Here is a 57671-nt window from a genome sequence, read left to right as displayed (position 1 = left end):
ACAACAATTAAAATGGGTAAAACATTAGGTATTAAGTGATATATAATTTTCCGGTAATCTTTTATTCCTAACACATCCGCAGCTTGCATAAATGCTTGCTCCCTAAGTGATAAAATTTGCCCTCTTACAAGGCGTGCAAGCCCTGGCCAACCTACTAGACTTAAAATAATCATAATGACATACAAACGATAATCAGACGGTACTTTCCACTCTGATAAAATCGCACCCATTATAATAAGTAACGGTAATCCTGGCATTGACATTAAAATATCTGCAAGCCGCATAATAATATTGTCCACAATCCCACGATAAAAACCTGCAATCGCTCCTAATAAAGCTCCAAGTATAACCGATAAAACCATTGAAGCTAAACCAATGGTTAATGAAATACGTCCCGCTTGCATAAGCCTTGTTAAAATATCTCTTCCTAATTGATCTGTACCAAGCCAATGAGAAACACTAGGTGGTTTGTTAATGAGCGCAACTTGTATTTTCCCTGATGCATATGGAGAAAAGAACGGACCGATAAAACAAAATAAAAACATAAAAATTAATGCATAAAACCCTACAAGTGCCATCTTATTTTTCTTTATCTTTTTAAAAGCTTGTCGCCATGGTGATGATTCGCTTCTGCTCTTTTTTTCTTTTTTTTCTGTAATTACTGTAACAGTCTCCATTTCTTCCTCCCCCTTACTTCAACCGAATTCTTGGATCAACAACTGCATATACGATATCTGCTAAAAAGTTTGAAACGATTGTTAAACAAGAAAGAAACATCGTAAATGCCATCAATACTGTATAGTCACGGAAATTTAATGCTTCTAATTGAATATTACCAATCCCTGGCCAGTTAAAAATTTGTTCAATAATAATTGCCCCAGAAAACAATCCCGGTAATTCAAATGCTAATAACGTAATTGCTGGTAATATTGCATTTTTTAATGCATGCTTATAAATAACCGTCTTCTCCTTCAAACCTTTCGCTCTTGCTGTTCGTATGTAATCTTGTCTTACAACCTCTAACATACTTGTTCTAAAATACCGAGTTAGCGAGCCGACCCCAAGAAGTGTCAAAATAAATACTGGTAAAATCATATGTTTTGCAACTTCTATCACGTAAGCAAATCCTGTTGAATTACTGCCAACATCAATCATTCCACCTATCGGTAATAACTTAAAGTCAACCGCAAACACCTTAATTAAAAACAAGCCGATAAAGAATGAAGGGAATGACATTGCTGCAAAAACACCGATTGTTACAAGTTTATCGAATAAAGAATGTTGTTTCGTCGCCGAGAATACACCGATAATAAGTGCAATTAGCCAAATAAAAAACAATGCAATAATTGCTACACTAAAAGAATTCCAAATAAATTTATTTAATAATGACGTTACAGGCTCTTGATATTGAAGCGAGAAGCCAAAGTCCCCTTGCAATGCATTACCTAACCAATGAAAATAACGCTCAACAATCGGTTTGTTCAACCCATATAATTCCCTCAGTTCAGCTGCTCTTTCCGGTGTAATTTTCGGGTTTGAATCAATATAATCCCCAGGAAGAAGTGCGAACAGGACGAAGATAATAATTGATGTACCAAGCAGTGTAGGAATCATTTGTAACAACCTACGAACAATATATGTTTTCACCCTTTTTCTCTCCAATCTTATGCTTAAAATAGAAGAACATTTTTTCAAAGCGGCACATTACTAACCGAATGAAAAAATGTCTTCTACTTATACATTCTTATCGTTATTTTTCAAATGATAATACCGGTAAGTTTGCACTAATACTGTTGTACTTTTCAGGATCAATTCCTTTTATATTCCCGTTATAACCAGTAATTGTTCTACGGTAGTTTAATAGAATTACTGGTGGATCATCACTTAATTCTTTATACAATTCTTTATAAATAGGTTTACGCTTTTCGATATCTACAGTTTCAATACCTTTTTGAATTAGCTCATCTACTTTTGCATTCTTATAACCAAGACTAGTTTCATTTGCAGTAGACAAATATTCACCAGCTGTTTCACTCGGGTCACTTGTAATCGGTGTCGAAACAGAAGCTAAATCATAATCTCCTTTGTTTACCTTAGAAAGCATCGTATTAAAGTCCATAAATTCAGGATTAAACTCTACACCTATTTCTTTATAATTCTCTTTCGCAATCGGAATTAATAAATCACTATCTTTAGCCGAACTTGGACCGAAATAAGAAAGTTTTAATTTTTGACCATCTTTTTCACGAATTCCATCCGAACCAACTTTCCACCCTGCTTCATCTAATAATTTTTTCGCTTTTTCTTTATCGTATTCGTATTTATTAACTCCTTCTTCCGTATAAGCCCAAGAAGTTGGATGAATTGGTACATTGGCTACTGTACCGTATCCTTTTAACGCTGTATCAACATATTTTTTGCGGTCTAATCCGTAAATAAGTGCTTGGCGAACCTTTTTATCCTTTAAGTAAGGCTTATTATTATTCATATAAATATAACTAAATGACGGCGCTGTTTCGATTTGGATATTTGCGAATTCTAAAGCCTTAGCCTGTTCAAGAACCTCATCACCGGTACCTAAGCCAGTATGGTCAACTTCTCCTGTTTGGAATAACTGAAGCTTCGTATCACCAGAAGTAATTTTATAAATAAAGTTTTGAATTTTTGGTTTACCCGCATAATAATTTTCGTTTGCTACAAAACGAACTTCTTGACCTGGAATATACTTTTCAAATTTATATGGACCCGCAGCTAATGGCTTTCCATATAAATCTTTTAAGTAATCTAAGCTTGTATTTTGCTTATAATCTTTTCCATAATAAGCTTTTGATAGTACTGTACCTCCTAAAACAAATATAGCTTGTGAATTCACTTTTTCAGTTGTAATTTTAATTGTTTGTTGATCAACAACTTGAATACCTTCAATTGAAGTTGCTTTTCCTTCTTTATATTCTTTACCACCTTTAACGGCATATTGAGAGATATCTACTTCACCTTCATATGCCTTATCATGTAAAAGCGTCAATGTGAAAGCTACATCATCCGCCGTTAATGGCGATCCATCACTAAATTTCAAATCTTTACGTAAATGGAATGTATATGTTAACTGATCAGAAGAAACGTCCCACTTCTCAGCTAATTCTGGAATTGGTTTCCCTTGTTTATCGGTTGATACGAGAGATGCAAAAATAACTGAAGTTACGTTTCCATCCCAACCATTTTGTTGAAAGTATGGTAAAAATACGCCGCCTGGCTTACTAATACCAACTACTAACGTATCTTTTCTATTCTTCGCTTTGTCTGGCACTTTCGTTTTATCTGTCGCAGCAATCTTTTCAATTTTCACACTTTTTAAATCCTGCTGTTTAACCGGCTCTGTAGAAGCCGCATCCTCCTGTCCCCCACAAGCAGATAACACAAGCGAACTACTCAGTAATACCGAAAATACACCAGCCCATTTTTTTGTCTTTTTCTTCATTGTCCCCACCCTAACTTTTCTTTTTTTAATAATTAAACCTTATGAACTGCTTGCCTTATGTATGCCTCCCACAGCAACATTTTATAGCCAATCGGAAAAGTCGGTTTTAATCGTAAAAGAATAGATGTTTTTGAGGGGTAACAATCTTATTCCGACTTTTCCGGTAGACTTTATGGTTATTAGCTTATATCTTCAGTTATATTTTGTCAATTCTTTCTAAATAAATATTTCAAGAATTTTTTTAAAATTATTATTCTATCTTTAATTTAGGTAAACTTAATAAAACTCCGTTATAGTCACTTCTTATAATCCTTGAATTCGTGCATGATGTGTAGACACCATTTTGCTATTATTCAAGAAGATTACAGGCGGGGCTTCGCTTAACTCTTGATATAATTTTTTATAAATTTCCTTTCGCTTTTCAATATCCAACGTTTCTAATGCTTGCTTAGCTAATTCATCTACTTTCTGATTATAATATCCATCATAATTTCGTTTACTTGTTGAAATAAACTCTTCAATCGCTCTCTTTTATTTCTTATAAAAAAATTAAAAATTCACTTCTATTCGTTCAGCATGAAACATAGAATACTAATAACCAATTACCAAAAAGGGGGCGAAAATATGGACAACCTATTCCAATACGTCCTGCACTACGTATTATTAACAATTATGATAGTCGGAGCGCTATTACTATTCCCGTTCTTCCCAAAGTTCGTCCTCTTTTTAGCTTTTTTTATCATGCTCGGGATCGCTATTATAATTTCAACGAGAGAAGATGCCACGCAAAAAGAGAGCAGAGTTCAGCGCGTAAAGCTGTAACTTTGCTCTCTTTTTGTTTTCATTCACTAGTCTCTGTTACACATATTTATCCCGCTATTTGCCGTGCAGTAAGACCCCCACCTCAAAATTCAGCGAAAGCAAAAGAAGTTAGGTCAGGGTCGGGGTGCCCGTAAAAGCCCTCACTTTATCTCTCGGGAAATAATTAGCCTTTGTTTTTGTAATTACTCCTATCGAAAAACCACTAATGACATTTATTTTTCACCTTATCATTTTCATATGTTTCACAAACTATGCAAATTGAGGAAAATGGATTTATCTAAGTTACTGTTTCACGTGAAACACATCGCTTCATTTAACCTTTAAAGCAAAATATCATTATGAAGAAAGCCACTTCCTCCAGCAAAACTGAAAGGAAGTGGCTTTCTACTCATTACTCCACAATATTCTCTAATTCATTATATAAATCTGCTCGTAACAACTCTTTCTTCGTTTTTTCCTCATATAATTTTTCAAGTTTTTCAACATCAGCTACATGTTCCATTCCACATTCTATTGCATATATATCTTCTTCTACATGCATTAACTCATTTTCAATCTCTTCAAGATTCCTAGCTTCTTTCTCTTTTACAGGAACCGTTTCAACACTTTTTCTCCCTTGGCGTTTCTGCTTTATTACTTGCTTCTCAAGCTTTTCCTCCCACTTTTGACGAGCCCATGCATAATTTCCTGCAAACTCAAATAATTTGCATCTATCAATCCAGTACGTCTTTTCAAATAACTTATTTAAAAAATATCGATCGTGTGAAACAGCTAAAATCGTCCCGTTATATTGCTCAAGGGCTTCCTCTAAAACTTCCCTTGATTCAATATCAAGATGGTTTGTCGGCTCATCTAAAATTAGAAAATTGATGTCTTGATACATAAGTTGCGCAAGTCTTAATCTCATTTTTTCTCCACCGCTCAGTTGTGTTACTTTCTTAAACACCGCTGGACCATAAAATAAAAACTTAGCTAATATATGTCTTGCTTCTCCTTCTGTTACAGCCACATACTCTCTAAACGCTTCCAATACATTACTCTTCACATTTCCATACGTATGCTGTGATAAATAACCAATTTTGACACTACTACCAATGCGAATTTCACCAACGTCTGGATTTATTTCTTCTAATAGTAGTTTTAATAATGTAGTCTTTCCTGTACCATTACGACCAACGATAGCAGCACGCTCTTGAAAACGAACATGTAAATTCGCTTGTTCAAATAAAGGTCGGCCAGCAAAACCTTTACTCACTTCTTTCATTACAACAACATCTTTTCCGCTTCTCTCTTGCCCTTCAAACTGAAGACCCATCTGTTTTCTTTCTAAAATCGGCCTCTTTAATTTCTCTATACGCTCTAACGCACGTTCCATATTCCTCGCTCTTTTATGCAATCCTTCATTCGGAGGATTCGCTTGATTTGCCCATTCACGTAGGCGCTTAATTGCTTCTTTCATTTTCTTTATTTTCTTTTGCTGCTCTTGATAAGCTTGAAACTCTTGAAGTAACCTTTCTTCCTTCTCCTCAACGAACTGAGAATAATTCGTATGGTACACGTGAATCTCTCCATCTTCCAAATCCAAAATTTTCGTTACAACTTCATCAAGGAAATAGCGATCGTGTGAAATAACCATAACTGTTCCAGTATATTCTTTTAAAAACTTCTCTAACCATTCAACTGCAAACAAATCTAAATGATTTGTTGGTTCATCTAATAGAAGTAAATCTGGTTTCTGCAATAGCATATATGCAAGGCTTATTTTCGTCTGTTCTCCTCCACTTAATTCCGTAAATACTCTTGGAAATAAGTTTGTGACTTGTAAGCCATTTGCTACCTTCATTATATTTGCCTCTATTTCATAACCACCGAGAAATGCAAATTTTTCTTGAATTACTCCGTACCTCTCCATTAGCTTTTGCAAAGCAGATTGTTCCTGCTCCTCCGCCATATTTTTTTCTAGAGCATGCATTTCTTTTTCTAATTCCTTTTCTACTTTAAAAGCGGAACTCAATACATCATATACAGTCATGGCCTCATCAAATTTCGGAATTTGCGCCACATGACCAATACGTGTACCTTTCTTCATATGAATGGCTCCTGCATCCAAACTCTCCATTCCAGTTAGAAGCCCAAAGATTGTAGTCTTCCCACTACCGTTTCGACCAACTAATCCAACACGTTCACCGTTCTTTATTTCAAGCGATATATTTTCAAATATGATGTTTCCACCAAAAGATTTCGTTACATTATTTACACTACAAATAGTCATTTTCCGTACTCCTTTCAATATAAAAAACCATGAGAAAGAAACATTCCCCATGGTTTTCGGCATAGAAAAAGGAAGCCAAATAGCTCCCTTTTCACACGTTTATTAAAAATGGGTGAAGAGATTTCTATCGTTCAATAGTCACTATGCAATTGTTAAAAAAGGGCATACGTATCCCGTTAACAACTACATCATGAAAAATCGCACGACAAAAATAGATAAAATCTAAAAATTTGGCACGCGCAGCTAAAGAACGTTTCATCTCATTCACCCCTTTCGTACGGAATTTAATACTTACTTCTTTATTATACTTTCCAATTTCATGTTTGAATAGTCATTTTTCTGAAAATAATGAAGATAGACTAAACATTTCAATAAGTGACATCAAATCTTACAAAACTGTTATGTTCACGTAATGGAAAGCGATAGTACGAAAAGATGCCTCCCTATACAATAAAGATGTAAAACAAGAGAGACAAACACAAGGAGGAAACAAACATGATGAAAGAAATCGTAAAAGCAATCTTTGAGGTATTAGTGAACGGACAAGCAGTTGTAAAAGAATTAAATGAACTATAAAAAGGAGTGAAGAAATATGATGAACATGGTGAAAATGATTTTACACGCTTTAGTCGATGCAAAAGCAGTTAGCCAAGAATTAAACCAACAATAAAAAGGGGTATATGAATATGAAGAAAGCCATTATTATAATTGCAAGCACAGCAATTACTTTATACACAATAAAAAATAGAAAAAAGAAAAATAATGAAAATGTTCTATATTATCCATACACACTATTAGAGAAAAAATAAAAGACAAGGTACCCTATCGTAATGAGGATATCTTGTCTTTTATTTTTTCCATATTGTCTTTAGAGGATTTCCTTCTCCTTTTCCCGAATGTATTAAGCGGGATTTTTACACATATTTTAAAGGGGCATATATACAAATGGATACACAACAACTATATTTTTTAAACGATATCGGTAAACAAAAACCAGAAAGTATTCGGAATAGAAGCGCTGCATGTCCATTTTGCGATAAAGAACATTTAACGGATATTTTAGCAACTGATGGTTCTATTATTTGGTTAAAAAATAAATTTCCTACACTACAAGATACATTTCAAACGGTGCTGATTGAAACGGATAATTGCGAAGATCATATCGCAACATATACAGAAGAACATATGCGAAAATTAATGCAATTTTCTATTCAACATTGGTTACACTTACAGAAGAACGAAGAATTTGCATCTGTAATTTTATACAAAAATCACGGTCCATTTTCAGGTGGAAGTTTGCATCATGCACACATGCAAATTATCGGAATGAAATATGTAAATTATCTTAAAAATATTGAAGAAGAAAATTTCCAAGGGGTAATTGTTCAAAAAAATGAACGCATTGAGCTTAATATTTCAGAGCATCCCATTATTGGCTTCACTGAATTCAATATAATCATTGATAATATTTCATATATAGATGAAATGGCAAATTACATTCAGCAAACTGTACGTTACATACTGATAGATTTCCATAAAGGATGCAGTAGTTATAACTTATTCTTCTATTACTTAAATGGAAAAATCATTTGTAAAGTTGTACCTAGATTTGTCGTTTCACCATTGTATGTAGGATATAAAATACCGCAAGTTTCTACAAAACTAGAAGAGGTGAAAATACAACTCACGCAGTATTTCACGAAAGAAAAGGATGAAATTATTCATAAAAAAACAGAGTAGGTATAGAAAACCTACTCTTTAATTACACCTTTATTTCGATAGTACACATCTTCTAATCCGATGTTATACTTCATGTTATTATCCGTCCACTCTGGCCCTAAATTCCCTGGCCATCCAGATGTATTCGCTATATATTTCAGTAATGCAAAATCAGTCAAACCTTTTTGCACCCCACGCTTATATCCTTTCATTAAATGCGGCATTGCAATTTGCGCATTTGTACGTGGATCTTTCAGCTCATCATCAGTTAAATGTTCTGGTGCAAGCCCGCCGCCGCGGTGTAGTTGAAACAATCCAAATGAAGTTCCATTATCTCCAACACTTCTTGGATTTAATCGACTTTCATGCTCGGCAATTGCAAGAGGTATCCATTCCGGAAGATTTACTTTCTTCGCTTCCTCTATAATGATTTGTTTCATCTGTTTTGCTTCTTCTGAATCAACATAGCTTGTTCCATTCACTAGCTTATCCATTCCTTCAGACTTTCCTTGGAAATATAAATATACTCCAAGAACAACTAAAAATCCTACAAAGAATTTCTTCACTACCTCTACCTCTTTCTCCGCTGAAATTTGTCCCCTTTCAGCCTTCTTCCCTTTACAATTACCTACATTTCATCATTCTCTTACTCTTTTATCATAGCAAATAACTATACATATTATCATCATGCTTTAGACCGATTTTGTGAAAAAACAGCTGGTAAATACGTGCAAAAATGTAACTTTCATAGACTATAACGCATTTTTTGCATATAATTGTAAACTGAATTCTAAATATAAACTAGGAGAATAATAATATGAAAAAATGGTTGCTACTCTTATTTAGTTTACTACTATTAATTCCTGTCCCTATTTCCGCACAAAAAAACGCAAATCCAAAAGCCCTTATTTTATACAGTTCGAACGATGATCAAATTACAAGTGATACCCAAATACTTAATACACAAGTAGGGCATTTTACTAATAATATAACAATTAAAAACATAAAACAGTTAGCTAAAATAACTGATACATCTTCATATACACATGTTATTTACATAGGTGAAAAACAAGAAGAACTTTCTACTGAAGCAAAGGAATTTCTAGAAGGCTTCCCAGGACCATTATTAGTTTTAGGTCAAAATATAGAACAGTTATCCAATCGTTTTTCGTTTATCACACTTAAAAATGAAGATATAAACTCTGATACAATTGAATATCCAACACGTAAAATAAAGAATACATTAGAGGAAGAACGATCAATTAAACATCTTGATACAACTGGAACAATTCTTGCCCATGCTTTAAAAGGGAAGAATCCTTATCCATTAATTGTGCAACAAAATAATTCTTATTACGTTGCAACGCCAAATCTCTTTGACTGGATGTCTCATTACATCGGTGAAGTGTTATTTTCTTACTTCGGACAAAAGCCAACGAACAATAAGGTAGAAGCTTATTTACGTCTTGAGGACGTCCATCCAGCCGCAGATATAAATCAATTAAAAGAAATTGCTACATTACTAAAAGAGAAAAAGATTCCTTACATGATCACTGTCATTCCTGTATATGCAGATCCAGAGACAGGAAAAACACTACATTTAAAAGATAAACCCGAACTAGTCGATCTTTTACGCTCTATGCAAGATGATGGTGCAGCAATTATTATGCACGGTTATACGCACCAATTTTATGATAGTGAAACTGGGGAAGGTTTTGAATTTTGGGACGTAAAGACAGATCAACCAATTCGCCAACCGAAACATGAAAAACCAAAAACAAAAGATGCCTTCCCTAATATAGAAGCATATAATGCATACGTAAAAAAAGGGGAAGAATTTGAAGAAAAATATACAACTGAGCATATTGAAAAAGGCATTCAAGAACTTGTAGATGCTAAACTATATCCCGTCGCATTTGAAGCACCCCATTACACGATGTCTCAAAAGGGGTATGAAATATTATCAAGATACTTTTCAACTTATGTAGGACAACTACAGTTAAGTGATATAACTTGGAAATCCATGCACTCTCCGGCATATAGAAGTACACCATCATTTCTACATGGAATGAAATTAATGCCTGAAACAGTCGGTTTTATTGAAGAAGACAAGCCACAAGCTATTGCTAAAATGAAAGCAAATGCTTTATCTGTTGCTAAATTATCCGATGGGATTATTGGGGCATTTTATCATCCTTACTTAGGTGTGAAACCATTACAAGAAGTGTTAAAAGATCTAGAAAGTATTCCAAATATAGAATGGATTGATTTACAAAAGGAAAAGAATGAAGTAAAAATGAAAGATATTCATATTACGACGAATAAAGACGGCATTCACGTTGAAAAACCAATCAGTGCGAATGACATAATTGATTATATAAAGCAATATGGCTTCTTCCTTATACTGGGGTTCGTTATCATTGTCTTTCTTTTATTATTAAAACGTGCGAAGAAATTAGAATCCTAATACAAAACCACCGAGCGGAACGCTTGGTGGTTTTTTTCATATATCAAACCGTGGCATTTTATTAAATAAATTCAACTTTTACTTTTTCCGTTACATTATGAAAATTATAATTCTCCTATCCTTTCAAATAAAATCGAATGGTATTTTCATATATTGTTTCTGCAACCTGATCAACAGATATGTTTTTTATAACACTAATTTCCTTTAATACATCTCGAATCATTCTCGGGTGCGTCATAACATCGTCTTGAAATTCCCACGGTCCATCTGTTTCTACCATCATATATTCAAGCGGATAATACGAAACAATTTTTCTAATCTTCTCCTTATGTAAAACATCCGGTGTAATCGAAATATAATAACCATTCTTCATCATCCGTTTCATTGTTTCATCACTTCCTTTAAACCAATGGAAATGTGCACGTGAAACTTTATATTTCTCTAGCAAATCACATACAGTGTCAGCATCTTCATAAACTGCGTGTAATATAATCGGCAAATTATACTTACTAGCTAGTTCTATAAATTTTTTCAATACAGCTATGTATGGATCTACAGCAATGCTTTCATCTTCTTTCCTCAAATAATAGGGCAAACCTACTTCACCAATCGCAACAATTTCCTCTGCGTTCTGTTCAATAAGTTTATAAATCTGTTCACACTCTTCTTTATGAATCTGTTGCTCTGGATGAAACCCTATCGCTGGATATATAAAGGAATACTTCTTCGCTAAAGATAACGTTTCCTTACAAGATTGATAATTCATAGATACAGCAATAAGCCCCTTTATTTCATTACTATTTTCCACCTCTTTCAGTAATCTGTTCTTCTCTTCATCCTTATATTGATCAACATGTATATGACTATCAATCCATTTCATCTTTATGCCCCCATAAAAAAAACAAGAAAGGACTTCCTTTCTTGTTTTATCATCTATATTATTTAACAATTAAGTTTGTTATGATATCAAATAATCCAATACACACTACGGCAACAGTAAAGTAGCTACAGAAATCTTTAATTGGTAACTTCACTACTTCTTCTTTACGCATCCCATTTTTCTCCCTTCTTACTAGATCCCTAATTATTTTTCTATCTGTATCTATTATGCAAAAAATATGACAAATTTACTATCGAATTAACTTACGTAAACCTTACAATGTTGTAAGGTTTAAAAAAGGATCCTCATCTTTATTCAGATGAGGATTATTAAAAATTAGTTGGTTTTTCATTCTTCATTACAAACAGAAAGTAATACATTAAGACTTTCTAGTTACACTATATGAAAATTACTATCTTTTAACTATCGAATTACATTACAGAAGGCTTACATGTTTGTAAGTTATGTGTAATGTAATTCGATAGTTCCCCTTACTTATATTTCGTACAATAAAGTTAGAAAGTAAGCCAAATAAGAAGAACACTCACATAACCAAATTGCATTGCTAGTAGCTACTCTTCTTATACCTTTCACCCATGCTACTACAATGTACCCCCTTCCCCTTTATATAATAAAAAAGCCTTAGTCTATATGGACTAAGGCTTTTTTGCTAACCCCTAAAATACCCTTACCCAGTATTTTTATTTTCGACAAAAAATAGCTGGGGGTATATTTTACTATCTCATCGTTAAAAGTTTACTCTTCGCATTTATAGGAATATTTGCAACCTCAATCTCTTCAATCGATTCACCGTAACGTCCTTTTGCATACACCTTTAATGCTTCATCTCTCTTTAACATATGCTTAACCGTTTTCTTTATTTTCTGCTCTCTACCACGTTCATCGAATGCAATAAATTCATATTCATACCACTCATCACCAATATGCTGACCAATTGTATTCACAACCGTATAGTATTCTTTCGTCTTATAAAATGGATTATATTTATCGATAACCGGTCCAAGTTTCGTAGGCAGTAACATTACTACTATCACTATCATCGCTATTATAGTAGTGATCATTTTTTTCTTCATAATAAACATTCCTCCTCTGCAGGATATATATACATCCATTTTAAAAAGGGGGAATAAAATCTACTATTGAATCTCATTACATTACACTTACATTTTTGTAATAATTAAAAAAGGTGAACGAATTTACTCGTTCACCTTTTAGCTTGCTTTAAAGCCACCGCCAAGTACATCACGTACATCATGTATAACAACGAAAGCATCTTCATCTACCCGGCTAATAACTTGTTTTAACTTAACAAGCTCTTGTTTATTAATAACAACATATAAAACTTCTTTATTTTTACCAGTATATCCGCCGCGCCCTTCTAATACAGTAACACCGCGTGTCATATTTTTCGTAATAGCTTCACGAATTAAATCTGGTTGATTCGAAATAATCGTAACAGCCGTTTTTGTATCCATTCCTTCTACAATGAAATCAATCACCTTCGCTCCGATGAACACAGCTACAAGTGTATACATTGCCTTTTCTTGCCCTATTATAAATACAGAACCAGCAATTACAACAATATCAATAATTAGTACGCCTTTACCTACGCTCCAACCTAAATATTGATTTGCTAACCGAGCTAAGATTGCTGACCCTCCCGATGTACCTCCGGCTTTGAACATACAGCCTAATCCAATACCCACAAATAAACCAGCAAATAAAGCTGCTAATAATGTATCACTATTTACATGATACTCAATATGTTCTGTAACGTATAAAAACAAAGATGTTTCTACAATCCCTAAAATTGTATAAATCATTGTTTTCTTATCAAAAAATTTATAACCAATAGCTAGTAAAATTGCATTTATAGCAAAATTCACAATCCCTGGTGACCAATCAAATAAGTAGTACGTAACAACCGTTAAACCAATAATTCCACCTTCCGATAAACGGTTTGGAATTGCAAAGTAATTAATACCAATTGCGAATAATAATGAACCAATTGTAATTAGTGTTATTTCCTTTATACGTTGATTAACCATAGTTCATACCCTCCCCCCATTTGACATTGTATCACTATCTCCTAGAGGTTTAGAAGTGGTTTTTATTCCGCATTTCCCCTCTTAAAAATTGAAATATTATGTTTAAACAGAGGGTTGATTAATTATTCATATTTGCTCTAACTGCACGGACAAATTGCTCCACATTCCCTTTCTGAATATACTTAGCGCGAATGGTTTCATGATTACAAGTAAACTCAAAGTACGGATGAAAATCTATGCTATCTATATGCAAATATGAGTACTCTTTAAATGTTGAAGGATAGTACGGAAATTCCCCGTAAAAAAGGAGACGTCTAGTAGTGGCAACAAAAACCCCATGTTGATACGATAATATAAAATTATCCTTCTCAAATATCCCTACCACAAAAACCAAAATCTTTTCATCATCATCTACATACTTTTTCATACTCGATAAAAGTTCATTCATGCATATTCCTCCAAATTCTATTCACTGCTTTAACACTTGAAAAGAATCCATGGATATTACAGACCGGTTTAACTCCTTTATAAAGTATGAAACGCGTTTCCTGTCAAAGATATTTCAAAAAAATAATCCGTTATGCGATTATACACATAACGGATTAAAATTAAACCGTAGAGCGTTCCACAAGTTCGTATGGAATTTCCAGCTTTTCTTGTTCAGAACTCTCGTCATTCACTTTTCTATGCAACATTTCAAAAGCAGTTTTCCCTATCTCCTTTAAATTTTGATCAATAGTTGTCAATTGTAACACTTGCGAGATAGGTTGATTATCAAAGCCAATAATCGCTAAATCCTCAGGAACTTGAATCCCTAATTTTTCAACCTCTGTCATAACCCCAATCGCAACTTCATCACCTGCTACTATTAATGCTTCAGGAAGATCCTGCATCTCTTTTAACTTATGAGCCACTTTTACACCATCTTCTAGTGTAAAACATTCTGTAAAAATCCATTCTTCATTAACCTCTTCGTCTATAGATTGCAATTGCTGTTTATAAACATCAAAACGCTTTTGACTACTCGGCCCTAATTTTCTTCCCGTACAATAACCAATTTTTTTATAACCTTTCTCAATCAAATAATCCATTCCTAATTGAAAGGCCGCTGAATGATTCGTATATACACTTGAGATGTTTGAAATATCATTGTCTTCACAAGCAATTATTGTGCCGTAAGAAGCATACGGTTCTATCGTTTCCCAATCATTTGCACGGGAACAAATAATAAGACCATCCAATTGTTTTGTTTTTAACATATGTAAACTTTTCATTTCTTCTTTTTTATTATAATTCGTTTGGCAAAGTAACACTCTGTAATTATGAGTTAACGCAATCTCCATCATTCCGCTCACCATCGCATCAAAACACGGATGATTAATATACGGTAAAATCACACCAACAATATTCGTCTTTCCTTTTGATAAATGAACAGCATTTGCGTTTTGCGAGTAATTCAATTTCTCAACTATCTCTATAACCGCTTTTCTTTTTTCTTCACTTACATATGGGTGATCATTCAACACTCTCGAAACAGTCGTAACTGAAACTCCCGCCATCTTTGCGATATCTTTAATATTAGCCATACACTCACCTCTATCTTTAAGTTAATGAATCTCATGAACATATGTCAAATCTTCTTATCATTACACCTTCATTCATTTCTCTTACAAAAGTGTAATTTTTTTGTAAGCTAATTCGATAGTGACTTTCGGCAACATTTCATACAATTAAGTCAGAAACAAGGTAACAACCATTCGAAAAGGAGCGGATTAATATGATGAACAAAATGAAAACGAACAATTTCTTACATACAATGGGCATGGTATTTTCCGCTCTTATCGACGCAAAAGCTGTTGCTTCTACATTAAACAAGTAAGGAGAATATATTATGAATAACATCACTTTTAACAAATTAGATTTTTTAGGACTAGCTAGTGGCTCGCTTCTTCTTACTGCTTTTATTTACGCCGCTACGCTTGTATAACTTTGTGTCCCCTTTCCCCTTTATTATAAATAGTAATAGAAAAGACGACCGTCTATGCCCGGTCGTCTTTTCTTATTTTTGATTTGATTGCAAAGCTTCTTTTAACTCCTCAAATTTCTCATTTAATTGATCTGTCATCATTTTCATAGCAGTTTTTCGATCTATTTGTTCTCCAGCCTCAATTTGAATCGGATCTCCAAAAATCAATTGTGCCTTTTTCCCCTTTATTAATTCTTTTACACTTGATGGACCAACATAAGCTGCCGGCACTAAAGGTACATTAGAACGCATCGCAATTGTCACAGCACCCGCTTTTAATGAAACATCTTCCGCTGATCTCGTTCCACTCGGAAAAATCCCTACTACCTTTCCTTCTTTTAATAAACGTGATGGAATTTTAAGTGTACTCGGTCCCGGATTCGCGCGATCTACAGGGAATGCATTTACATTTTTAAAGAACCAATTTTTGAATTTCCCTTCAAATAATTCTTTTTTTGCCATGTAATGAATTTGAGTTGGGTACATCCCTGTAGCTAACATTAATACATCCATAAAACTTGTATGTGTACACGCAACAACATACGGACCACCTTCTGGTAGCTTTTCTCTTCCTTGCACGTCTACTTTCCCAGCTGTTTTAAATATATATTTCAACAAAAATGTAATTGGTTTATACATTTATTTCGTTCCTTTCTAAACATCCGAAGTATAATCATATTCTTACAACAATTATAACACTAAGTTTTAGGAGTTGGTAATAAAAATGAGTATGAATTGTTACATTTTAATTCTTACAAAAGTGTAATTTTCTTGTAAGCTAATTCGATAGTTACTTCTTACTATATTTCATACAATTAAGTCAGAAACAGGGCAACAATTATTCGAAAAGGAGTCGATTAATATGATGAACAAAATGAAAACGAACAATTTCTTACATACAATGAGCATGGTATTATCGGCTCTTTTTGATGCAAAAGCTGTTGCTTCTACATTAAACAAGTAAGGAGAATGTATTATGAATAACATCACTTTTAACAAATTAGACTTTTTAGGATTAGCTAGCGGCTCTCTTCTTCTTACTGCTTTTATTTACGCTGCTACGCTTGTATAACTTTGTGTCCCCTTTCCCCTTTATATAGAAAAAGACGACCGTCTATGCCCGGTCGTCTTTTTAATTTTTTCTTTCTTTCAATTCTTTTAAAAGCTGTATCAGCTCAGCTTGTTGTTTTATCTTTTTACGACCATTTCGATTAATTGCTGCAAGCTCACAGGCAACTCCGACGGCGAAGAAAAACAATAAACTTTCTAACATGTAAAATCCTCCATTTGCCTATTAAACAGCTTGACGTAATTGTTCTTCTTGTAAAACTCTCTTATTTATATTTTCTTCTTTTCTCTGACAAACGTTATTGCGAATAAGCGCTGCAATAACAAGTACAGTCCCTATAATATCAAACATTGTGATTTGATACCCTTGCATCATCATAATAGCTAAAGTCGTAATTGGTACAAAATTAATAAATAAAATCCCATTAATGGATGATAAAATTTTCACACCATAGTTCCAAGCAAGTAGCGCTACAATACCTGGCAATGTCATCATAAATAACAAATCATATTTCACAATAGAAATCGTTCCCATACTCGGAACTGAAATATATCCAAGCGACGTAATAATTACCGTTATAATCGCTGTAACAGTCGTACCGAATACACACGTCAACGTAGAATAACGTAATGTTGACCAATCACTACAAGTTTGACCACCCATCGTATAAATAACCCAGCCTACAACACCAATAAATATAAATGCTAATGGGAACATATTATCTTTCAATGTTACAAAGAAACTCATGTCACCTTTTGTAATAACAAACACAGCTCCTACAAAAGCAATAACCATACTCGTTATCATATACTTCTTCGGTTTTATATGCTTATATCCCCATAAAATACAAATAGAAATCATCGGCATAAGTGCTTCCATAATGGAAGCTACCATTACACCCGACTTACCCATCAACATTTGCCCTAAAAATATGAGGACATTATATACTGTAAATGCCATCGTTCCAAAAAAGACGAGTAACTTTCCTCTTCCCTCTAAACGAAATGCCTGTTTTCCTTCTTTCATTAACAACAATACAATCAGCATTATCGCCACTGCTCCATAGCGAATAAACGAAAAATAAAATGGATCTATGTATTCTAGCGCATGATCAGCAACTGGAAACATCGCTCCCCATGACATACTCGCAATTAAACACGCTAAAGCCCCTATTATCATTTGACCTCTTCTCACCGCAATCCCCCGTTTCTTTCTATTTGCACAAAGAGAATTGTAAAAGAAAAAATATATCACGTAAAATGATTCAAAATGATGTTAACTATCATTTATAATGATAGTTAACATCAAGGGGGATTACAAAATGGAATTACGAGACTTACAAATCTTTAAAAGCGTTGCCGATCAGGGTAGTGTAAGTAGCGCAGCAAAGGAATTAAATTATGTACAATCAAATGTAACTGCACGTATTAAACAACTAGAAAACGAATTAAAAACCCCACTCTTTTACCGCCATAAACGAGGAATGACTTTAACAGCTGAAGGAAGAAAAATGCTCGTTTATGTTAGTAAAATTTTGCAAGATGTCGATGAACTAAAACAAGTATTTTTAGATAGCGAAACACCCTCCGGTATATTAAAAATCGGTACAGTCGAAACAGTAAGTACACTGCCTACCATTTTATCTTCTTACTATAAAAGCTATCCGAATGTCGATTTATCATTACAAGCGGGTCTAACAGAAGAATTAATTAGAGAAGTACTTGATCACCAATTAGATGGTGCCTTTATATCAGGTCCTATTAAACATCCACTAATCGAACAATACGATGTTAGTACAGAGAAATTAATGCTTATAACACAAAATAAAGCCTTTCATATAGAAGAATTTACAACAACTCCTCTACTCGTTTTTAACCAAGGATGTGGATACCGCTCCAAACTAGAACGTTGGCTTAAAGATGAAGGTTTGCTACCAAAAAGAATTATGGAATTCAATATATTAGAGACAATATTAAACAGTGTTGCACTCGGTCTCGGAATTACACTCGTACCACAGTCTGCTGTCCATCATCTTTCTAAAGCAGGTAAGGTACATTGTCATGCAATCCCTGAAAAATACGGCAGTATTTCAACGGTTTTCATACGCCGTAAAGATAGCTATATGACGAATTCAATGCGTAGTTTTTTAAAAACAATTGAAGAACATCATCATATCAATATGCTATGAAAGACATTCTTACACGAATGTCTTTTTTTCTTACAAAAGTGTAAGTCTTTCGTAAGCTAATTCGATAGTTGCAAGTAGACATATTTCCTATAATTAAGACATAAGCAGGGCAACAACAATTCGAAAAGGAGCGGATACGCATGATGAACAATATGAAATCAAATAAACTTTTAAATACAATGGGCATGGTGCTATCCGCACTTGTCGATGCAAAAGCTGTTGCAACTACATTAAACAAATAAGGAGAGATTATAATGAACAACATTACTTTCAACAAATCAGACTTTATCGGACTTGCAAGTGGAGCTACTCTTCTTACGGCTTTCATTTATACACTTGCTCAAGGTCTTGTTTAACACTTTGTTTCCCCAACCCCCTTTATATAGAAAAAGCTGCTCGTCTTATAGACAAGCAGCTTTTTAGTTTGTTTCATATACAATTTGACCTGTTTTCGTAATATCATATCCGCCAATCGCATTTAATTCATTATGAAATTCTTTCGATTGCAGAATGTCTTTCACAACTTCAATCAACTCTTCATTTTCTTTATTCTTCAAAATTACTAAATCATACTGTTCTTTCATGATTGGAATAAAGTCCACATTTACAATTTGCGAAAACTTTTCTGAACCTACTCCTACATCAGCTTTTCCATTTGCAACTTGAGTGGCAACACCAAGATGATTCGATTCTTCCCATTCATATCCACTAATATCAGCTTTATTTAATTTTTGGATTCGTAATTGTTCATCCACTAACACTCTAATACCAGAACCCTTTTCTCGATTCACAAACTTTATAGTGGACCCGGATATGTCAGCCCATGTCTTTATTTTCTTCGGATTTCCTTTTTGAACATAAAACCCTACATTTCTGGACAATAAATTAATCATAAGACATGGCTGTCCTACTAAAATACGTTTTACGTAAGGAATATTATATGTACCCGTTTCACCATCAAACAAATGCAAACTAACGATACTTCCTTCTCCTTGATACATTTTCACTAAACTCGTTAAGCTACCTTGATACGCTCTTAAAACATTAGAACTTGGCAAACGATTTTCTATACGTTTAGCTAACATATCTAACGTTAGTTCTTGACCACTAATAATACACGTGTTCAAGATACTACTACCATCGTTTTTTACAGGATTAACTTGTACTTTTCCTGTTTTCATTTGCTTTATATATTGATCTAAATCTGCTGCATCAATGCGCATCTGTCTACCAACTCTATAAGAAGGAAGTTCTCCTTTTTTAATTAAGTCGTATACAGTTAATTTTGATACTTTTAATCGCTTTGCTACTTCTTCCGTTGTGTAGGAATGATGATCCATAGACGATTCCTCACTTTCTCCTTTCATTGTAACAAAGAAAAGAATATTTCTCCTATTTTTTAAAAATAGATATATGTTCAAATTATATTCAATTATAACTAGTTATAATTAGTTATATTTAGTTATAATTAGATGTATCAAAATGAAAGGGGATTTTTTTATGAATAAATTTACATTACGTTCCATCGGGGCACTTATACTTTCTTTCCTTCTTATATTTAGCGCTGCTTGTACAAGTGGGGAAAAGCATACAAAGTCAACTGCTAAAGAGGATAAAACAGTTGAACTGACTATCTCAGCTGCTGCAAGCTTACAAGATGCATTAAAAGAAATCAAAAAACAATATAAAGAAAAAGAGCCAAATATCAAACTTTCTTTTAACTTCGGTGCTTCTGGAGCACTTCAACAACAAATTGAACAAGGTGCACCTGCTGATTTATTCTTCTCAGCAGCAGAAGATAAATTCCAAACCCTTGTAAAGAAAGGATTCATTAATGAAAAAGAAGGGAAAAATCTTCTTGGAAATGAACTAGTTCTAGTCATCCCTAAAGATAGTTCTCTTACAAAATTTCAAGATTTAAAAGATGAGAAAATCAAAAAAATTGCACTTGGTACACCTGAATCTGTACCTGCTGGCAAATATGCAAAGGCTTCTCTAACACACGAAAACCTTTGGAATGATGTTCAAAATAAAGTCGTATTTACAAAAGATGTTCGCCAAGTGTTAACATATGTAGAAACAGGGAATGTCGATGCTGGTATCGTATACAAAACAGATGCTCTCATTTCGGATAAAGTAAAGATTGGTGAGACAGCAGCAGCTACTTCTCATGAGCCAATCCACTATCCTTTAGGTGTTATAAAGGAATCTAAACATAAGAAAGAGGCGACTTCATTTTATGAGTATTTGCAGTCAAAAGATGCACAATCTATCTTTAAGAAATATGGATTTACAGTTCTGTCGTAATTACTATGAGCATTGATGCTATTTTATCGCCTGTCTTTCTATCTTTAAGAGTAGCTGCGTGCGCCACTATTCTCGTTACAATTTTAGGGACAATTGTCGGGCGAGCACTAGCTCGCTCCTCATGGCGATATAAAGTACTATTAGAAACCATATTTTTATTACCAATGGTACTTCCACCAACTGTTATCGGCTTCTTTCTCATTATCATCTTTGGAAACAACAGCCCGATCGGAAAGTGGGTTGAATCATTATTTCAGCAGTCTATTATGTTCACATCTACTGCTGCGATCATCGCTTCTACAGTTGTTGCATTTCCGCTTATGTACCAATCAGCGAAAACGGGATTTTCTATCGCAAATGTACAAATTGAAGAAAGTGCTCGTGACCTTGGCGCAAGTGAATATCAAGTTTTTCTGCACGTTACACTTCCACTCGCATTTCCTGCCTTACTAAGCGGGATGATTTTGAGCTTTGTCCGCGCGCTCGGTGAGTTTGGTGCTACACTTATGTTTGCCGGGAACATTCCTGGTAAAACACAGACAATCCCAACTGCAATTTACATGGCTATTGATGCAAGTAATATGCAACTCGCCTGGACACTTGTAGTTATTACTATCGTTATGTCACTCTTATTTCTACTATGTATTCAACTTATTAATAAAAGAATTACTAACTCTTAAAGCAGCTTTTTTCGAAGCTGCTTCTTTATTTCTTAGGAAATAAAATATACCAACGGGAAATAACTGAATTTTACCTCTTATTAAAATATACATTTTATTTGAATTCACTTTCTAAAATAGGCAATTTCCTGTTATTATATGGAGGTGTTTCAAAAAATGAAGAAATGAAAACGCATTTATATCGTGAATTCTTCATCCTGTTTTAGCGATCGGTAATCTTCTACTCTATTAGTGGGGCATTACCGATCGTTAGAACGATATGTAACTATATTGGTATAGCAAACCGAAGGGAGTCTTGTAATGGACATTTTATTAGCGCTTCTTCCTGCAATTGCATGGGGAAACATCTTATTAGTAAGCGTAAAAATGGGCGGTGGTGCATATAGCCAAACGGTAGGTATGACAATCGGTGCTCTATTCTTCGCAACAATTATGTATGTATTTACTCAACCAGCTTTAACAATGACAATCTTAATTGTTGGTTTTATTTCAGGTTTATTCTGGGCTTTAGGACAAGTAAACCAATTAAAAACAGTTGAAAAACTAGGTGTTTCAACTACTGTAACGATTTCTACTGGTATGCAACTTGTTGCAACTTCTATCTTTGGGGTTATCGCTTTCCGTGAGTGGACTACTACTACTACGATCATTCTGGGAACGATTGCAATCCTATTAATCGTAGTTGGTGTTGTATTCACATCATTAGATGATAAAGAAAATGCTCAGCCACCTGGACAATTGAAAAAAGGACTTCTTACTTTAATTGTTTCTACTTTCGGCTATCTTGTATATGTAATTATTATTCGTTGGTATAATATCGATGGTTGGTCTGCTATTTTACCACAAGCAGTTGGTATGTTTGTTGGTGCAGTTGTACTGACGTCTAAACATAAACCATTTAACAAATATGCAATCCGTAATGCTTTGTCTGGTTTACTATGGGGAACTGGAAACTTATTCTTACTTCTTTCATTACCACGTGTTGGAGTAGCAACAAGCTTCCCATTATCTCAAACTGGAATCGTTATCTCAACATTCGGTGCGATTGTATTCTTAGGTGAAAAGAAAACAAAACGCCAATTGATCTTTATTGCACTCGGTAGTGTTTTAATTATCGGCGGCGCTGTATTACTTGGTATGACAAAAGCATAATCTTATATTCTATTAGTAAACCCCTGAAGCATATATGCTTCAGGGGTTTTTCAATTCTAATTATTTTCTAGATATAATTATTTGTATGTTCTTGCCCCTTATAATTGCTCTTCCACTCTAGCAAACCAGCTACACATATAAAGAGATTAATAACAGCTAATATTAGCATGAATTTCCGCCTTCTCATTATCCATTCCATCTACGGTAAGTCTTTTCTTTTTACAAAATTCTCTTAAAGATGATATCGTTTTTATAACATATCTCTACTAGAAAGGAATAACGGATATGCTAACTAAACATCGAATTTTATTTATTGGTGCCGGTCGTATGGCAGAAGCTATATTTTCCGGATTACTTAAAACAAGCAAAGAGTACATCGAAGAAATTATCGTCTCTAACCGAAGCAACGTAGAAAAGCTAAAACAGTTACAACATCGATATAATGTGTCTACTGCAACAGATTGGAAACAGCATGTTACATCTGTTGATACGGTTGTTTTAGCAATGCCACCTTCTGCTCATGAAGAGTTATTAGCTGAGCTATCTCCGTTACTATCAAATCAACTAGTCGTAACAGTCGCAGCCGGCATTGGACCATCTTATTTAGAAGCTAGACTCCCAAAGGGCACGCCTGTTGCTTGGATTATGCCTAATACAGCTGCTGAAATTGGAAAATCTATCTCCTTATATACAATGGGACAATCAGTAAACGCGATGCATCAAGAAACCCTGCAACTGCTTTTAAAAGGTATTGGTACTTCGCAACTTTGTACTGAGGAAGAAGTTCATCAGCTTACTGCAGTTACTGGAAGTGCACCAGCCTTCCTTTATTACTTTGCTGAAAGCTTAATTGAAACAACAAAAAGTTATGGAGTCGATGAAGAAACCGCAAAACATCTTGTCATTCAAATGATTTCTGGCTCTGCTTCTATGCTCGAACAAACGCAAAATCCAGCTAACCTCCGCGAACAAGTAACAACGCCAGGTGGTTCCACAGCTGAGGGTCTCAAAACTTTATACGAATATAATTTTTCAGAGGCAATTCAAAAAGCAATAGAAGCAACAAACAAAAAAGCTAGGGGGAAATAATATGATTTTAACAAGTTTAAAAGACTATACAACATTACATAACGGTGTAAAAATGCCTTGGTTTGGTTTAGGTGTTTTTAAAGTAGAAGATGGTTCAGAAGTAATTGATTCTGTAAAAGCAGCAATTAAAAATGGCTACCGCAGCATCGATACTGCAGCAATCTATCAAAATGAAGAAGGCGTTGGACAAGCGATTCGTGAATCCGGTGTTTCACGCGAAGAATTATTTATTACCTCAAAAGTATGGAATAGCGATCAAGGATATGAAACAACACTTCAAGCATTTGAAACTACATTAGAGAAATTAGGTCTAGAATATTTAGATTTATATTTAGTACATTGGCCTGTAAAAGGGAAATATACCGAATCATGGAAAGCATTAGAAAAACTTTATAAAGATGGCCGTGTTCGCGCTATCGGTGTGAGTAATTTCCTCATTCACCACTTACAAGACGTATTTGAAATTGCTGAAATTAAGCCAATGGTCAACCAAGTGGAATACCACCCACGTTTAGCACAAGAAGAGTTACATGCATTCTGTAAAGAACATAATATCCAGCTTGAAGCTTGGTCACCATTAATGCAAGGACAACTACTAGATAATCCAACGTTACAAGAAATTGCGACAAAATATAATAAATCAACTGCGCAAATTATTTTACGCTGGGATTTACAAAACGAAGTTGTAACAATTCCCAAATCAATTAAAGAACATCGCATTATTGAAAATGCAAACATCTTCGACTTTGAATTAAATGCTGATGATATGAAAGCAATTCAAGCTTTAAATGAAGATCGTCGCGTTGGTCCAGATCCAGATAACTTTAACTTCTAGTAGAAAAACCACTGCCCTATGCAGTGGTTTTTTCGTTTAAGAAAACTGAAAATTTAAACTATATTTCATTTAGTTGACACTTCATTATTCAAGGTGTAAGATTTTGAATTATCAAAGAAACACAAAAATTAATAAAATTTATTCGTTTACTCATTGTATCAAGAGAGGTGGAGGGACTGGCCCTTTGAAACCTCGGCAACAGGTTCATTTTGAATACTGTGCCACTTCCTGCAAGCTTTATGCTTGAAAGATAGAATGAGGGACTTCGTTTATATACGGGTGCATAACTTGTATGTAAAAATCCCTCTTTCTCAATATGAAAAGAGGGATTTTTTATTTTTCATTTCCCTCATCATCATCCAAACTTAATTATTTAGGAGGAAAATCAAATGAAAAAGAAGTTTGTACCCGGTATTGCATCAGTTGTAGGAGTAAGTATTTTATTAACTGGTTGCGGTAGTTATAAAAACGAAGCAAGCGGAGCAAATGCAAAAGACGAGGCACCTAGTAAACAGGTTTTAAACTTATCTTCACCTACTGAAATACGAACAATGGATACGGCTCGTGCTACAGATACTGATTCTGGTCAAGTAATGCGAAACGTATTTGAAGGTTTGTATAATCTTGGTGAAGGTAACAAACCTGTTCCTGGTGTTGCAAAATCTCATGAAGTAAGTGGCGATAAAACGAAATACACATTCCATTTGCGAGATTCAAAATGGTCAAACGGCACTCCTGTTACAGCTAAAGATTTTGTGTTCGCTTGGCAAAGAGCCGTAGATCCAGCAACAGCCTCTGAATATGCATTTCTATTCTTTGATATTAAAAACGCAACAAAAATTAACAACAAAGAACTTCCAGCCGACCAACTTGGTGTAAAAGCAGTTGATGACCATACGTTTGAGGTAGAATTGGAGCGTCCTGTTCCGTATTTTATTAGCTTAACAGCGTTCCCAACATTTCTACCAATTAACGAGGAATTCTTTAAAGCACAAGGTGATAAGTACGCTTTAGAAGATAATACAATCTTGTACAACGGAGCTTTTACACTAAGCGATTGGAAGCACGAACAAAGCTTTAAATTCAAGAAAAACCCTACCTATTGGGATAAAGATACTGTCAAACTAGAAGAAATCAATTTTAACGTCGTAAAAGAAAAATCAACAGAAGTAAATTTATTCGAGTCAAAACAATTAGATCGTATAAAACTAACATCTGACTTCGTCGATAAATATAAAAAAGATGCTAACTTTAAAGAACGTCCAAACGTAGGCGCACAATTTTTACGTATGAATCAACAAAACAAAGTGCTTCAAAACGTTTCTGCACGCCAAGCAATTGATCAAACAATTGATAGAAAATCCTTTGTAAATACGTTATTAAATGATGGATCTACACCAACATTTGGTCTCGTTCCAAAAAACTTTGCAAAAGGACCTGAAGGAAAAGACTTCCGTACTGCAAATGGCGATTTAACAAAAGTTGATACAAAATCTGCACAAGAGTTATGGAAAAAAGCTAAACAAGAGCTTGGTTCTGAAAAGATAACATTAGAATTATTAACGAGTGATGCTGACCTTGATAAGAAAACTGGTGAATTCTTAAAAGGACAACTAGAAAAGAATCTAGATGGATTAACAGTAAATATAAAACCGCAACCGCGTAAGCAACAAGTTTCGCTTTTATTAAAAGGTGACTACGAAATCGGAATTGATGGCTGGAGCCCTGACTTTGCGGATCCAATTACATTCCTTGAGCTATTTACAACGAATAACCCTTATAACTTAGATCATTACTCTAATAAGGAATTCGATGAAACAATAGCAAAAGTGAAAACAACTTTAGCTGGTGATGAAAAAGCTCGCTGGGAAGCATTACTAGCATCCGAGAAAATATTATTTAAAGACTCTGTTATCGCTCCTCTTTACCAAAAAGGCGAATCTTATTTAGAACGTTCTTATGTGAAAGGAATTGTGCAAGTAGACTTTGCAGGGCAATTAAACTTCAAGTGGGCAAAAATTGAAAAATAAAGTGAAACTTTAATAAGTGGGGGTTTCTTCATCCCCACTTATTATTAGCCCACACCAATTGTTTTTTTAGCAAAATATATTTAAAATAGGTTCTCTCACACATGAGAATCTGCTTTTTCAATATATTATTCTAAGAAATTAACAATCTATTTTTATTATTGACATATAGTTCTTTTCAGTGTTAATATTCTAAATAATCAAAGAAACGAAATATTTCACCATCAAAATATAATGTCTACTACGTTGAAACATATAACGATAGATTATAGATCAACATGTATATACATATAGAACACCTGATTACCTATAAACAAATATTTATAATAGGTTTTATCTCCTTCTATAGCTACTTCAGACATGGACATTATGACGTTACGAACAACACATTTAGGGAGGAACGAACAATGAAGAAAAAAGTTATACCTGTTGTTGCATCTGTTTTAGGGGCAAGTCTATTACTAACTGCTTGCGGGGGAAATAAAGATAATGCAAGCGGAGCGAAAGCAAACGATAAAGCACCTGATAAACAGGCAATTAACTTATCATTCGCTTCAGAAATTCCAACAATGGATGTTGCAAAAGCAACGGATGGGGAATCCATGAACGTAATGCGCAATGTTTTTGAAGGGTTATATGCAATGGGAGAAGATAATAAACCGGTTCCTGGTGTCGCTGAGTCGGTTGACATTAGTCCCGATAAAACAAAATATACATTCCATCTGCGTGATTCAAAATGGTCAAACGGTACTCCTGTTACAGCAAAGGACTTTGCCTTCGCTTGGCAACGTGCCGTAAATCCTGATACAGCAGCTGAATACGCATTCTTATTCTTCGATATAAAGAATGCGAAACAAATAAACCAAAAACAATTGCCAATTGATCAACTAGGGGTCAAAGCTGTCGATGACAAAACGTTAGAAGTACAACTAGACCGTCCTGTTCCCTACTTCTTAAGCTTAACGACATTCTCAACATTCTTACCAATTAATGAAGAGTACTTAAAATCTCAAGGTGATAAATATGGTTTGGAAACAAATCATTTAATTTACAACGGTGCTTTCACATTAGAGAACTGGAAACATGAACAAAGCTTCCAATTGAAGAAAAACCTTAACTATTGGGATGCTAAAACGGTAAAATTAGAAGAAATCAACTTCAATGTCGTTAAAGATAAGTCTACAGAAGTGAACTTATATGATTCAGGACAAATTGATCGCGTTGCTTTAACTGCAGAGTTTGTTGATAAATATAAGAGCGATCCAAACTTCAAGGAACGCGCTGAAGTCGGCATTCAATTCTTACGACTAAATCAGAAAAATGAAACATTAAAAAATCAACATGCACGCCTTGCTATTAACGGCGCAATGAATAAAAAAGCTTACGTAGAAACAATTTTAAATAACGGCGCTGTTCCAGCTGAAGGAATGGTTCCTGCGAAATTCGCAAAGAGCCCAGAAGGCAACGACTTCCGTAAAGAAAATGGAAATCTAGTCAAGGATGATGTGAAAACAGCGAAAGAAAACTGGAAAAAAGCAAAACAAGAACTTGGTACTGACAAAGTAACAATCGAACTATTAACAAGTGACAATGCTTTAGCTAAAAAGACTGGTGAATATTTAAAAGGTGAATTAGAAAAAAACTTAGACGGATTAACAGTGAATTTAAAACCACAACCACGTAAACAACAGCTAAAACTACTATTAAGTGGTGACTATGAAATTGGTATTGACGGCTGGGGCCCTGACTTCGCTGATCCAATTACATTCTTAGATCTATTTACAACAGATAGTGCTTATAACTTCGATAAATACTCTAACAAAGAGTACGATGAGCTAATTCATAAAGTGAAAACAGATTTAGCTGGCGATGAAAAAGCACGCTTTGAAGCAATGAAGCAAGCTGAAAAAATTCTATTACAAGACGGCGCTGTCGCTCCTTTATACCAACAAGGTCGTTCTTACTTACAACGCTCTTTCATTAAAGGACTTGTAACAACTGACTTCGGTGGTGAGTTTAACTACAAGTGGACAGAAGTTGCAAAGTAACAAAAGTAAAAGGTATCCCATGAAGGATACCTTTTTACTTTTATACAACTTTAACTACAGAGCTTCCTCTTCCCTTTGCCATTCCTTTTATAGCTAAAATCATACCTGCTACTAATTGTATAACCAATACAATAACTAATAATGAAATAATATTTCTTTCTAAACTAACTCCTCCAAATATTATTGTATAATAACCATTTCCTGCATATATTGCAGGAAATAATTCACCAATTGTTTGATATGTTTTAGAAAGCATTTCATGTGGTACAATTACACCCAAACTTACAAGTTGTAACGATAGTGAGATGATATTGAAAATCATACCTGCATCTCCAAAAACAGTTACAACCATTTGTGTTAATGAAAGAAAGGCGAAGAAGACTATTGTCAATAATCCTCTTTTCCTTCTTTTTGCATTGAACCAAAACTCATCATAAATATAAACACAAACATCAAATATGTTCTCCACGTCAAAGAAGGTATATGCCCTGACCAAAGATAGCTAACTAAATAATTAATTCCCATAATACAAGACGATATTACTAAACTAATACTTATTAGTTTTACATATTTGAGCATATCTTTTCTCCTTGTTTTTTATTTTTCTACTTCTTCAAATTGTAGATTCACTGGCTCTTCTAAAAGTGTTTCATAAAAGTTCTCTGCCAAATCTGTTGAAGGAATTTTTTCATCTACTTCATCAAATCGAATACTATCTAGCCACACACAACCTTCTCCTGATAATAAAACACCAAATGCAATACCAAGTGCTTCTTCTTTTATATCTAATACAACCGAGTACGATTGCCAGTTATTCGTATTTTTAATGGGGCGATTTTGCATATTATCCATAGCGAGCGGTTCTGTATCTTTTCCATCTACTCGCATCCACAATCCTGCCCAATCTCTTACATTTTCACTCTTAATAAATGCTGTAAAACGTAATCTCTTTCCTACATATTTATCCGCTCGGAACATTTGCATTAATGTTGAAAATCCTCCGTGCGTAACATTCTCTTTTGCTTTTATGTATGCAGATACTTTCCCCTGATGGACAACTTCATAATCTAAACCCATCTCATATTCAGCAGGATGACTTCCACTTAAGATCCATCCTTTCGGTATACCTTTTTGCATTGAAACACCCTCTCTTTCTATATAAAATGACTGAAAGTACTTTCGATATTTCTTTGGTGGCAATTGAAACATTCTTTTAAAAGCTCTCGTAAATGCCTCTTGTGAGGAAAAACCGTATTGCACTGCAATATCAATAACAGCTCTCTCCGTTGACACTAAAACTTGCGCAGCATGAGTTAACCTTCTCTTTCGAATATAATCTGTTACACTCATCCCAACATATCTTTGAAAGATGCGATGAAAATGGTACATCGATACTGCACTGTGAGATGCCACTCTTTCTGTTGTAAGCTCCTCATGTAAGTGATTCTCTATATATTCAATTGATTTTTTTATTATCTCTTTATATTCTTCATGCATTTTAGCCCCTCCTCACAACTTCAATTTACCATATACATACAAATCTTTTTTGATTTAAATTGCGGATTAGCCCTTGCAACTACAGAATAATAATTTATTTTCAACACATACATAATTACATGTTTTTGGGAAAAACTTGTATAGAACGAATTTACATAAGGAGGAATTTATAATGAGAATTCTACTATCAGTTTTATTAGCTCTTATGCTAGTACCTGCATTAACAGGATGTAAAGCTCCTGCAAAAGAAGACACAACTTCTAATAAAAAGACGACTGAAGAAGCAAAAAATGAGGCTCCTGCAGATTTAAAACTAAACTTCAATGAATTCGATTTAAAGGCAGACTACCAAGATACAAAGAAAGACTACGAAGCAGACTATAAAAATGTAGCAGCTGATAAGAAAATGGAAGCAAAAATTGAAGATCATAAAGCAGATGTAAAATTAACAGGAGACGAGGCTATCACAAAATTAAGCCCACTCTTACAAGAATTAAAATTTGATAAAAATACTGCTGACCAAGAAGTAATCGATCAAGTAGTGAACGTGTTCAAACTTGATAAAGACTATCAAAAATTTGATTTAGAAGTTGTCTTCTCTGATGGAACGAAAAAAGAATACAAAAGAGAAATAAAATAAAGAAGTAGGCGGTAGTAAGAAGAAAAAATAACCTTGCACAGGCAAGGTTATTTTTTCATTTCTGCTTGAAAACGTTTATAGTATGTTGATGCTGTTGCAAAATTAATTTCTATATCACGAATCAACGATGAATCTTCTTCTTTAGCTAACTTCTGTAATTTTTTCATTGCTTGCTCCGATTCATTCAAGAAACCAACATATACTTCATGTTCTTGCTCTTTCGACTTCGGCACACGAATTTCTTTACGTATATGATCAATATCTTCTAACATGCTCGTTGTTACCTTTTGCACATCTTCTTTATATGTAGCAGTCGTTATTTCCTTACCGCCCTTTTCTTTTGCTACTTCAAATAACTGCAGTGCTTTATTAATTTCTTTATTCATTTTCGTATCGTATTTTTCATGTACTGCACGGTATTCTTTCATCTCTTCTGTTTGTTCTGTAGATTGCTCTACCTTTTCTTTCGGTTCTTTCGTATCTTTATTTCCATTACATCCTGCTAGAAGGAGCATTCCTCCCATTACGGCAATACCCAAAACCTTCTTCATCTCTTCTTCTCCTTTTATCTACAACTATTACTCATTATAGTTTCTTTTATCTCCACTTGTTATTATACCGAGAACATCCTACTTTTTACACTTAAGACGACACCGTAATATATATACCAACATGTTTGTCACAGTATCGTCACTTTATACAAATAATTTTTGCAATGCTTTACTACATCACCTTACAAAACTGTATGAGGTATTTCAAAGAAATGAAAAAAGAACTGATTCAAACATTCCCTTTGAATCAGTTCTTTTTTGTTAAGCCTCTAGATTTTGTTTTTGTTGCAGTTCAAACTGTTTCTCACTTCTTCTGGCCATAAATAGATAACATAACACTGCTCCTACTTCACAAAGCGCAATAACAATACCCATCGGTAATGCTGTATTACTTCCACCGATACCTACTAGCGGAGCAACAAGAGCTCCTGAAATAAACTGTAATAAACCTAATAAAGCTGATGCTGTTCCTGCAGCTTGTTTCTGATTTCTCATCGCTAATGAGAACCCAGTTGTTGATACAACCCCGACACTTGATACAACAAGGAATAACGAACATAAAACACCAATTAAACCTATTCCTAGTACGATTGTCAGTAGTAAAGATAGACCACCAACAGCTGCGATAATAATACCCGCAACAAATAATGTCTTCTCATTCACTTTCCCCGCTAAACGACCCGTTACCTGACTAGCAATAATAATACCGATGCCGTTAATCGCAAAGAATAAACTAAATTGCTGTGGTGATGCTCCGTATATGTTCTGCAACACAAATGGTGAGCCCGAAATGTATGCAAACATTGCCGCTGTTACTAATCCTTGTGACAATGCATATCCCATAAACAGACGGTCCTTTAACAATTTTCCGTACGTCGCCAAAGTCCCTGACAAACCACCCGTTTCTCTTTCTTCAGGAGGTAATGTTTCACGTAATACAAAAGTAGCTGAGATTAACATGAATACGCTAATTGCTCCAAGAACGATGAAAACACCGCGCCACGTTGTAAACTGTAACAATTGCCCCCCAATAATCGGTGCCAAAATAGGTGCTGCTCCGTTTACTAACATAAGCAGTGAGAAAAACTTCGTCATTTCAGAACCTGAGTACATATCTCTTACCATCGCACGTGATATAACAATCCCGGCTGATCCTGAAGCTCCTTGTAGGAAGCGCAATAATACTAATGTCCAAATAGATGGCGCAACAGCACAAAGTAAAGAAGAAGCAACATAAATAATAAGAGCAATAATAAGTGGTTTGCGTCTTCCGTAAATATCACTAATTGAGCCAACAAATAATTGCCCTACTGAAAGCCCAAGTAAACAAGCTGTTAATGTAAGCTGCGCTAGGGATGCACCTGTTTGCAAGTCATCCGTTAACTTCGGTAATGAAGGCAAATACATATCAATAGATAATGGCCCAATTGCCGTAAGTGTCCCTAATACAAGAATCATCCACAACCTGTTTGCCTTTACAGGTTTATATATTTCGTGATTAACTTCATTCACTTTTTCAATTCACCCTTTCCTATACACACTAAATCGTAACAATTATAGTTACATCATAAACATACGTCAAGTACAGTGCATTTTCCTCTTTCATAATGTAAAAAAAGCGATAGAAATTCTACCGCTTTACTTTTTCACATTGCTATTCGTAAATTTAGATACCGAGGCCATCGTCTCTCCCGTATCTAAATATGTAATTTGAATTGGATCTCCTACTTCTGTAAACATAGCATATGGAAATTTCTTCACTGGTATCATAAATACCTTTTGTTCATTCTCTAAAAGTACGTACACGATTGTATTTTCACCAGATTTTTCTTTATATACACGTTGTACAATACCTTCTTTTTGCGCTTCTTTTCCTGTTGAGGTTGGTCTAAATGTATCACCATTACCGCTCATTACGTTTTTATAATTCTCAAGCGCTTCTTTCTGCGAAGAACCTGTCGCAAATATTTTTGCATTAGCAGCATATACAACTGTATGCGCACGTACTAGGCCTCCGTCATCAACAACCGGAATAATCCAAGCTGGTTTACCGTATACGTTATAAATGACAGGCATTGTCCCATGCCATTTCTCTCTCTTAAAGGAATTATCCACTACTTCTGTAGCTGCTGAACCATCCATAATCCCCTTTACTTCTTTTCCATTATAATAATATAGCTTGCCTGTGCGTGCATCTACTAATGAATAGCCTAGAGCTGAATCTACTCCTTCTTTTGGAGAAGTAAAGTCTGTAAAATAATACAGTGTTCCATCTTTACCAAAAATCGGGGTCACGCCTTCTTTCGTTCCCCACTCAGTCGGAATTTTCATATCTGTTTGTGAAAATTTCGTATTCCAAAATCCGTGAATATATTTACCAAAGTACGTATTTAACGTAGATGCAGTCTCATGATTTAATACACCATCAACAAATTTAGGTGCCTTTCCTTTATCATATCTTTTCACTTCACCTGTTTGTGCATCTACTACGACAACACCTTCTACCTCAAATCCAGATCTTCCTGAAATAAATTCACCATACGTCATTGTATAATATGGTTTTCCTTTATCATCAACCTCAAATTTAGGTTTTCCTTTAAAGATTAAATTTGGTTCTGCTTGCCTTACCACACGCTCTAAATTATTACCAAAAAACATGCTTGGCACATATTTCATTTTATAACCGAGGTGCAGTTTCGCTTCCGCATCAGGATTCGTACCTGACATCGTTACATACCCTGGAATTGTCTCAGCTTTACGTGCTTTAAAAAAACCTGAAACTTCAATCGGCGCTACATATAAAGCTTCGCCGTTTACCATTTGTGGCGTTAATTCTCCTAGCTCAAAATAAGCTACTTTTGGAATATCACCAAATACTTTTTTCATCTTATTCTCCGCTGTCTTTGGCGGCACTGTAAACGGCTGGTCATTTTCAGTAAATGGCTCTGAAATATCTTTCTCTACCTTAACAACAGAATCATATTTCTTTTGCGAGATTACTATATCGTGCAAATAACCAAAGTAGCCGTAACTTGCGAGTAAAATAAACATTAGAAGTCCTTTTAATGTACCTTCTAATTTCCCTATTTGATCTTGTGAAAATAAAACAAGCCCAATTAAAATTGCTACTGCAACAGAATAATGAGTAAGAATCGAATCTACTCGATCATCAATTAGCCAAAAGTATTCATAGATTGCAATACCTATCCAAAATAAAACAGGAATAACTAAAATAGATGATTTCTTACCCTTTACAACCTTCTTATCTCCCTTCTTATCCACTGCTCGAAGCTTACTACTACTTCTTGTCCATGGAATCAAAAACAAAGTAAGAATAGCTAAAACTACAAATTTCATCAAAGGCACTGTCCCCTTTTCTTTTGTATTCCCTTTTAGTATAACAAATAAAGGGTATTAAGGTGAAAATAGGAATAGTTATATTTTTTTACTACTTAATACAATCCCGCTCACTACATATAAAATAGATGCAATATAAAAAATTGTACCAATTGTAAAGAAATCTACTAAATATCCCGTGGCAATAACCGCTACTGCTCCGCCAATGGATGTCCACACATGGTATTTTCCAATCTCATAACCAGCCTTTTCCTGCGCAACCTTTCGTGCTAACGAAGTCTTCTCAGTATTACGCTGCACAGCACCTAAAACGCCCATTACAATTTGAAGAATATACACATGCCAAACTTCCGTGGCAATTGGAAAGCAAAGCATTAAGATTGCCATGGACCAAGCGTATATGATTAATAATTTTTTATCCCCTACTTGATCAGATACCTTTCCCACTAGTGGATATACAAGTGCTGATGTTAAAGCAAATAAGCCATACGCCCAGCCAAATTGCGAGAAGCTATTTCCAACGTTTCGAAGCAATAATATATAAAAAGGAAATACCATACTTCCTGCCATCATGATGATACTTTGCGAAGCCACAAATCTTCTATATGTCATTTCGTATACTCCCTATAAAATAAATTCACAAATCTCTCTTCTGAATCTACTTCCTTCTTTTTCTTGAGAAATTCTTCAATGCGAGGATATGCCCTCTTTAACTGCTCTTTCGTTGGATAAGAATAATACGGCAAATAGTAACTACCATTATGCTTTAAAGTAACATCAATCATCTTTCGAATGACATCCTCTGTTTTCTTTATCTCACTCTCTGAGCGTCCCTGGTTAATCAAAAGAACCAGCGCAAACATATCATCTTTCGCATAGGACAAAACTGCATTTTCATTCTTTTCCACGTAACGAATCGTAATGTTGAGTAAATTAAACTCTTCTTCATTTAATACGTTACGTAAATCATCTATATACTCTGTGAAAGCATCTATAGGCACAAAGTATTCTTGTAACACTTCGGTCCTATTTGGATTTTCATATTCCATAAAAGCACTATCTGATCTCATAACATTATTACGCGTCTCATAATTTCCATCTGTACGTTCAAAATAACCTCTTTGTATATCCCAAAATGTATTCTTTCCCCAATCACTATAACGTGATAAACCAAGTAAAAATTTCGGTGCAGCTATAATATTTTCTTCCTTTAATTCACTGTACTCTTCTCTCATATTTTGATTTTGTGCCAAAGTATAATCTGTCACATACATCTCTTTTAAAAATGAATTTGGAGCAACAGAAATACGCGCTAAGTGCATACGAACATTCTCATCTCTTTTCACTTTATCTTTGAAATAAGATGCGTATTCTTTATAATCTATCATTCTCGTGTGCATTTCATATAATTCATCATCTGTTAACTTCAGCGTCACATCTAAAATAACTCCAAATAAACCGTAACCCCCAATGACATATGGAAATAACTCTGCATTTTCTTCTCTACTTACATTACGTACCGTGCCATCTGCCATTAACAATCTAAATGAATCTACTGTATCAATCAGTGCCTCATGACGAATATCACGCCCGTGTACATTTACACTTAATGAACCGCCAACAGTAAAAATATTTTGAGACTGCATGACCTGTACCGCAAGGCCATAAGGATTTATTTTCTTCTGAATATCATTCCAGGTGACACCACTTTGAACTGTAATCCGCTTCTTCTCTGGATCAAATTCTAATATTTTATTATATCCTTTCATATCGAGCATCGTGCCATTCGGATAATATGTCTGTCCTCCTTGGCTATGTTGCATGCCTGCAATGGAAATTTTCTCTCCTGAAACTTTTGCATCTCGCACTAATTTTATTAACGAGTGCTCTTCCGTAGCACTTTCAACACGTTTTATTTTTGTCGGAAGCAATTTACCTACATCACTCATAATAGGATGATCAATTTGTTTTTTATACGTATGTACAGACGTTGCAAGCAAAACCGTATATGCGACAATGACCACTGCTATCTTTCTTTTTTTCAAAGGACACTCTCCTTATTAGCAACAAAAAGAGATACCCGTTCTTTCAGGTACCTCTCTTGACAGTGATTACTTTGCTGCTGGCAATTGTATTGGATCAAATTTATCATACGATGTAAACTTTGCATCCGTAATAATGTGCGCTTTATCCTCACCATTGCTACTCATAACCATATCTATCTTTGCTGATTCATATTTAAAATCTTTTGTAATAATATATTCCCCATCTATTTCTTCTATCTTTGCATTTTGGCCTTGTAGCATTTGTTTCTGCTTTTCATCCATACTAGCTAACATACTCTCTGTCTCTTGCCCTTTTAATGCAAACTTCAGCTTATAATTATCTCCACTTTTCTCCATCTTCACTTTATTTAAAATTTCCGATGGAATCTCTAAATTATCTACCATTCCTTGAGTCGCGTTCATTCCGTTAGCATTCAATTGTTCCTCTGGTACAGACATAATTTCACCCGTATTAGGATTTTTTAACTGACCAGCAATTTTGCCACCCACATCATAAACAACAACCTCTGTACCAGAAACATTCATTTCAGAACGAGAATTTTTTTTCTTCGGCTCTAGTTGCATTTTAGCCTTTATTACATTCATCTCTGTTCCTTCAGCCTTTATTCCCACATCATATGTCATCGTTACATTTTCTTCGTTTTTAAAAGCTTCATTCGCTTTATTAAAAACATCCTTCGCTGTTAATTCCTTTTCTTTCTGCACAGCTTCTTTTTTCGGTTCGTCAGTCTTTTTTGTTTTCTCATTACTACACCCTACTCCTAGACCGACTGCAAGTACTAAACTTGAAATTAAAATAAGTTTTTTCATAACGTCCCCTCCTTCCCAAAAATAATATCATCTCTTTTCCTATGAAATCTATATAATTCGTAATATTTATCTTTAAATTTATTTCCTATATAACAACATGTTTGAGAAAAAGTTTAAATATGATGTAAATAATAACAACTCATTTCAGGAGGTCATTATGAAAGCGATTATTTGTACAAAGTACGGACCACCTAATGTTCTCCAGCTTCAAAATGTAGAAAAGCCTAAACCTAAAAAAAATGAAGTATTAGTTAAAATTCACGCAACAAGTGTATCGACTGGAGATTGTAGAATACGTGGCTTTAATAGCCCACTCTTATTTTGGATTCCTATGCGGATCATATTAGGTTTCAGAAAACCGAGAAAACCTATACTTGGCGTAGAGTTATCCGGTGAAATCGAAGACATTGGAACAGATGTAACACAATTTAAAAAAGGAGATCAAGTTTTTGCATTAACAGAACTAAACCTTGGTGGTTATGCGGAATACACATGCGTGCATGAAAGTGGATTAATAGCATTAAAACCTACCAATGTGACATATGAAGAAGCTGCCGTTATTCCTTTCGGCGGAACTTCAGCATTGCACTTCCTTAGAAAAGGACAGATAAAAAAAGGGCAACGAGTACTTATATATGGCGCCTCTGGGTCAGTAGGGACAGCTGCCATACAACTTGCTAAATACTTCGGGGCGACTGTCACAGCCATTTGTAGTAGTTCGAATTTCGATTTAGTAACAACTTTAGGGGCAGACAACGTAATTGATTATATGAAAGAAGATTTTACTAAGCGGGGCGAGCACTACGATATTATATTTGATGCAGTTGGAAAATATAAAAAGTCTCTTTGTACAGATGCATTAATGCCTAATGGAAAATATGTATCTGTGAACGGAATGATGGCAAAGGTCAGTAAAGAAGATATGAACCTGCTAAAACAACTAGCTGAAACAGAAAAGCTAAAACCTGTTATTGATAGAACTTACCGATTAGAAGAAATTGCTGAAGCTCATATATATGTAGAAAAAGGACATAAAAAGGGGAACGTTTCGATTACCTTAAAATAAAATATATTCTGAAAATATTATTGACAATTCTTTTTGTAAGATTTACTATTAGTACCATATTCAAAACTACATACACATACTCTTATCAAGAGTGGCGGAGGGACTGGCCCGATGATGCCCGGCAACCGAGCTTATGACGTATAAGCTAAGGTGCTAATTCCTGCAAAACGAGTTTTCGTTTTGGAAGATAAGAGAGGAATCTATTTCGTCTATTCGGCACCTCTCTTATTTTTGGGAGGTGCTTTTTATTTTGGAACGTATATGAAGGGGGATTTATAGATGAAAAAGGTATTATTAAGCATTGTAAGCGGAGCAGTATTATTATTAGGCGCATGTAGCGTGAGTTCAGATAAAGAGGTAAAAGCATTAGACGAGAAAAAGATTACTGTGGGTGTAACAGGTGGACCACATGAACAAATTTTTGAAAAGGTAAAAGAAGTTGCAGCAAAAGATGGTCTCGAAATTGATATAAAAGTATTTAATGATTATGTAGCGCCAAACGTATCTTTAGATGAAAAAAGCCTTGATGTAAATAGCTACCAAACGAAATCGTATTTAGATGTATTTAAAGCTGAACGCAATATGAAATTAGCTGAAGTATTTTCAACAGTAACATTCCCTATGGGCATATATTCTAAAGATATAAAAGATGTAAAAGACTTAAAAGAGGGCGACGCAATTGCTGTACCAAATGACCCAACGAATGAACTTCGAGCTTTAAAATTATTTGAAAAAGCAGGGGTTTTAAAAGTTGATCCGAAGGCTACAGAAAAAGCGACTGCAAAAGATGTAATTGAAAATCCAAAAAAATTAAAGATTGTCGAATTAGAGGCATCTCAATTACCAACACAACTAAGTGAAGTGAAAGCAGCTGCTATTAACACAAACTTTGCATTAGGTGCAAAATTAAGTCCAGCGAAAGATTCTATCTTCCGCGAAGGAAAAGATTCACCATATGTGAACTGGGTCGTTGTTCGTACTGAAAATAAAGATGATGCCGTTGTAAATAAATTAAAGAAAGCTTATCAGTCTAAGGAAGTAAAAGAGTTTATCGAGAAAAAATTTGATGGTTCAGTTTTACCATCTTGGTAGGAGCTGACGATAATGATTGAATTACAAAACATATCCAAAGTATTTACAACAAAAAAAGGGAATGTTGAGGCTCTTAAGTCTACTTCCCTTAAAGTAGAAAAAGGCGAGGTATTTGGAATCATTGGGTATAGTGGCGCTGGTAAAAGTACATTGATTCGATGTGTAAATTTATTAGAAAAACCAACGACAGGAAATATCATTGTAAACCAACAAGACTTAACAACATTATCGACAAAAGAACTAGCAAAAGCGAGACAAAGAATCGGAATGATCTTCCAAGGATTCAATTTACTTAAAACTGTTACCGTTTATGAAAATATCGCATTACCGTTACGGCTTGCTGGCATTCCAAAAGCAGAAATTGAAAAAAGAGTAGAAAAGTATTTACGCATTGTCGATCTTTTTAATCGAAAAGATGCGTATCCAAGCGAACTTTCTGGTGGTCAAAAACAGCGTGTTGCAATTGCTCGTGCGCTATCACATGAACCTGAAGTGTTATTAAGTGATGAAGCAACGAGCGCATTAGATCCCGAAACAACCGATTCTATCCTTGATTTGTTATTAAAGATTAACGAAGAAATCGGAATTACGATTTTACTCATTACACATGAAATGAATGTCATCCAGCGTATATGTGACCGCGTTGCTGTTATGGAACATGGATCTGTAGTCGAAAGTGGGACTGTAAAAGATATTTTCACAAACCCACAACATGTAACAACGAAGAAATTTGTAAATAGCGCATTTGCAGCGAAAATTCCAGAAGAGGTACAGAAAGAACTACAAAGTACTGGAGAAATTGTAACACTTTCATTTATTGGCACTACTTCAGGGGAACCTGCCTTAGCCGTTGCCACAAAACGTTTCCAAGTGTATCCGAATATTTTATCCGGTAATATTACGCAGTTAAAACATGAAACATATGGGAAACTAGTCGTTCATATGCAAGGGGAACAAAATGAAATCCACCGTGTTTTATCATTTTTACAAGAGCAAGGAATCATCGTAGAAGGAGGTAGAACAGACTATGGGAAACAAGTCCTTTTTGGATGAATGGGGTAAAGTCATATGGGAAGCAACAATCCAAACATTTCAAATGACATCTATTTCATTACTCATCTCGATCCTTATTGCACTGCCACTTGGCGTCACACTTGTTTTAACGAGACCTGGTGGGCAACGTGAAAATAAAATCATCTATCCTATTCTTAATACAATTATTAATATCATTCGCTCTCTTCCATTTATCATTCTATTATTCTTCATCTTACCTTTTACAAAGTTTCTAATGGGAACGTCCATTGGCGTGCAAGGTGTTATCGTACCGCTTGTCGTCTTCACAGCCCCTTATATCGCACGTTTAATGGAGACAGCTTTACTAGAAGTCGATCGCGGTGTCATTGAAGCCTACCAAGCGATGGGCGTTTCTACTATAAAAATCATTTGGCACGTTATGGTGAAAGAAGCACGTCCCTCCCTTGTACTCGGATTAACAATCGCAACGATCGGCTTAATCGGCGCAACAGCAATGGCTGGCCTTGTAGGTGCTGGCGGGCTAGGGGATTTAGCATACCGCTTCGGACATTTACGCTACGAGCCTGAAGTAATGTATGCAACTGTCTTTATTTTAATTATCCTCGTTCAAGGATTACAGTCTTTAGGGAATGGTGTTGCACGAAGATTGAAGAAAGATTAAAAAAGAAGGCATCTCACCCTGGTGAGATGCCTTCTTTTTTATCTTTTAAATCCACCTTCTGAATGAATAACTTGCCCAGTAATCCACTCGGCTTCTTCACTTACTAGAAATTTAATGAGTCTAGCTGCATCCCTTGGCTCACCAATTCTGCCAAAAGGAAACATCGGCTTTAACCCTTGTTTTATCTCTTCAGTCATCCATCCTGTATCGGTTGGTCCTGGATTAATTGCATTCACTGTTATTCCTAAATGAGCTACCTCTGCTGACAACGTACTAGTAAGAGCATCAATAGCTCCCTTCGTTGTCGCATAAGCTAGTTCTCCTGCCATAGGACCTTGAAATTGCCCCGAAGTAATATTAACAATTCTACCACCAGATTTCTTATCAAATCCCCGAGAAAATTGACTACTTAACAGGGTACTCGCACGAACATTTACCATATAATGCTTATCTAATTCTTCAACAGTCAACGTAGAGAAATCATTATTCGTAGAATATGCTGCATTATTAATTAATATATGAGGGTACCCTAATTGTTCAGTAACTTTATTTATAAGCTCTTTTGGTGCATCATTCTGAGTTAAATCTAACTCCATACTTGATACTTTAACACCGTTTTTTAGTAACTCTTCTTTTAATTGTATTTGTTCATTTTTATCAACGCCCCAAGGCATCTCTTTATCGTAAGCTGTCCAATACGTAAAAAATATATCGTATCCTGATTCAGCTAATTCTTTACAAATCGCTGCCCCTATACCATCTAAACGACTTACCCCTGTAATAACTGCTACTTTATTTTTTAATTGGTTCATCATATACTCCTCCAAGTTTAAAGGACGCATATTTTATATAAGAGATATAAACTTTCCCACAAAAAAGACAGATACATAAAATAGACACCTATCCTTATAAAAGGGATGTACAAGCCAAATATGCATTCCTTGAATGATTTACAGATAACTAAATAAACCCTCGCTTATGAGAGCAAAATTTATCTATCTAGTAGTTTCTAATCATTACAAGTTCATCCACATATTGAGTCTTTGTCTCCTTTACATATATCTCTATTCTTAGTTTATCAAAGCAGATAAAATGTTACAAAAAATAAAACAATTATTCACAACCTATCCTTGTTCACATTCTCTCCATTGTGAATCTTTTCACATTGGATATATAATAAACGTGTAAATACAATATTGGAGGGATTTCAATGGTTATCAATTTTTTAAGAACTGATAAACGTGCTACTTTCATATTATTACTTTTACGGCTTTACATAGGATATACATGGTTCGCTGCTGGGATAGGCAAAGTCTTCGGACAATCTTTTGACGCAAGTGGCTTTCTAAAGGGTGCTATTGCTCAAGCATCAGGGGACCACCCTGCAGTACAAAGTTGGTGGGCAGATTTCCTTCAACATTTTGTCCTTCCAAACGCAGACCTATTTAGCTTTTTAGTTCAATGGGGAGAAATTTTAGTAGGTCTAGGTTTAATTTTAGGCGGATTAACAAAAACAGCTGCATTTTTCGGAATCATAATGAATCTTTCATTTTTATTAAGCGGAACTGTTAGTGTAAACCCAAACCTGCTTATTTTGACTATGTTCATTTTAGTTGCAGGGCAGAACGCTGGACGTATTGGATTAGATGGCTATGTTTTCCCTAAACTTTTCCGTAAAAACAACCACGGAATATATAAATTAAGTAAAACTGCGTAGTAACAATTTACTTTTAAAATATAAATAAGAAAAAGAGCCTGAATATAGGCTCTTTTTCTTATTTATCCTAATTTAAACTTTTAACGAACCACGAAAACCTCTGGCAGCATAGTAAGAGTCTGCTCCATTGTGGTACACGAAAACATGTCCAAAGCGATAATCGCAAAATAGAGCACCACCAAGCTCTCTAATATCTGAAGGTGTTTGTACCCAACTCGATGATTTCATATCAAAATCTCCAAGTTGTTGCAATTCCCGATATTGTTCTTCCGTTAATAGTTCAATGCCCATAGCATTGGCAACATCAATAGCGTTATTTTCTGGTTTATGCTTTTTTCTTGATTCTAACGCTTCAAGATCATAACAAAGACTTCTGCGGCCTTTAGGACTCTCCTTTGAACAATCATAGAAAGTATATTCGTCCTTTTCTTCATCATAACCAATAACATCCGGCTCACCACCAGTTACTTCCATTTCGTTAAGTGACCATAATTTTTCAGCATTAGCTTCTATCTTCGCTTCAACTTTAGCCCATTCAAGACCTTCATGGCGGTTCATGTTTTTCTCAAAACGAGCTTGCAATACTTTCAATAACTCTTCACGTTTTCCTACTAGTAAGCCATTTTTATTCCCTGTCATATTAGTCCTCCCTGATATATGTACTGATAGTAGTTTAAGTATATATTTTATAATAAATCATCTCAATATGAAGACCGTTTCAACCTTATGTCTTGTACAAATATCCATTACAAAGTCCTAAAATCCTCCATACTCTCTCCAAGAATATAGTGTGAAAACCACATCAAGTTCTGCTTCATAATAGCCACATGAACTCCTGGTTGGTCAGAACTATATGCCATTCCTTTAAATATAATTAGTTCTGTATCAACTTCCATATCCTTTAACCCTTGATGTAATTCATATGCATTTGTAATTGGTATTCTTGCATCCTTTTCGCCATGTTGGATTAAGGTAGGCGTACAGGCTGATTTAATATATGTCATTGGTGATGTTCTCTTATATATATCTGGATCATTCCATGGAGTATTTCCTAAATACATTCTAATAAAGTAAGGGATATCTGTATTTGCATAATGGGTACTCCAGTTAGTAATTCCTCCCCCAACTGAAATAGCTTTAAACCTGCTACTAAATGTAGAACAGAAAGCTGATACATATCCACCGTTGCTCCATCCCATAACTCCTACTCTATCTTTATCTACTATCCCTTGATCAACTAGTTTATCAACTCCTGATATAACATCGTCGTAGTCAGCAATCCCCTGTTTTCTATAGTTAGCTTTTAAAAATTCATTACCATAACCTGAACTTCCTCTGTAATTTGGCTCTAAAACGATAAAGCCTTTTTCAACAAACTGTTCAATCGGATATTTCTCATTGAAGCAGTCTGAAAATATCGGAAAAGATGCCCAAGCCGGACCACCGTGAATTACTACTAATAAAGGATATTTTTTATTAGTGTCAAACTCTACTGGCGTTGATAAAACACCTTCTATTTCAAGACCATCACTACTTTTCCATGAGATGATTTCCCTGTTACTTTTAAGTTTCCCTTTGAAAAAGCTATTTTCATCCGTTATTTTTTTATCGTCTAAATAGATTTCAAAGGTTTCATTTGTTATAGCCTTATTATAGGTTATATGATTTCCATCCTTTGTTATAGAGGCATCCATTATAAAGCCATCTACCTTGTCGCTTAATGCTTCCACAGTGCCATCTTCAGCTAGTAATCCAATACGATAATTCGTTTTATCCTGCCATCTAATTAAAATTCCTTTAGCTGTCCACTGTAATGGCATAACTGTACTATCAAAGTTTGTTAGAGGCTGAATTACCTCTCCAGTATTCATATCATATATCTCTAACGTACTATCTTGTATATGGTTTCTATAGTAATCCTTCTCTCTTATGCTTGCTGTGTAACATATTTTACTGCCGTCAGGAGAAAAGCAAACACTCCCTCCCAACAATTTATCCACATTCAGCTTTTGTAGCTCTCCAGCTTTAATATGGAGTATGTATAGATCTCCATTTATATAATCTGCCATATTTGAGCTTGGTGTCGCCATAAATACAACCTTTTTACCATCATTTGAAATATCAAATTCATGGATATGAAAATCCTTACCATCCGTTAATTGATAAACAACTCTGTTCTCGTGTTCATCTGTATCACTTTGTATCACCTTTTCTATTTCAATGTAATATAAACAATTATTCTGGTGTTCCTTACCAATATGTTGAAAATCTCCATATAGGTCCTTACGTTTCTTTATCTCCTCACATTCTTTTGACTGCGTAACATAATAAAGCTCCTTGCCAGTAGGCCCCCATTCGAATGTACTGACTCCTTCTTTCTCATCAGTAATTTGAACTTCGCTATAATCATCTAGCGACTTAACAAATATCTGATTTTCCCCATCACCAACTGGACTAAGATATGCGATACACCTAGCATCTGGAGACCATAATGGGTGTGTACTATCTATATCCCCATTTGATAATGGGTAACTCTGCTTCTTATCTTTTTCATATATCCATACATGATTCCTATATGTATTGTCTTTCCAATCAGCCGTCTTCTTAACAAATGCTACGTTTTTACCATCATCACTTATGTTTGTACTTGATACGGTTGGTAATGAAATAATCTCTTCTATACTTAAATATGTTTTTTCATTCACTTTCATCAATATCCCCCCTTGAAATGTCCATAAATCTCTCGTCTCTTTTTTCCGTAATAAATGAAATTGTTCACGAATACTTAAAATGATAACGGAAAATTCAGATAAACAAAAGTGGATTCGACAAAGTAAAACTTTAATCTATAGAGTTCTATCCACTTACCAATTCTAGATGTTCTTTTTCGACACAAAAACACCCCTTTTAGATACAAATTTGTAAATTTATTTTAAAGCTATAACTATATGTTGGTTTGAAATAAAATTTGATAAAAATGAAGTCATAAATCTTTATTTAACAACAAAAAAAATTCATTTTGAAAAAGCGATTGATCAAAATAGAATTACTCTTTCTAACTAAGTATGAGATTTTTTAAAAAAAATTTTAATCAAAACTCACTTAGAATCTTTACTTGAAGGAATAAAGCTTCGCATCTTTTTTGTGAACATCGTTAAACTAAGATAAATTTTGACCGCATCTGTAATTAATTGTAAAATATTATACATAGAAAGGTATTATAAAATAAATATAGAAGGGGTATGTTTTTTAGTTTTAAAGGGGCTAAAGCACATCTATTTTATGTTTTTAGAGGGAGAATTGAAAAATCATATGAAGAATTTCAAAAAGAGTACAGGTAAAATTTTACTAGCATCCGGATTAGTAGTTTCTATGTCAGCTTGTAGTGTAACTAATTTATTTGGAGAAAAAGAAAAAACAAATACTGAATCTGGTAAACAAGAAAGTAAAGAAACTAAGACAGAAGGTAAATCATCTGAAACAAAGGAAAAATCAACTAACTCAAAAGAAGAAAGTAAAGATGTTAAGATGATTATGGTTTTACCTGAGGATTACCCACAACTTATGGTAGACATTGAAGAAGACTTATTAAGACGTCTAGATTACTATGATGCTTCTGTGAGGGATAATAAAAAGGGAAGTAAGTCAAATGAAGAGGTACGAGATAGTATTAAAGACTTAGATAAAGTATTTAATAAAATAGAGCGTATAGATGCACCAGGAAAATATAAGGAAGATCATAAGGAAATTGTAAAAGCTGTTCAAAAGTTAAAAGAGTCTTTCAAAGAAGTAGCGAAGTTATTTGATTACTCTAAAACACTTAAAGATACGGATGATGCAATCATAGATAAAGCAAACAATAAATTAGATGAAGCAAAACGCATTTGGAAACCTGTATTTGATAAGTTAAAAGCGGAAGCTAAGGGTGGTTCAACAACTACTTCTACAACAAGTGGTACTAGTTCTTCTAACTCACCGAGTTTATCTAGTGGTAATACAGTTAAAACATACAGTACCCAAGATACAACTGGTATATTCAAAGGAAAAATTGATACACCAGACGAGGATTCCGCTAAGTTTAAGAATGTACAGAACAACTATAAAGACGGTACAGAGCTTGTAGGTAATTGGGGTATTGATTACGGAGACGGAGTCAAAACTACGTTAGTCCTAAAAGCAGATAAGACATTTGAAACATATGCAAATGGTTCTTATCCAAATAAAGATAATTACTTAACAGGAACATACCAAGCAGACGTTTCTTCCCATCAGTTAACCCTAATGGTGGAAAAAGGAACTCAAAATGGTCAAGAAGTGAAATTGGAAAGACCTATTTATTCATCATATGAGGTTAAAAATTTAGATGGTAAAGCATTACAGATTTTCCACATAGACGAACAAGTAACAATTTGTTATGTAAAACAATAAATAACTAAAAGAACTCTGTAAAATGATTTTTACAGAGTTCTTTTCTTAGTTTTAATTTATTATAAACGATCAGACTTTTTTATAAACTATCAAAATTTTTTTCAAACGCATAACTATATTTATTAACCTACCAATCTCCTACTCAACAGTAACAGACTTAGCTAAGTTACGTGGCTTATCAACGTCACACTCGCGGTGAAGCGCTGCGTAGTACGAGATAAGTTGTAATGGAATAACTGCTACTAGCGGTGCTAGTGCTTCGTGTACAGCTGGTAATACGAAGCTGTCACCTTCCATTTCTAAGCCTTTCATTGAGATGATACATGGGTTAGCTCCACGTGCTACTACTTCTTTCACGTTACCACGAATTCCAAGGTTTACGTGCTCTTGTGTAGCAAGTGCGATAACTGGTGTACCATTTTCAATTAAAGCGATTGTACCGTGTTTTAACTCTCCTCCAGCGAATCCTTCTGCTTGGATGTAAGAGATTTCTTTTAGTTTTAACGCACCTTCTAATCCTACGTAGAAGTCTACGCTACGTCCGATGAAGAAACAGTTACGCGTTGTTGCTAAAAATTGTTTTGCTAATGCGTCCATTTCTTCTTTTTGATCACAAAGTTCTATCATTGCATTTGCTACAAGTCCTAGTTCGTGTGTTAAATCGAAATCAAGAACTTCACCTTTTGCTTTAGCAATATCAGCCGCTAAAATTGAAAGTACTGCAAGCTGTGCTGTGTAAGCTTTCGTTGATGCAACTGCAATTTCTGGTCCAGCGTATAACGGAAGTGTATAATCAGCTTCACGAGAAAGCGTAGAACCAGGCACGTTTGTAATTGTTAATGCTTTATGACCCATTTCATTTGTTTGTACAAGTACAGCACGGCTATCAGCTGTTTCACCACTTTGTGAAATGTAAATGAAGAATGGTCTTTCTGTTAATAATGGCATGTTGTAAGAGAATTCACTTGCCACGTGTACTTCAACTGGCATTTTTGCAAACTTCTCGATAAATTGTTTTCCAACAAGACCTGCATGATAACTCGTTCCACATGCAATGATGTAAATACGATCGCTATCTAAAATCGCATTGCGGATGTCTTGATTTAATTCAATTTCGCCATTTTCATCTTGATACTTTTGAATTATATTACGGATTACAAGTGGTTGCTCATCGATTTCTTTAAGCATGAAATGAGGATATGTTCCCTTTTCAATATCACTTGCGTCTAATTCCGCTGTAAACGGTGCACGTTCAATCGTTTCACCTTGTAAGTTTTTAATTGTAATACTTTCTTTCGTTACGATTACGATTTCTTTATCCATTAACTCAATGAATTGATCTGTAACTTGTAACATCGCCATAGCGTCGCTTGCCACAACATTAAAGTTGTCACCAACACCTACTAATAGCGGGCTTTTGTTTTTAGCAACATAAATCATGTTTGGATTTTCAGCATCAAGTAATCCGATTGCATAAGAGCCATGTAAAAGAGATAGCGTATTACGGAACGCTTCTTCTACACTTAATCCTGTGCTCACTTGTTGTTCCATAAGCTGTACGATAACCTCTGTATCTGTTTCACTTACGAACGTTACATCTTGTAAATATTCCTTTTTCACTAATTCATAGTTTTCAATTACACCGTTATGAACTAATGTAAAGCGTTTTGATGTACTTTGATGCGGATGCGCGTTTACTTTACTTGGAACACCGTGTGTAGCCCAGCGTGTGTGTCCGATACCTACGCTTGCTGCTACGTTCTCATCTACGATTTCACGAAGTTTTGCGATACGGCCTTTTTCTTTGTATACAACAACACCGTTCTCTGCTTGTACTGCAATACCTGCTGAATCATATCCACGATATTCTAGCTTTTCTAAACCTTTTAATAAAATTTCCTTTGCATCTTGCTCTCCAATAAATCCTACGATTCCACACATGTTTAGTCGCCGTTACAAATGCTTACACTGCTCTGCGAACATGTAACGACATAGTCCGATACCATTTTTATTTATACTAAAAAACGGATTACATATTGCTAGCCCTGTAAGCTTGTAACGGCTTTCACCTTCCTCTCGATTGGGTTTAAGTCCGTATATACTTATACAGCTAGTTTTCATCCGTTCCTCTTCTCTCATCACACTTTCACCTTTGTCCACTAAGTCACCTTAATGATTTAAGTAAAAGCTTGCGGTTGTGATGAACAACCGGGAGTCATCCGCCGAAATCTCGATAAACCCCACCTCGTCAACTACACTATTTGTAGTTCTGGCGCTTTTATAATTTACAATATTTCCTTTGAGAAAAAGAACAAGACCATCTTATAACAAACATGGATAAACCGTCAATGAAATTTTTTTCATCGTCTATAAAACATATGAAAAAGGAGCACTTTTTGTGCTCCTTTTTCATATAAATTCAGCTAATTATTCAGCGCCAACTTCGGCTTTCACAACTTCTACAATGCGATGTACATATGCATCACAAACTTCTTGTGTTGGTGCTTCTGCCATTACACGAATAAGTGGCTCTGTTCCAGATGGGCGAACAAGAATACGGCCATCACCGTTCATTTCTTCCTCTACAACACGAATAATTTCTTTAATTTTTTCATTTTCTAATGCTAATTTTTTATCTGTTACACGAACGTTTACTAGCAATTGTGGGAATTTCGTCATTTCTCCTGCAAGCTCAGATAATGGCTTTTTCGTCATTTTCATGATGTTTACAAGTTGAAGTGCACTTAACATTCCATCACCAGTTGTAATGTAATCAAGTAAGATAATATGGCCTGATTGTTCTCCACCTAGGTTGTAACCTCCGCGCTTCATTTCTTCCATTACGTAGCGGTCACCAACTGCTGTTTTATCACTTGTAATATTATTTGCTTCAAGTGCTTTGTAGAAACCTAAGTTACTCATAACAGTTGAAACAACTGTATTATGTTTTAATTGACCAGTTTCTTTCATGTACTTCGCACAAATGAACATAATTTGATCACCGTCAACGATGTTTCCTTTTTCGTCTACAGCAATTAAACGGTCGCCATCGCCATCAAAAGCAAGTCCGATATCCGCACCTTTTTCTTTTACCAATTCAGCTAAGCCTTCTGGATGTGTAGATCCTACACCCTCATTAATATTCATACCATTTGGAGAAGTTCCCATCGTTGAAATATCAGCTTCTAGGTCTGCAAATAAGTATGGAGCTAGAGAAGAAGTTGCACCATGTGCACAATCTAAAGCGATATGTAGGCCAGAGAAATCTTCTTCAACAGTTTGTTTAATGTACTGTAAATATTTTTGTCCACCTTCAAAGTAATCACTCACTTGTCCAAGATTAGTACCTGTCGGACGTGGTAGTTCATCAACTTCTTTGTCTAATAAAGCTTCAATCTCAGCTTCTTGCTCATCTGTTAATTTAAAGCCGTCTGAACCAAAGAATTTAATACCGTTATCTTGTACTGGATTATGAGATGCAGAAATCATAACACCCGCTTGTGCGTCTAGTGCTTTTGTTAAATAAGCAACGCCCGGTGTAGAAATAACGCCAAGGCGCATTACTTCTGCTCCAGTTGATAATAGCCCTGCTACTAAAGCTCCTTCTAACATATGGCCAGATACACGTGTATCACGACCGATAATTACTTTTGGACGATCTGTATCTTTTGTTAATACATAACCACCAAAACGTCCAATTTTGAAAGCTAATTCAGGTGTTAACTCCTTATTTGCAACTCCGCGTACTCCATCTGTACCAAAATATTTACCCATTATGATTCGCTCCTTTTTCTTGCTCTTTTTGATTGTGATTATCTACTGTTGGTTCTTGACTCGTTTCTTTATCTTTATCTTTATCTTGATTTTGATTTTGGTTTTGATTCTTTTCCTGTTCTTTTTCTGAATCAGGTTCAGGATTTTTTGGTTTCTCATTTTGATTTTCTTGATCGGTGTTTGAATCCGGTTGTTGACCGTTACCCTGTACTTCTTTATCTGGTTTTTCTTTCTTCACAATAGTAACTTTAGCACTTTTTTGTTTTGGCTCTATTGAAATATTACCAGGACCACTCACTTGAATGGAAATATCTTTCGTTCCTGGAGATACATTTTGCAGATTAATTACCGCTGTTATTTGAGCAGCTGTTATTTTATCTACTATACTTGCTTCTCCTGAAATATCAACACTTATCTTTCCATCTTGCGGCGAAAGTAGCTGAGCAGTAACATCTTTAGAAAGTCCATTTTTCTGGATTGGGATACCATCAATCGTTTTTGTTTTCGTTTGTTTTGTTTTTTGCACTCCCACCGAAACCTTCACTTGATTCGGTTTTGCACTTGTTACACCCTTGGGTAATAAAACAGAGGCATCGAATGTTGTAGACTCTGTCAATTGACTAAGATCTACTTCGACCCCCTCTAGCGATTGTATATTATCCAAAATATCTTTTGGACCAACTATAGTTACTTCTCTCGGCTCAACACTGATATTTGTAACTGCCAATCCTTCTGCTAAACTCCCCTTCTTCGTATACGTTACAGGAACAGTTTTTTCAGTATTATTGGCTGTAGTTTGCGTTGCCACATTCAACGTTACACTAATCTTAGATGGACTTGTTCTTACATTTAAACGTTTTCCTTCTTTATTGTATAATGTAACTTCGGGCGTTTTTGTAACAGTTTTATTAACACCTTTTAAATCAACATACGCTTTGGCAGATGAAATACTTTCAATTTCTTCTTTCGTCCCAACTACCTCAACAGTATCCGGTTTAAGGCTTGATTTTTCTAGTGTAGTCCCCGCTGGCATCTGATCCTCATTTGATAATTTCAGATCTACATGAACATATTTTCTCGCCTTTTCATGAAGAGTAACTTTAATTGTTGATGGCTGAACTGTTCCTTTCACATCATCTGGAAGCCCGTTCGTTTTTAAAGAAATCTCATAAGTTCCTTTTGGACTATCTCGCAAATCAATCGGTATATCAAATTGTTTTTTTGCTTTTGCTGTAGCAACTGATGCTTTTGGGCCTTCTAATTTCACCTTAACGCCCTCTGCTGGAATACCACTTACAATATATTTCTCCTCATCATACTTAAGATTAATAGCATAATTAGTTAATGTTTCTTTCGTATCATTTGCAAAAGGTAATATACCTGATGTCGTATTTTTTTCAGTTAACGTCGCTGACATAAAAAGCATACACGCCAATAGTAATGAGATCCCTTTTAAAAACCAATGATTCTCCATTAACTTATCCATGACGCTTTCTCCTCCAATTCCATAAAGACGAAGAAGTCGTTTTTTCGTTTCCACTAAATTCAGCTAATAACATATCCTTCAGCTGTTCTGTCTTCAAATCACGATGCAACTTACCATTTTTCGTTAAAGAAATTTGACCAGTTTCTTCAGACACAACTACTGTAATACTATCAGTAACTTCACTAACTCCCATGGCAGCACGATGTCTAGTTCCTAATTCTTTAGAAATAAACGGACTTTCTGATAATGGAAGATAGCATGCTGCTGCTTTAATTGTACTTCCTTGCATAATTACCGCTCCGTCATGAAGAGGTGTATTTGGAATAAAAATATTAATAAGTAATTCCGATGATACGTTTGCATTAAGCGGAATACCCGTTTCCACATAATCACCCATACCGGTCTCTTTTGACAAAGTAATTAATGCACCAATTCTACGTTTCCCCATATATTCGGTTGCTTTTGCTATCGCTGTTGCAACCATTTCAGGTTCATCATCCTCATTTGTTCCAACACGCGAAAATAAACTTCCGCGCCCTAGCTGCTCAAGTGCTCTTCGCAATTCTGGCTGAAAGATAATAATAACGGCTAAAAATCCCCACGTTAATACTTGTTCAGTTAGCCAAGATAGCGTACGCAATTCAAGGAAAATACTTATCATCTTAACGACGATAATAACTGTAATCCCTTTTAAAAGTTGAACAGCTTTCGTCCCTCGGATTATAAGAATTAGCTTATATATAATAAACCATACAATGGCAATATCTAATGCCGTACTAAGATATTTCAAAATGGTCGTATCTTCAAAAGGCATGCTATCCCTTCCTCCTACTTACGAGCAATTCTATCCATATATTGAAATATTGTTTTATGCTCTATCTGTATGTATTTCCAACAACTAGTTAATTATACCATACATGAAACAAACGACAATTACAAACAACCCCCTTTAGCTCAAATTGGTAAGATGTCAAACATTTTTATTGTACAGTATAATATAAATCATTATTATACGCCTATTTTCAAATAAAAAAAGCAACTTCTCAGTTGCTTTTCTTACATTTATTTTAGTTTTTCACCGAATAAAGAACCCATTAAAGCAACTGCTGTTGTTGCCGTTCTATTTCTCTCATCTAAAATCGTATTTACCTCAACAAATTCAGCAGATGTGATAATATCAGCTTCTGCTAACATTTCCATCGCCAAATGACTTTCACGATAAGATAGACCGCCAATTACAGGCGTTCCAACACCTGGTGCATCATGAGGATCAAGACCGTCTAAATCTAATGATAAGTGTACACCATCAGTATGAGATAAATATGCGATTGTTTCTTCCATAACAGCCGTCATCCCCATACGATCAATTTCATGCATTGAGAACACTTTAATACCTTCATTGCGAATGAAATCTTTTTCTCCTTCATCCAATGCACGTGCACCGATAATTACGACATTCTCTTTTTTCACCTTTGGATATGCTCCGTACAAATCTACAAGTGAAGAATGTCCATAACCTAAACTTGCTGCAAGTGACATACCATGAATATTTCCAGATGGTGAAGTTTCCTCTGTATTTAAATCACCGTGTGCATCATACCAAATAACGCCTAAGTTTTTATAATGTTTTGCTACACCAGCTAATGTACCGATAGCAATACTATGGTCACCACCTAATACAAGTGGAAAACGACCTTCTTCTATAATATGATCCACCTTACTTGCTAATTCATTACATACAGTTGCAACTTGTGTAAGGTTTCTTAATTTTGTATTTTCATCTATCTCTTTTTCTCTCTCTATACATATATCTCCCATATCTTTAACGTCATATCCAATTTCTTCAATTCTTTCAATTACCCCTGCATAACGGATCGCGCTCGGTCCCATATCAACTCCACGACGCATCTGTCCTAAATCCATTGGAACTCCAATAACTGAGATTTCTTTTTTCATAGATAGTATCCCCCTTTTATGCCTTCACTAAATATTTTAAATCTTTTATATAGTCTGACTCAACTCGACATTTTTCTGTATGGATATACAATTTATGCACTTATATTCATACTGAAAACCAAATTTCAAGACTATTCTATGTATAAAGTTAACTTAATGAAACAATCGCAATCACTATTATTAAATAATAATAATAAAACACTCCTACATTTAGAAGTGTTTTTCTGATGCTATTTTCCATACTATTGCAATATTTTTTGTTGTCATTTCAATATTTTCTTCTGCTACTTTATATGCTTCTTCTAGTGTCATCGGTCTCGTTGTAATACTAAATACCGCATCTATTCCTTTCTCGTACACAGCTGAATAATCAGATGATACAGACCCTCCAATAGCAATTACAGGCACAGAAAAACGTTTTGCACGCCCCGCAACACCCACAGGAGCCTTTCCATATGCAGTTTGTTTATCTATTCTACCTTCACCAGTTATAATGAGATTTGCATCTTCTATATGTTTATCGAAATTTGTATAATCTAATACAATTTCAATGCCCCTTCGCAAGTCTCCCTTTAACACTGAAATAACAGCCGCTCCCATTCCTCCCGCTGCCCCTGCACCAGGTATTTCAGATACATCAAAAGATACATATCGTTTAAGCATATTCGCATAATGTTGTAAATTCTCATCTAGCTCTTTCATCATCTCTACATTTGCACCCTTTTGTCTCCCAAATATGAAAGATGCTCCCTGCATTCCGACTAATGGATTATCCACATCACATGCCGCTTCTATCTTTACCCCCTTTAAGCGTGGGTCCATTCGTGAAAAATCAATAGCAACAATCGAATGTAATGTGCCTCCAGATGGATCTATTATTTCACCCTTGTCATTTATAAATCTTACTCCTAAAGCTACTAACATACCTGCCCCACCATCATTCGTAGCACTTCCTCCAAGTCCTAAAATTATGTACTCCACTCCTTGATCTAACGCATGTAATATAAGTTCTCCTGTTCCTTTTGTCGTTGTAATAAGTGGGTTGCGCTTTTCAACTGGAACGTGCTGTAATCCTGATGCTGCTGCCATTTCAATAAACGCTGTCTTTTTATCTTTAGAAATGCCATAAAAAGCTTGTATACCTTCTCTAAGCGGTCCTGTCACACTAATTGATATAATTCTCCCCCCTGTAGCATCAACAAGTGATTCAACCGTCCCTTCTCCTCCATCTCCAATTGGTATTTTCACATACTCTGCATTAGGAAAAATTGCTCTAAAACCTCTTTCAATAGCTCCACATACTTCTATAGCTTTTAGGCTTTCTTTATATGAATCAGATGCAATAACAACTTTCACAATTATCTCCCCATCCCTTATTTTTACGTTTTCTTCATTTTAAACGACAAGTATAAAAGCTGTCTTTTTAAACACAAAAAAAGCTTACATCATATGATGTAAGCTTTTTTATTTAGATGGAGCCTAGCGGGATCGAACCGCTGACCTCCTGCGTGCAAGGCAGGCGCTCTCCCAGCTGAGCTAAGGCCCCTTATTAATTAAGCGGAAGACGGGATTCGAACCCGCGACCCCAACCTTGGCAAGGTTGTATTCTACCACTGAACTACTTCCGCAAAAATGATGAGCCATGAAGGACTCGAACCTTCGACCCTCTGATTAAAAGTCAGATGCTCTACCAACTGAGCTAATGGCTCGTAAATGGCTGGGCTAGCTGGATTCGAACCAGCGCATGACGGAGTCAAAGTCCGTTGCCTTACCGCTTGGCTATAGCCCATTAATATTTACTAGTATGGTTATCTTTTCAAAAAAATAAACCCTCTCAGGTTATTTTAAAGAAAATGGTGGAGGGGGGCAGATTCGAACTGCCGAACCCGAAGGAGCGGATTTACAGTCCGCCGCGTTTAGCCACTTCGCTACCCCTCCGACATTTTAAATATATATGGTGGAGGATGACGGGATCGAACCGCCGACCCCCTGCTTGTAAGGCAGGTGCTCTCCCAGCTGAGCTAATCCTCCAAAAGTGGTGACCCGTACGGGATTCGAACCCGTGTTACCGCCGTGAAAGGGCGGTGTCTTAACCACTTGACCAACGGGCCAAAAAAGTTTTAAACCTATTCCCAAGCTTCCAACCGGGCTTGAACCGGTGACCTCTTCCTTACCATGGAAGTGCTCTACCAGCTGAGCTATGGAAGCATAATGGCTCCGCAGGTAGGACTCGAACCTACGACCGATCGGTTAACAGCCGATAGCTCTACCACTGAGCTACTGCGGAATAATATTAGCCTGGCAACGTCCTACTCTCACAGGGACAAGGTCCCAACTACCATCGGCGCTAGAGAGCTTAACTTCCGTGTTCGGTATGGGAACGGGTGTGACCTCTCTGCCATCATTA

General features: G+C 35.2%; 56 protein-coding genes, 9 tRNA genes, 1 rRNA gene, 1 pseudogene and 2 riboswitches (1 of these 69 running past the window's edge). Of the genes and pseudogenes, 22 read left to right on the top strand and 45 right to left on the bottom strand.

The window, feature by feature from the left end:
- From opp4C to ACTFRY_RS27565, 4 genes and pseudogenes are all read right to left on the bottom strand, one after another.
- Positions 1-677, bottom strand: the 5' portion of a protein-coding gene (opp4C, locus tag ACTFRY_RS27580) for an oligopeptide ABC transporter permease (RefSeq protein WP_000451080.1). Its footprint begins 244 nt before the window's first position; 677 of the gene's 921 nt are visible here — the first part of the coding sequence; the start codon lies at positions 675-677; its stop codon lies beyond the left edge, outside the window.
- Positions 678-690: 13 nt separating this feature from the next.
- Positions 691-1647, bottom strand: coding sequence for an ABC transporter permease (locus ACTFRY_RS27575; protein ID WP_000860748.1), 957 nt, complete (start codon positions 1645-1647; stop codon positions 691-693).
- Positions 1648-1750: 103 nt separating this feature from the next.
- Positions 1751-3478, bottom strand: coding sequence for an ABC transporter substrate-binding protein (locus ACTFRY_RS27570; RefSeq protein ID WP_000730665.1), 1728 nt, complete (start codon positions 3476-3478; stop codon positions 1751-1753).
- Positions 3479-3728: 250 nt separating this feature from the next.
- Positions 3729-4000, bottom strand: a pseudogene (locus ACTFRY_RS27565) (ABC transporter substrate-binding protein); the annotation flags it as partial.
- Between the two features lie 102 nt (positions 4001-4102).
- Here ACTFRY_RS27565 and ACTFRY_RS27560 point away from each other — a divergent pair.
- A complete protein-coding gene (locus ACTFRY_RS27560; protein WP_000369254.1) occupies positions 4103-4300 on the top strand; it encodes a hypothetical protein in 198 nt (65 codons plus the stop codon).
- A 391-nt stretch (positions 4301-4691) separates the two neighbouring features.
- On the opposite strand, the gene abc-f is transcribed toward ACTFRY_RS27560, so the two are convergent.
- Together abc-f and ACTFRY_RS27550 are read right to left on the bottom strand one after the other, a co-directional pair.
- On the bottom strand, positions 4692-6572 hold the full coding sequence (gene abc-f / locus ACTFRY_RS27555; protein ID WP_098617132.1) for a ribosomal protection-like ABC-F family protein: 1881 nt from the start codon (positions 6570-6572) through the stop codon (positions 4692-4694).
- Between the two features lie 124 nt (positions 6573-6696).
- On the bottom strand, positions 6697-6831 hold the full coding sequence (locus ACTFRY_RS27550) for an RAxF-45 family protein (RefSeq protein ID WP_000830643.1): 135 nt from the start codon (positions 6829-6831) through the stop codon (positions 6697-6699).
- 421 nt (positions 6832-7252) lie between these two features.
- On the opposite strand from ACTFRY_RS27550, the gene ACTFRY_RS27545 reads away from it, so the two are divergent.
- A complete protein-coding gene (locus tag ACTFRY_RS27545; RefSeq protein ID WP_001998915.1) occupies positions 7253-7381 on the top strand; it encodes a hypothetical protein in 129 nt (42 codons plus the stop codon).
- A 136-nt stretch (positions 7382-7517) separates the two neighbouring features.
- A complete protein-coding gene (locus tag ACTFRY_RS27540) occupies positions 7518-8312 on the top strand; it encodes a DUF4931 domain-containing protein (RefSeq protein WP_098617133.1) in 795 nt (264 codons plus the stop codon).
- A gap of 11 nt (positions 8313-8323) precedes the next feature.
- Here the strand turns inward: ACTFRY_RS27540 and ACTFRY_RS27535 are convergent, their stop codons facing one another.
- Complete coding sequence (locus ACTFRY_RS27535; protein WP_000713249.1) at positions 8324-8857, bottom strand: transglycosylase SLT domain-containing protein; 534 nt, start codon at positions 8855-8857, stop codon at positions 8324-8326.
- Between the two features lie 251 nt (positions 8858-9108).
- On the opposite strand from ACTFRY_RS27535, the gene ACTFRY_RS27530 reads away from it, so the two are divergent.
- Positions 9109-10758 carry a DUF2334 domain-containing protein gene (locus ACTFRY_RS27530; RefSeq protein WP_098617134.1) on the top strand — a complete coding sequence of 550 codons (1650 nt, stop codon included), beginning with the start codon at positions 9109-9111 and terminating at the stop codon, positions 10756-10758.
- A gap of 115 nt (positions 10759-10873) precedes the next feature.
- On the opposite strand, the gene ACTFRY_RS27525 is transcribed toward ACTFRY_RS27530, so the two are convergent.
- The 5 genes from ACTFRY_RS27525 to ACTFRY_RS27505 form a co-directional block, all read right to left on the bottom strand.
- Entirely contained in the window at positions 10874-11638 is a 765-nt protein-coding gene (locus ACTFRY_RS27525; protein ID WP_098617135.1) for a TatD family hydrolase, read from the bottom strand.
- A gap of 737 nt (positions 11639-12375) precedes the next feature.
- A complete protein-coding gene (locus ACTFRY_RS27520) occupies positions 12376-12732 on the bottom strand; it encodes a YxeA family protein (RefSeq protein ID WP_061663594.1) in 357 nt (118 codons plus the stop codon).
- 138 nt (positions 12733-12870) lie between these two features.
- Positions 12871-13707 (bottom strand): YitT family protein, encoded by an 837-nt coding sequence (locus tag ACTFRY_RS27515; protein WP_000248040.1) that lies wholly within the window; start codon positions 13705-13707, stop codon positions 12871-12873.
- 118 nt (positions 13708-13825) lie between these two features.
- On the bottom strand, positions 13826-14155 hold the full coding sequence (locus ACTFRY_RS27510) for a PH domain-containing protein (RefSeq protein ID WP_001004249.1): 330 nt from the start codon (positions 14153-14155) through the stop codon (positions 13826-13828).
- Positions 14156-14315: 160 nt separating this feature from the next.
- A complete protein-coding gene (locus tag ACTFRY_RS27505; protein ID WP_001273898.1) occupies positions 14316-15293 on the bottom strand; it encodes a LacI family DNA-binding transcriptional regulator in 978 nt (325 codons plus the stop codon).
- Positions 15294-15598: 305 nt separating this feature from the next.
- On the opposite strand from ACTFRY_RS27505, the gene ACTFRY_RS27500 reads away from it, so the two are divergent.
- Complete coding sequence (locus tag ACTFRY_RS27500) at positions 15599-15694, top strand: DUF3948 family protein (protein ID WP_001060007.1); 96 nt, start codon at positions 15599-15601, stop codon at positions 15692-15694.
- 72 nt (positions 15695-15766) lie between these two features.
- Here ACTFRY_RS27500 and ACTFRY_RS27495 read toward each other — a convergent pair whose 3' ends face one another.
- Positions 15767-16372, bottom strand: coding sequence for a lysophospholipid acyltransferase family protein (locus tag ACTFRY_RS27495; RefSeq protein WP_000277767.1), 606 nt, complete (start codon positions 16370-16372; stop codon positions 15767-15769).
- Between the two features lie 337 nt (positions 16373-16709).
- On the opposite strand from ACTFRY_RS27495, the gene ACTFRY_RS27490 reads away from it, so the two are divergent.
- On the top strand, positions 16710-16805 hold the full coding sequence (locus ACTFRY_RS27490; RefSeq protein ID WP_001060007.1) for a DUF3948 family protein: 96 nt from the start codon (positions 16710-16712) through the stop codon (positions 16803-16805).
- 60 nt (positions 16806-16865) lie between these two features.
- Here the strand turns inward: ACTFRY_RS27490 and ACTFRY_RS27485 are convergent, their stop codons facing one another.
- Both ACTFRY_RS27485 and ACTFRY_RS27480 read right to left on the bottom strand, forming a co-directional pair.
- Entirely contained in the window at positions 16866-17006 is a 141-nt protein-coding gene (locus ACTFRY_RS27485) for a YrzO family protein (RefSeq protein WP_000894065.1), read from the bottom strand.
- Positions 17007-17027: 21 nt separating this feature from the next.
- Positions 17028-17996, bottom strand: a complete 969-nt coding sequence (locus ACTFRY_RS27480; protein WP_136985968.1) for a DMT family transporter — start codon at positions 17994-17996, stop codon at positions 17028-17030.
- Positions 17997-18123: 127 nt separating this feature from the next.
- Here ACTFRY_RS27480 and ACTFRY_RS27475 point away from each other — a divergent pair, with 127 nt between their 5' ends.
- Positions 18124-18990 (top strand): LysR family transcriptional regulator, encoded by an 867-nt coding sequence (locus ACTFRY_RS27475; protein ID WP_000423032.1) that lies wholly within the window; start codon positions 18124-18126, stop codon positions 18988-18990.
- Positions 18991-19244: 254 nt separating this feature from the next.
- On the top strand, positions 19245-19346 hold the full coding sequence (locus ACTFRY_RS27470) for a DUF3948 family protein (protein ID WP_001060018.1): 102 nt from the start codon (positions 19245-19247) through the stop codon (positions 19344-19346).
- A 63-nt stretch (positions 19347-19409) separates the two neighbouring features.
- On the opposite strand, the gene ACTFRY_RS27465 is transcribed toward ACTFRY_RS27470, so the two are convergent.
- Complete coding sequence (locus tag ACTFRY_RS27465; protein ID WP_016119003.1) at positions 19410-20330, bottom strand: substrate-binding domain-containing protein; 921 nt, start codon at positions 20328-20330, stop codon at positions 19410-19412.
- A gap of 160 nt (positions 20331-20490) precedes the next feature.
- Between ACTFRY_RS27465 and modA the strand changes: the two genes are divergently transcribed.
- From modA to ACTFRY_RS27430, 7 genes are all read left to right on the top strand, one after another.
- Positions 20491-21297 (top strand): molybdate ABC transporter substrate-binding protein, encoded by an 807-nt coding sequence (gene modA, locus ACTFRY_RS27460; protein ID WP_098617138.1) that lies wholly within the window; start codon positions 20491-20493, stop codon positions 21295-21297.
- A 5-nt stretch (positions 21298-21302) separates the two neighbouring features.
- Complete coding sequence (gene modB, locus ACTFRY_RS27455) at positions 21303-21977, top strand: molybdate ABC transporter permease subunit (protein ID WP_016119001.1); 675 nt, start codon at positions 21303-21305, stop codon at positions 21975-21977.
- A gap of 300 nt (positions 21978-22277) precedes the next feature.
- On the top strand, positions 22278-23129 hold the full coding sequence (locus ACTFRY_RS27450) for a GRP family sugar transporter (protein ID WP_000353544.1): 852 nt from the start codon (positions 22278-22280) through the stop codon (positions 23127-23129).
- Between the two features lie 285 nt (positions 23130-23414).
- On the top strand, positions 23415-24218 hold the full coding sequence (gene proC, locus ACTFRY_RS27445; protein ID WP_016119000.1) for a pyrroline-5-carboxylate reductase: 804 nt from the start codon (positions 23415-23417) through the stop codon (positions 24216-24218).
- A 1-nt stretch (position 24219) separates the two neighbouring features.
- Entirely contained in the window at positions 24220-25053 is an 834-nt protein-coding gene (locus ACTFRY_RS27440; RefSeq protein WP_098617139.1) for an aldo/keto reductase, read from the top strand.
- 152 nt (positions 25054-25205) lie between these two features.
- Positions 25206-25310, top strand: a riboswitch (SAM riboswitch).
- A 132-nt stretch (positions 25311-25442) separates the two neighbouring features.
- Entirely contained in the window at positions 25443-27083 is a 1641-nt protein-coding gene (locus ACTFRY_RS27435; protein WP_098617140.1) for a peptide ABC transporter substrate-binding protein, read from the top strand.
- 404 nt (positions 27084-27487) lie between these two features.
- Entirely contained in the window at positions 27488-29128 is a 1641-nt protein-coding gene (locus ACTFRY_RS27430; protein WP_023520842.1) for a peptide ABC transporter substrate-binding protein, read from the top strand.
- Between the two features lie 40 nt (positions 29129-29168).
- On the opposite strand, the gene ACTFRY_RS27425 is transcribed toward ACTFRY_RS27430, so the two are convergent.
- Genes ACTFRY_RS27425 through ACTFRY_RS27415 form a run of 3 tightly spaced genes read right to left on the bottom strand, consistent with a single transcriptional unit; the run spans position 29169 to position 30625 of the window.
- The gene (locus ACTFRY_RS27425; RefSeq protein ID WP_000156941.1) at positions 29169-29519 is read right to left on the bottom strand and encodes a hypothetical protein; all 351 of its coding nucleotides are present in this window, start codon (positions 29517-29519) and stop codon (positions 29169-29171) included.
- Complete coding sequence (locus ACTFRY_RS27420) at positions 29516-29707, bottom strand: hypothetical protein (RefSeq protein WP_000922547.1); 192 nt, start codon at positions 29705-29707, stop codon at positions 29516-29518. The genes ACTFRY_RS27425 and ACTFRY_RS27420 overlap by 4 nt, the downstream gene beginning before the upstream one ends.
- Before the next feature lie 18 nt (positions 29708-29725).
- Positions 29726-30625, bottom strand: a complete 900-nt coding sequence (locus ACTFRY_RS27415; protein WP_000544203.1) for a helix-turn-helix transcriptional regulator — start codon at positions 30623-30625, stop codon at positions 29726-29728.
- Between the two features lie 172 nt (positions 30626-30797).
- Here ACTFRY_RS27415 and ACTFRY_RS27410 point away from each other — a divergent pair, with 172 nt between their 5' ends.
- Positions 30798-31265: a YusW family protein gene (locus ACTFRY_RS27410; RefSeq protein ID WP_001221553.1), complete on the top strand. Its 468-nt coding sequence runs from the start codon at positions 30798-30800 to the stop codon at positions 31263-31265.
- A gap of 47 nt (positions 31266-31312) precedes the next feature.
- Here the strand turns inward: ACTFRY_RS27410 and ACTFRY_RS27405 are convergent, their stop codons facing one another.
- From ACTFRY_RS27405 to ACTFRY_RS27380, 6 genes are all read right to left on the bottom strand, one after another.
- On the bottom strand, positions 31313-31816 hold the full coding sequence (locus ACTFRY_RS27405) for a hypothetical protein (RefSeq protein WP_000756518.1): 504 nt from the start codon (positions 31814-31816) through the stop codon (positions 31313-31315).
- A 261-nt stretch (positions 31817-32077) separates the two neighbouring features.
- Entirely contained in the window at positions 32078-33337 is a 1260-nt protein-coding gene (locus ACTFRY_RS27400) for a multidrug effflux MFS transporter (protein ID WP_223153447.1), read from the bottom strand.
- A gap of 117 nt (positions 33338-33454) precedes the next feature.
- A complete protein-coding gene (locus tag ACTFRY_RS27395; protein ID WP_000674048.1) occupies positions 33455-35173 on the bottom strand; it encodes a DUF3981 domain-containing protein in 1719 nt (572 codons plus the stop codon).
- Positions 35174-35251: 78 nt separating this feature from the next.
- Complete coding sequence (locus ACTFRY_RS27390) at positions 35252-35785, bottom strand: MFS transporter (protein WP_000222367.1); 534 nt, start codon at positions 35783-35785, stop codon at positions 35252-35254.
- Positions 35782-37218, bottom strand: a complete 1437-nt coding sequence (locus ACTFRY_RS27385) for an FAD-binding protein (RefSeq protein ID WP_141541509.1) — start codon at positions 37216-37218, stop codon at positions 35782-35784. Before ACTFRY_RS27385 ends, ACTFRY_RS27390 begins: the two co-directional genes overlap by 4 nt.
- 66 nt (positions 37219-37284) lie before the next feature.
- Positions 37285-38049, bottom strand: a complete 765-nt coding sequence (locus ACTFRY_RS27380; RefSeq protein WP_000733612.1) for a DUF6612 family protein — start codon at positions 38047-38049, stop codon at positions 37285-37287.
- Between the two features lie 157 nt (positions 38050-38206).
- Here ACTFRY_RS27380 and ACTFRY_RS27375 point away from each other — a divergent pair, with 157 nt between their 5' ends.
- From ACTFRY_RS27375 to ACTFRY_RS27360, 4 genes are all read left to right on the top strand, one after another.
- Complete coding sequence (locus ACTFRY_RS27375) at positions 38207-39115, top strand: NAD(P)-dependent alcohol dehydrogenase (protein ID WP_000643864.1); 909 nt, start codon at positions 38207-38209, stop codon at positions 39113-39115.
- Between the two features lie 79 nt (positions 39116-39194).
- A riboswitch (SAM riboswitch) is annotated at positions 39195-39309 on the top strand.
- A gap of 85 nt (positions 39310-39394) precedes the next feature.
- A complete protein-coding gene (locus ACTFRY_RS27370) occupies positions 39395-40207 on the top strand; it encodes a MetQ/NlpA family ABC transporter substrate-binding protein (RefSeq protein WP_098617141.1) in 813 nt (270 codons plus the stop codon).
- A 12-nt stretch (positions 40208-40219) separates the two neighbouring features.
- Complete coding sequence (locus tag ACTFRY_RS27365; protein WP_098617142.1) at positions 40220-41260, top strand: methionine ABC transporter ATP-binding protein; 1041 nt, start codon at positions 40220-40222, stop codon at positions 41258-41260.
- Positions 41235-41903 carry a methionine ABC transporter permease gene (locus ACTFRY_RS27360; RefSeq protein ID WP_000527151.1) on the top strand — a complete coding sequence of 223 codons (669 nt, stop codon included), beginning with the start codon at positions 41235-41237 and terminating at the stop codon, positions 41901-41903. The genes ACTFRY_RS27365 and ACTFRY_RS27360 overlap by 26 nt, the downstream gene beginning before the upstream one ends.
- Before the next feature lie 38 nt (positions 41904-41941).
- Here the strand turns inward: ACTFRY_RS27360 and ACTFRY_RS27355 are convergent, their stop codons facing one another.
- Positions 41942-42718, bottom strand: a complete 777-nt coding sequence (locus tag ACTFRY_RS27355) for an SDR family oxidoreductase (RefSeq protein WP_001987627.1) — start codon at positions 42716-42718, stop codon at positions 41942-41944.
- A 395-nt stretch (positions 42719-43113) separates the two neighbouring features.
- Between ACTFRY_RS27355 and ACTFRY_RS27350 the strand changes: the two genes are divergently transcribed.
- Positions 43114-43620, top strand: coding sequence for a DoxX family membrane protein (locus ACTFRY_RS27350; protein ID WP_000236358.1), 507 nt, complete (start codon positions 43114-43116; stop codon positions 43618-43620).
- A gap of 72 nt (positions 43621-43692) precedes the next feature.
- Here the strand turns inward: ACTFRY_RS27350 and ACTFRY_RS27345 are convergent, their stop codons facing one another.
- Both ACTFRY_RS27345 and ACTFRY_RS27340 read right to left on the bottom strand, forming a co-directional pair.
- A complete protein-coding gene (locus ACTFRY_RS27345; protein WP_098617143.1) occupies positions 43693-44259 on the bottom strand; it encodes a DUF4256 domain-containing protein in 567 nt (188 codons plus the stop codon).
- Positions 44260-44366: 107 nt separating this feature from the next.
- Positions 44367-46331, bottom strand: a complete 1965-nt coding sequence (locus ACTFRY_RS27340; RefSeq protein WP_141541510.1) for a S9 family peptidase — start codon at positions 46329-46331, stop codon at positions 44367-44369.
- A gap of 589 nt (positions 46332-46920) precedes the next feature.
- Here ACTFRY_RS27340 and ACTFRY_RS27335 point away from each other — a divergent pair.
- Positions 46921-48048, top strand: coding sequence for a DUF3994 domain-containing protein (locus ACTFRY_RS27335; RefSeq protein WP_098617148.1), 1128 nt, complete (start codon positions 46921-46923; stop codon positions 48046-48048).
- A gap of 138 nt (positions 48049-48186) precedes the next feature.
- Here ACTFRY_RS27335 and glmS read toward each other — a convergent pair whose 3' ends face one another.
- From glmS to rrf, 17 genes are all read right to left on the bottom strand, one after another.
- On the bottom strand, positions 48187-49989 hold the full coding sequence (glmS, locus tag ACTFRY_RS27330; RefSeq protein ID WP_000334163.1) for a glutamine--fructose-6-phosphate transaminase (isomerizing): 1803 nt from the start codon (positions 49987-49989) through the stop codon (positions 48187-48189).
- Positions 49990-50001: 12 nt separating this feature from the next.
- Entirely contained in the window at positions 50002-50187 is a 186-nt protein-coding gene (locus ACTFRY_RS27325) for a hypothetical protein (RefSeq protein WP_001206405.1), read from the bottom strand.
- Positions 50188-50475: 288 nt separating this feature from the next.
- Entirely contained in the window at positions 50476-51822 is a 1347-nt protein-coding gene (gene glmM, locus ACTFRY_RS27320) for a phosphoglucosamine mutase (protein WP_000521476.1), read from the bottom strand.
- Complete coding sequence (locus ACTFRY_RS27315; protein ID WP_098617145.1) at positions 51815-53308, bottom strand: CdaR family protein; 1494 nt, start codon at positions 53306-53308, stop codon at positions 51815-51817. The genes glmM and ACTFRY_RS27315 overlap by 8 nt, the downstream gene beginning before the upstream one ends.
- On the bottom strand, positions 53301-54122 hold the full coding sequence (cdaA, locus tag ACTFRY_RS27310) for a diadenylate cyclase CdaA (RefSeq protein WP_001115698.1): 822 nt from the start codon (positions 54120-54122) through the stop codon (positions 53301-53303). Before cdaA ends, ACTFRY_RS27315 begins: the two co-directional genes overlap by 8 nt.
- 248 nt (positions 54123-54370) lie before the next feature.
- Positions 54371-55264, bottom strand: coding sequence for an arginase (gene rocF / locus ACTFRY_RS27305; protein ID WP_000711563.1), 894 nt, complete (start codon positions 55262-55264; stop codon positions 54371-54373).
- Between the two features lie 210 nt (positions 55265-55474).
- Positions 55475-56620 carry a glycerate kinase gene (locus ACTFRY_RS27300; RefSeq protein ID WP_098617146.1) on the bottom strand — a complete coding sequence of 382 codons (1146 nt, stop codon included), beginning with the start codon at positions 56618-56620 and terminating at the stop codon, positions 55475-55477.
- Positions 56621-56737: 117 nt separating this feature from the next.
- Positions 56738-56810: transfer RNA gene (locus ACTFRY_RS27295), tRNA-Ala, on the bottom strand.
- A gap of 10 nt (positions 56811-56820) precedes the next feature.
- Positions 56821-56892: transfer RNA gene (locus ACTFRY_RS27290), tRNA-Gly, on the bottom strand.
- Between the two features lie 8 nt (positions 56893-56900).
- Positions 56901-56973: transfer RNA gene (locus tag ACTFRY_RS27285), tRNA-Lys, on the bottom strand.
- Between the two features lie 5 nt (positions 56974-56978).
- A tRNA-Gln gene (locus ACTFRY_RS27280) sits at positions 56979-57053 on the bottom strand.
- A gap of 65 nt (positions 57054-57118) precedes the next feature.
- Positions 57119-57202: transfer RNA gene (locus ACTFRY_RS27275), tRNA-Tyr, on the bottom strand.
- 17 nt (positions 57203-57219) lie between these two features.
- Positions 57220-57295 (bottom strand) — tRNA-Val (locus ACTFRY_RS27270).
- Positions 57296-57300: 5 nt separating this feature from the next.
- Positions 57301-57375 (bottom strand) — tRNA-Glu (locus ACTFRY_RS27265).
- 24 nt (positions 57376-57399) lie between these two features.
- Positions 57400-57472 (bottom strand) — tRNA-Thr (locus ACTFRY_RS27260).
- A 4-nt stretch (positions 57473-57476) separates the two neighbouring features.
- Positions 57477-57551 (bottom strand) — tRNA-Asn (locus tag ACTFRY_RS27255).
- A gap of 9 nt (positions 57552-57560) precedes the next feature.
- Positions 57561-57671: ribosomal RNA gene (gene rrf / locus ACTFRY_RS27250) — 5S ribosomal RNA — on the bottom strand; the annotation flags it as partial.

This window comes from Bacillus cereus group sp. MYBK195-1 (genome assembly GCF_051916605.1).
GTDB lineage: Bacteria > Bacillota > Bacilli > Bacillales > Bacillaceae_G > Bacillus_A > Bacillus_A cereus.
This window is presented reverse-complemented; position numbering and strand designations above follow the sequence as displayed.

What these genes read in the sequence shown, in the direction of transcription:
- ACTFRY_RS27545 (WP_001998915.1), top strand. Translation starts at nt 7,253, where the DNA reads ATGAATATGAAGAAAGCCATTATTATAATTGCAAGCACAGCAATTACT.
- ACTFRY_RS27355 (WP_001987627.1), bottom strand. Translation starts at nt 42,718, where the DNA reads ATGATGAACCAATTAAAAAATAAAGTAGCAGTTATTACAGGGGTAAGT.
- ACTFRY_RS27510 (WP_001004249.1), bottom strand. Translation starts at nt 14,155, where the DNA reads ATGAATGAACTTTTATCGAGTATGAAAAAGTATGTAGATGATGATGAA.
- ACTFRY_RS27490 (WP_001060007.1), top strand. Translation starts at nt 16,710, where the DNA reads ATGAATAACATCACTTTTAACAAATTAGACTTTTTAGGATTAGCTAGC.
- glmM (WP_000521476.1), bottom strand. Translation starts at nt 51,822, where the DNA reads ATGGGTAAATATTTTGGTACAGATGGAGTACGCGGAGTTGCAAATAAG.
- modA (WP_098617138.1), top strand. Translation starts at nt 20,491, where the DNA reads ATGAATAAATTTACATTACGTTCCATCGGGGCACTTATACTTTCTTTC.
- rocF (WP_000711563.1), bottom strand. Translation starts at nt 55,264, where the DNA reads ATGAAAAAAGAAATCTCAGTTATTGGAGTTCCAATGGATTTAGGACAG.
- ACTFRY_RS27500 (WP_001060007.1), top strand. Translation starts at nt 15,599, where the DNA reads ATGAATAACATCACTTTTAACAAATTAGATTTTTTAGGACTAGCTAGT.
- ACTFRY_RS27450 (WP_000353544.1), top strand. Translation starts at nt 22,278, where the DNA reads ATGGACATTTTATTAGCGCTTCTTCCTGCAATTGCATGGGGAAACATC.
- ACTFRY_RS27350 (WP_000236358.1), top strand. Translation starts at nt 43,114, where the DNA reads ATGGTTATCAATTTTTTAAGAACTGATAAACGTGCTACTTTCATATTA.
- ACTFRY_RS27520 (WP_061663594.1), bottom strand. Translation starts at nt 12,732, where the DNA reads ATGAAGAAAAAAATGATCACTACTATAATAGCGATGATAGTGATAGTA.
- ACTFRY_RS27405 (WP_000756518.1), bottom strand. Translation starts at nt 31,816, where the DNA reads ATGAAGAAGGTTTTGGGTATTGCCGTAATGGGAGGAATGCTCCTTCTA.
- ACTFRY_RS27440 (WP_098617139.1), top strand. Translation starts at nt 24,220, where the DNA reads ATGATTTTAACAAGTTTAAAAGACTATACAACATTACATAACGGTGTA.
- ACTFRY_RS27365 (WP_098617142.1), top strand. Translation starts at nt 40,220, where the DNA reads ATGATTGAATTACAAAACATATCCAAAGTATTTACAACAAAAAAAGGG.
- ACTFRY_RS27485 (WP_000894065.1), bottom strand. Translation starts at nt 17,006, where the DNA reads ATGTTAGAAAGTTTATTGTTTTTCTTCGCCGTCGGAGTTGCCTGTGAG.
- ACTFRY_RS27470 (WP_001060018.1), top strand. Translation starts at nt 19,245, where the DNA reads ATGAACAACATTACTTTCAACAAATCAGACTTTATCGGACTTGCAAGT.
- proC (WP_016119000.1), top strand. Translation starts at nt 23,415, where the DNA reads ATGCTAACTAAACATCGAATTTTATTTATTGGTGCCGGTCGTATGGCA.
- modB (WP_016119001.1), top strand. Translation starts at nt 21,303, where the DNA reads ATGAGCATTGATGCTATTTTATCGCCTGTCTTTCTATCTTTAAGAGTA.
- ACTFRY_RS27560 (WP_000369254.1), top strand. Translation starts at nt 4,103, where the DNA reads ATGGACAACCTATTCCAATACGTCCTGCACTACGTATTATTAACAATT.
- ACTFRY_RS27530 (WP_098617134.1), top strand. Translation starts at nt 9,109, where the DNA reads ATGAAAAAATGGTTGCTACTCTTATTTAGTTTACTACTATTAATTCCT.
- ACTFRY_RS27570 (WP_000730665.1), bottom strand. Translation starts at nt 3,478, where the DNA reads ATGAAGAAAAAGACAAAAAAATGGGCTGGTGTATTTTCGGTATTACTG.
- ACTFRY_RS27465 (WP_016119003.1), bottom strand. Translation starts at nt 20,330, where the DNA reads ATGGATCATCATTCCTACACAACGGAAGAAGTAGCAAAGCGATTAAAA.
- ACTFRY_RS27505 (WP_001273898.1), bottom strand. Translation starts at nt 15,293, where the DNA reads ATGGCTAATATTAAAGATATCGCAAAGATGGCGGGAGTTTCAGTTACG.
- ACTFRY_RS27315 (WP_098617145.1), bottom strand. Translation starts at nt 53,308, where the DNA reads ATGGATAAGTTAATGGAGAATCATTGGTTTTTAAAAGGGATCTCATTA.
- ACTFRY_RS27495 (WP_000277767.1), bottom strand. Translation starts at nt 16,372, where the DNA reads ATGTATAAACCAATTACATTTTTGTTGAAATATATATTTAAAACAGCT.
- ACTFRY_RS27435 (WP_098617140.1), top strand. Translation starts at nt 25,443, where the DNA reads ATGAAAAAGAAGTTTGTACCCGGTATTGCATCAGTTGTAGGAGTAAGT.
- ACTFRY_RS27515 (WP_000248040.1), bottom strand. Translation starts at nt 13,707, where the DNA reads ATGGTTAATCAACGTATAAAGGAAATAACACTAATTACAATTGGTTCA.
- cdaA (WP_001115698.1), bottom strand. Translation starts at nt 54,122, where the DNA reads ATGCCTTTTGAAGATACGACCATTTTGAAATATCTTAGTACGGCATTA.
- ACTFRY_RS27340 (WP_141541510.1), bottom strand. Translation starts at nt 46,331, where the DNA reads ATGAAAGTGAATGAAAAAACATATTTAAGTATAGAAGAGATTATTTCA.
- ACTFRY_RS27430 (WP_023520842.1), top strand. Translation starts at nt 27,488, where the DNA reads ATGAAGAAAAAAGTTATACCTGTTGTTGCATCTGTTTTAGGGGCAAGT.
- ACTFRY_RS27550 (WP_000830643.1), bottom strand. Translation starts at nt 6,831, where the DNA reads ATGAAACGTTCTTTAGCTGCGCGTGCCAAATTTTTAGATTTTATCTAT.
- ACTFRY_RS27415 (WP_000544203.1), bottom strand. Translation starts at nt 30,625, where the DNA reads ATGCATGAAGAATATAAAGAGATAATAAAAAAATCAATTGAATATATA.
- abc-f (WP_098617132.1), bottom strand. Translation starts at nt 6,572, where the DNA reads ATGACTATTTGTAGTGTAAATAATGTAACGAAATCTTTTGGTGGAAAC.
- ACTFRY_RS27380 (WP_000733612.1), bottom strand. Translation starts at nt 38,049, where the DNA reads ATGAAAAAACTTATTTTAATTTCAAGTTTAGTACTTGCAGTCGGTCTA.
- ACTFRY_RS27325 (WP_001206405.1), bottom strand. Translation starts at nt 50,187, where the DNA reads ATGAGAGAAGAGGAACGGATGAAAACTAGCTGTATAAGTATATACGGA.
- ACTFRY_RS27410 (WP_001221553.1), top strand. Translation starts at nt 30,798, where the DNA reads ATGAGAATTCTACTATCAGTTTTATTAGCTCTTATGCTAGTACCTGCA.
- ACTFRY_RS27540 (WP_098617133.1), top strand. Translation starts at nt 7,518, where the DNA reads ATGGATACACAACAACTATATTTTTTAAACGATATCGGTAAACAAAAA.
- ACTFRY_RS27420 (WP_000922547.1), bottom strand. Translation starts at nt 29,707, where the DNA reads ATGCTCAAATATGTAAAACTAATAAGTATTAGTTTAGTAATATCGTCT.
- ACTFRY_RS27370 (WP_098617141.1), top strand. Translation starts at nt 39,395, where the DNA reads ATGAAAAAGGTATTATTAAGCATTGTAAGCGGAGCAGTATTATTATTA.
- glmS (WP_000334163.1), bottom strand. Translation starts at nt 49,989, where the DNA reads ATGTGTGGAATCGTAGGATTTATTGGAGAGCAAGATGCAAAGGAAATT.
- ACTFRY_RS27375 (WP_000643864.1), top strand. Translation starts at nt 38,207, where the DNA reads ATGAAAGCGATTATTTGTACAAAGTACGGACCACCTAATGTTCTCCAG.
- ACTFRY_RS27395 (WP_000674048.1), bottom strand. Translation starts at nt 35,173, where the DNA reads ATGAAATTTGTAGTTTTAGCTATTCTTACTTTGTTTTTGATTCCATGG.
- ACTFRY_RS27345 (WP_098617143.1), bottom strand. Translation starts at nt 44,259, where the DNA reads ATGACAGGGAATAAAAATGGCTTACTAGTAGGAAAACGTGAAGAGTTA.
- ACTFRY_RS27390 (WP_000222367.1), bottom strand. Translation starts at nt 35,785, where the DNA reads ATGACATATAGAAGATTTGTGGCTTCGCAAAGTATCATCATGATGGCA.
- ACTFRY_RS27525 (WP_098617135.1), bottom strand. Translation starts at nt 11,638, where the DNA reads ATGAAATGGATTGATAGTCATATACATGTTGATCAATATAAGGATGAA.
- ACTFRY_RS27360 (WP_000527151.1), top strand. Translation starts at nt 41,235, where the DNA reads ATGGGAAACAAGTCCTTTTTGGATGAATGGGGTAAAGTCATATGGGAA.
- ACTFRY_RS27475 (WP_000423032.1), top strand. Translation starts at nt 18,124, where the DNA reads ATGGAATTACGAGACTTACAAATCTTTAAAAGCGTTGCCGATCAGGGT.